Here is a 49,321-nt window from a genome sequence, read left to right on the forward strand (position 1 = left end):
CACCGCCTTGCGAGCTTCCTGGATGAAAGCAGGGCGTATCCGTACAAGCTCGGCAAGTGCCTGCTCCAGGGTTGCGCGGCGTTTGATCCGGCCGTGATTGATCTTGGTACTCATGAGGTGACTCCTTCAATCGATGTCCCATGGTGAGGCTGGACGGTGTGTGTCACCAGCCAAGTGGGTGGCCTATATTTCGTGGGCCATCGTCGGCTCAGTTCAGCAGGTGCAGCAGCAGCGAGAACGCCGGCACTCCAAGAACAATCATGAGGATCGTGGTGTACATGGAGGTAAGCCTCCAGATACGGCGGCCGTCCATTGTTGCCAACGCATCACTGCGCTTTCGAAGCCGTGGGGATCGAGCATCCAAGGTGTCGGCTCTCACCATCAGAGCCAGCAGTAGCAAAACCACGTTGTGCATGGCCAACAACACAACACCGAGGATGGGGCTTTGAGCTGCCAGGCCGGCAGAGGCGACGAACGCAAGTAGATGAGGCACGTTGTCGATCAGCTTTGCCAGACCTTTCGCAGGGGTGAATCCGAATCCTCGCTGAGCCGTTCGTTCGGTGCATACCCAACAAGCCAGCGATGCAGACGCCATGAAGATGGTCAGCATGAGCATTTCCTCTTGTCACACCAGTACCAGGACGCGGCCCTGATCGATCGCGAAGTCAACAATCTTGCTCCCTCGGTTACGAAGGGACAGCACACTCCAGGCTTCGGCGTTGGGACGCCCGATGACACGGGCGGGAATGTTCATCGCAATGAACTCCGCGCGTTTGGTTTTGAACGTGGCAAACAGACCAAGATCGCCCTCGCGGCGGATGTTTGAAACAGCAAATTCACGCCGGCCAACAGTGAGGTTCTGGGAATCGCCGATCAGCTCTTCGAGCTGGGATTTGGGCGGAATCGTAGAAATCATTCGAACGTACTCGTATTTGATCAGGTCTATGCTCGGGAGACCGAGCGCGTGCCGGAAGCCGTGAGCTAATCGGCCAGGGCCAGCACGTTGGCTGGCATGGTCTTGAGCAACGACTGCCCACCCTGGTTCTTGCCGTAGTTACAGCGGACAAAGACGCCCTTTGGGGTATCCCAAAAGCGAATGACCTTTGCCTTGTTCCCAGGAATGCTGTCGGCGAAGAAAATCCGGGTTTGCACGGCTAGCCCCCGGCGCAAACGAGCTACATCAAGAGCGGGGAGGTCGAGCGCTGGGTAGAGCGGGATCATTGCTCAGCACCATTTGCGCCGCAGACGAAGTCCTTCCAGGTTGCCCGGGTCAGGCGCTTGAGGTTTGCCGGATGCCCCTCACGGGAGAACGGGTAACGACGGTCCTCTGTCAGTCGATAACGACTGAGGGTAATCGTGTCTTTGCTGGTACTGAGACTGGTGCACCACCACACCTGCAGGTCCTGGAATCGAGGCATCATCAGGTCGGTGTCATCGCCGGGCACCAGCAGTGCGACACCTGGTGCAACCCGATTGTCTTTCAGGACTTCGGAAGTCGATATCGCAACCAGCGGGGCTTTGAATGGTTTGAAGTCGAAGGCCTTTTCCCACAGCCGGCAAAACGTTCCCCCTGCCAGGCATGCGGTGAAGTAGTTGTGGTCCGAGAAGGGGCGGAAAACGCCGACCGAAGTGGTCATCTGCAAACGTTTCATCGGCTCAACGTCATCCAGATCAAAGGCCATCTTGCCCTTGATCGCGATTTCCATCGCTTCATGGAGAAGTTTGGAGCGTTCCCGATCACCGACCGATTTGCCTATACCGTTGAAAGCGGCACGCATAAAGCCGAGGCCGGCGCTGACGGATGTGTTGTTCATGTGACTTCCTCAGTTGAGTGGACTGAGGAAATCTTCAGGGGGCTGACGGTGTGCCAGAACCGGCGCGGGAGAGAATGATCACTGATCTTGCAAGAAATCGATTTGCCGGTTGTTGAGGTCAGTCCTGGGGGCGTTAAGCGGGTGCCCGAGCTGGCGCTTGACCTCAGAGAGCCACGCTTTGTAAGGCCTGTTTGCGCGGTTTCCCCAGGGGTATGCCTCGGCGAGAGCCTTGCGCAATGCAGTCATGTCTTTCCGGCCAACGCGGTTGATGACTTCTGCCACTATCGGTGCCGCTCGATCTGCCCAGGACATGTTCACCTCACCATGCCGTTTTGTCCGCTGGGCGTGCCGCGGACAACTGGATACGGATGTCTTCTGCAAGGCTGATGAGACGGTTCCCTTCACCCTCAAGTTTCTGGGCTACTGCCTGGACCTGCTCAGCGGTGGCCACCTCATCCCTGCAGAATCCCTCATCTAGAAGCCACTGCTGGACCTTGGCGAACCCCTCTATTGAGAGGCTCATGCTACTTTTCCGCCGGCGGCGATGATCGCCTCCTTGATGGCATCCAGCTTGTCCTTCGGTGCCTGGACCGAGAGGAAAACCGTGTCTTGCTTCTTCTTCCAGCGCTTGAAGTAGGTTTCGAAGGAAACGTCGACAGAACCGTCATTCGACTGCACCCACCCAGCCATGATTCGAACCTGGTCCTCTGGCTTGAGGTCTTCGCCGATGGAGAAGGAGTCATTCATGACCTGGCCGTTAACTTCAAGCTCAAGCTCCTCATGCCAGACATCATCTTCACCATTCGGCTTCCAAAACCCGTCGTCGTTGTAGAAGGCCTTGAGTTCCGAGCCAGTCGTTTTGGTCGGCATTGTGATTACTCCGTTACGGACTGGATCGCGCCCAGTCGCTTTTCAATGGAAATTGCCTGCTGCTGGAGATCCAGTCCCTCGAGACCGAGCAGTCCGTTCTTCGCTGAGCCGAGCTTGGTCAGGGCCTCAACCAGCTCTGCAGCCTGGGCCTTGGCTTTCTCTAGGGTCGCCCGGTCCTGGGCGTTCAGCTTGCACATAGTTCACCTCTTGAATGAGCTACTTGGACTGCGGGCCTTCCAGCTCCAACAGTTCGGATTCGATGTTCGACCTTGCAATCGCTTCCCATGCGGCCGAGATTTCAGGGTGGCCGTACAGCGGGTGAGAGCTCAGCAGTCCCCGTAGGACGTCTGCACGTCCGGCACGGAAAAGGTCATCCGGTACCCAGGCAAATTCCTGTTGAACTGCCTGTTGGTAGGATTTATACGCCTGTGGTGGCTGTGCCAGAACCGCCAAATCAATGTCGAGCACCAGGCCGCAATCATCGGCCTGGGAGCCAGTCTGGTGGGTGGTCGCCATGATCATCGCTTCCACAGCTGGGGCGTACTCGGGAACGCCGGCAGCTGTGAGCAAGGCGATGGCGTACTGAGCGCTGCAAGCTTCATTGTCCACTCGGTGCGTGTCGTAGATCACGTCGTGAAGCCACAGCGCCAGTTCAACCAGGTGAGGTTTGTCGGCCAGATGACGCCAAGAGTCGAAGTGTTCAAGGCACGCGGCTATGTGTTCAAGGGTGTGGTAGTGCCGTCCGGGCTCGCTGTATTGCATACAGAGGTAGTCGAAGGCACCTGCAGCAGGTGCTGCGCCAAGCGCGCGCCAGAGCCGATGCCAACGATCTTCAAGCTCGGTGTGATTCAAAGGCATTTCCCTGCTACTCCAGGCGTTGTGTTGACATTGACGGATCATAACCTTGGGCATGGTAGGGAGCTTGCCGTACCGCACACCGTGAATTCTCCACGCCATGGCTAGTGACACCAGCCACGAACGAATTTCACAAACCTACTTTGGCGTGAGCCGCGGGAGCGGTGTTGTTACGGTTGCCCAGATTCTGGGAGAAATCGATGAAAACCGAATTCATGGGGGTGAGCTCCCAAGATTGGAGCGATGTCGTCAAGCAGCAGATCCGGCCGTGGGTTCGAGGAGCTGATGACTGTGTAGTGCAGATGTTGCCGAGCAGAACTCAAAACCGAGTTGGCGAGTTGTACCGCCAGGCGGTAGAGCGATATCCGACGTACGAAATGGTGGTGCTCACCTGCTTTTGCGCTGCCATGCGCAGCGAGTTTGGAGATGAAGAAACCGCGAGCCAAGAGGCGATCGAAGCTTTTCAATATGCCCGGGAGAAGTACGGATACCGTAGTCCTCAAGAAGAGGCTGAGGATCAGGCAGGGGATCGAGAGGAGGGCATTTGCTCGCACGGACTTACCTGGCTGACGTGCCCCTGCGGATGCTTTGAGTTTTAAGAGGCCAATAAGATCGGGCCGCCATTAGGCGGCCCCTTTCGTGTCTGAGATTAGGCAGCCAATCCCAAGGCAGCCATGCGGATAGCGTTTTCGAACTGCTCCTCGATCCGCACCAGATCATCCGCAACCGACTTGTCCAAGCGCTCTTCGACGAAGCGGGGGAGGAAGAGGCTGTATGGTTTGCCTGGCTTCTTCGGACGCATGATCTGGTTGGATCGTACAGTGATGATCATCCCGCGCCACGTATCCCGATTGAGATGGATCTCTTCTCGTTTCTTCTTCTTGAAGCCGCTTACTCCTACAACCAGCTGGCCACAGGAGCTCTTGCAGAGCAGTGACCCGAAGGTCTTTGCGTTTGCTCCTTTACCAGGAAGGAAATCAACCACTTCAAGCTCGCAGGGGGCTTCGAGCTTCAGCTTGACCTGATCCTTGCTGGTACCGTCAAACCAGATAGCCTCGGGCTTCTTGATAATCGTGCCTTCCAGTCCGAGTTCAAGCTGCTCCACATAGTGGTCAATGGCCTCCTTAAAGGAGTACACGATGCGCGTCTCGATCATCGAGATCGCCGAGTGGGCGAGCGCCGTTACGAGATCGGTCAGCTGACCGAAGCGGTCCTTGTATGGGGTGTCGCAGCGCCCACCCTTCTTGACCGAGGCCAGCGGGATCTGATCCCACAATTTGATGATCGGCCGGCAGCCAAGGTCGAACTGGCCGCCCTGGACTACCGAGTTCAGCATGCCGTTGCCGACCTCACGGGGGAGAATCTTGCCGTCGCATTCGACGAGCAGCTCACCATGCGCTTGCCCGGTCGGAAGCTGACGAAGCCCGTCGAGCAGTTCTTGGAACGGTGCTCCAGGGAGAAGGGTGCCAGCGCGCGAGGTGAGGCTGACCTCATTGGCTTCGATCGTCACGTTGACGAACATGCCGTCGGCTTTGACCTGCGAGTAGATACCAGCAGCCCAGTTCCACTCCGAAAGATTGGTGTGGTGAGGGAGGCTGCAGCGCATGTAGCTGAACTCAGGAATAAGCCCGGAACAGACTTTGTTGACGCTGGTTTCGCTGAAGCCGGCGCGCGGGTCCTTGGAAAGGATGCGCCAGAGCAATTCAGAGGACTCTGGGTTCAAGGACGTCAATGCCCGAGTAACCGCCTCCTCAGCGCGGTGTCCGGTGAGGCCTCGGGCGGCCAATTGGTCGAGCATCGACCAGGTTTCCTGGCTGAACTCCTCGGCCCCGAACTGGCTAGCCCGGGCCGGGCGGATGCCAAAAGTGATGAATGGGTTGAGCATGTAGATCAGGACGCGCTGGAAGGCTTCGCTGTCGACGTGGGTCTTCAGTAGCGCCAGCTTGTCGTTAGTGCCAGGGGTATTCGCGATCTGCTCGAGGGCATGGTAGACGGTGGTGCTCATCACGGGCTGATTCTCCAGAGTGGTCTGCCTTAATTGTCCGGATGCTTGGGTTTCATTCCAGCGAAGTCCGGGGACTGATGACCATTCTTAAGGCGCAGGGGGTGTGCCAGAAGCGCCCGGAAAAAGCCCTCTACGCTGCATCAAAAAGGGAGAGCTGGGCAAAGGACTGCGGGTTGGCAGAACCTGTGTCTGGCTTCCTGGAGGCTTTCATTCGGGCCGGTGCAGTTGGTGCTGGCGCTACAGCACGATCGGGCACGGTCGCCAGCGTGGGTTCGCTCTGCGCTGGAGCCGGTGGCGGGATTAGTGCAGGAGGCGCGACTACAGCCTTGGACACGGAATTCTGCTCTGCCTCTGCCGGAGCGGCTGGGATTTCGGCAGGGTCTTGGGTGAAGTCGCACAAGACGATCTCGCAGATCGGACTGACGCCGTGCCATTCGTTCTTGTAGGCGGATGTGTCCAGGCCGCAATTATGGTCGAGCACGATACCGGTCTGACTCATGAACTTCTCACACTCCCGCGTAATCTCGACGCTATAGGAGCGTTGGCCCGAGTACCGGAATGGGGCGGATGTCTGCGGGATGATGAACACGCCGTGATCAGCGATCTTGGATGCGGCTTCGATGAGCTTGTACTCAAAACTTGCCCCTGTGTAGCGACCGTCGAACGCCTGGCCAGTCTTCACAGATCCAAAGGGTGGATTCGAAATCGCAGTACTGAAACGCCCCATATCCGGGATTGAAAACACATCGCTAACGATCCACTCCGCTTCTGGGAGCACTCGCTTCCCAACTTCAGCGTACTCAGGGTTAATCTCGACACACACGATACGCTTTGCACGCTCGCGGCAGGCGAAAGCCAGCCTCCCGATGCCTGCGCAAAGGTCAATCAAGGACTCACACTCCGGGACTTCGATGGAGAAATCGTTGGCCAGTCCCTCTGGCGTGAAGAATGCGCCGGCTAGACCATTCATGTTGGTCGCGGACTCATGGAAATGTTCCAAGATGAAATAGCGGTCCTCGAGACGCAGGCTCTTGTCCGAGTAAACCAGGTCGAGCGCCTGCTTGTGACGCTTCGCCGCTTCTTTGGATAACTTAGCCATTTCATCTCCTCATCGGCTCAGACGGTATGTGTCTGATTCGGGTGTGTATTTGATGAGGGAATTTTCTGACCAGGTAGGTCGTGCCACCATCACCCAGCACAAGGTCTCTATTGAGCACGCTAGAAGCTCGGGTGATGGCGGGTGAGGAGTCAGGGCGCGGTCATGTAGCCACTGACAAGCCAGGGTTCTTCCACTGAACGGCCTTGGGGATCAGGACCTGAAACTCGAAGCCAGGATCGACGGAGAATTTGATAGTGTCGCCGCGGTTTGCTGCCACCTGACGGGCGTACTCCAGAGCTCGATCGAACTCCAAAATGGAGAAGTAGGAGGAATCCTTAATGTTGGCGTTCAAGAAGTCTGTGCAATGGAGGGACGTACCGCCGTGGTTGTTTGACAGGCCGAAGGTCATCACCACATACATGGGTTCTCCGACCGGCAAAAACAGTTGGCCATCGATGATGATCCGATCGCGTGCCCACCTCTCCAGATATTCGTCAATCCCGGCCTTTCCCTGATAGGCGCCGATGTAGATTCCCTGTTCCCAATGGCTCAGCGTGACGCTTTCCGTCACCAGAGAGATCTCAGGCTCTGGCATGCGATGGGTCGCGTTCGGGCCTCCTTCCGCTTTGTTGTCCCGCGCGCCGGCGAAGAGCTTGCAGTTCGTCCAGAGGCAGCCCTCGAAAGTGCGGTATTCCACTGGATCGTGCCCCTGGTCGCTGTTGTTTCGGCTGATGATCGCCACCGGGGCTTGCTCCGGCGGGATTTCCCGAATTTCTACGGTGATCAGTCCGTCGTGCTCGCGGACTGTACGAGGCAGGCGGCAGCGAGGGGGCACGATGCTGTGGTTGTAGCTGTAGGTGAAGGTTACGTTCATCGCATGGCTCCTTATGAGATGGAGCCATGATCAGGGCTGGGCTGGTGTGCCAGAAGCCAGGTCCCGGTCAGGAATAGTTGTTCCTGCAGGGCTTCAAAATCGGATCTTCGGGGTCGACGCCGTTGGCGATGGCCATCTCTGCATAGCTGTCGAACAGATCGACTCCGCCGTCCGAAACCTGGTTCATGTCCAGTTCACCATTGATGAGATTTAACCGAACCGAGAGATTGTGATCGGCCCCCCTGAGGAGGAAGCCCGCGCAGGTAGTTGGCTTCTCCTTCCCGGTGGTATGGCAGCCAAAGGTTCGGTCGCTCATGTCATAGGCGGTTGCCGCGGAAAGTCGGAATGCCTCGGCCGGGAAGACTCCGACGGAATCACGCCTCCATGGGCAATCTTTGCAAGGGACCTTGCAGGCATGTTTGCGCCCGCTCTTGATGGTGACCACCTGGTGGTTCCAGTCAGCCCAGCGAGCATCGAGGACTTCTGGTTTGTTGTTCTTGGTAGTCATTGAAGGTACCGGTTCGGACGGCATGCAGTGATCAGGAGGGCAAGCGCGAGCAGTGCCAGGATAGCTGCCACACCTTGAATTTCAGTGGCAAAGGCTACTGGAAGAGTGTGGGCCAGCCAAGTCATGGCCAGCGCTGCGCAGATGAGGGATGCGAAGAGAGCGATTGGTAGAAGCATGGGCGACTCCCTGTTTGAAAGTCGCCAGTCTCAGGGGGCCGGCTGTGTGCCAGAATCCTCCCGGACAAAGGTCATGCAGTCATCTCTGCCTGGCTTTGCTAAGGGAGCTCCCGATCAGCATATTCTTCTTTGATCTTGTTCCTCATGTCCCGGACGTGAGCGTCAACAGTCGCCTGGTCACCTGCCACGTATGCAGCAGAAATGCTGTCTTTCGGGGCAAACACCATGGCGTCGAGGCCGAACTGGTCTGCAGTGATGTCTACGACGTGGATTCCGCCCTGATATTCGACTTCAACCCAGTAGTGGCCGTGCGGAACCCCATCAATAACCAGGCCACCATCCCTCTTACCGTCACCACCTCGAATAATTGGGTCCAGAGCGGCGAATTTTCGTAGCAGGGCCTCACAGAGGATGGCGGCGTAGAGGCAGGTACCGTTCGTACGCCCATGCCCGAGTGAGGAGTGCAGCATCGACTCGTACGTTGCTCTGACGCCTTTGAGGATCTGGTCCGGTTGCAGACTGGTCACCCACTTCTCCTGTAATGCTGTATTCACGTGGTAAGAGTGGTCGGGGCCGCTTAGGCCCCTTGAGAGTCCTTCCGCTTCGCGAGTTGGTCTTTGAGCTGGCGCGGAATGTTGCGGATGATCAGCATATCCTGCTCTTCATCGTACTCAACCGTCGATCCCAAATGATGGGCTTCGAAGGTGATGGCCAAGCCTTCAGCACGTCCTGTGAAGCGCTGGAACTCCTTCAAAGTCCGCTTGTCCGCAGGAATTTCCGGAGCCAGACCATAGTCCTTGTTCCGGATGTAGTCGTAGAAGGCTTTCGGTCGGTCTTCGTCGATCAGGCTCGAAAGTTCGTCCAGGGTTACCGGTTGCCCGAGTCGCGCTTGGGCGTTGGCGTAATCAACCAGCGTGTCGGTTTTCTCCCTGGCAGCTGCTTCTGGCAGGTCTTCGCTTTCAACGAAGTCGGAGAATGCTTTCAGCAGAGTTCGCGTCTCGCTTGGAGCATCGTGGCCTTCCTCGCAACCGATGAAGGCGCGGAAGTAGTCGAAAGCCTTGCGGCCACCTTTCTTGAGGAAGGAAATGTACTGGCGCGACTTGGGGTTGTTACGCCACTCAGACAGATTGATCCTTGCGGCAAGGTGGAGTTGCCCCACATCGAGATGCTTGATGGCGGCTACCTCGAGGCCTTCGGTCAGCGCGACGCCGTCGCGGTGATGGAGCATTGCGAGCATGAGGTAGTCAGTCATGCCTTGCTGGTAATGCGCCAGCAGGAAATGGCCCCCGACAGTCAGGCTCGATTCTTCCATCAGCCTCACCAAGTGCTCGGCTGCCTGGCGGCTGAAGCTCACGAAATCCTGTCCGCCATCCAGGTACTCGCTCAGCCACCCACTCAGTGGATAGGCCCCCGATTGACCATGGAAAAGCCCCCAACCTTTAGTTGCCTTGGCGTTGTAGGCATCGTTGAGATCGGCAAGCAGGTTATCTGCGGCCTCGTTGTGTTCCAGTTCGGCATCCCGGGAGTGGAGTGCCGCCGGGTTCCCGTCGGGTTTCTTGTCGATGAAATGGACAATGCAATGGCGAATGGGCATGGGGACCTCAGGTCAGACTGATAAGCAGAAAGCGGTTGCCGGCGAGATCCTAACGGGTGAGATCCTGCCGGCAACGGAGGAGGGCGATTAAGCGCAAGCGTCGAACCGGAACTCGCAAACTCGCTTGCGAGTGGTGCGTGCGCTGGGTCGATCGGTGACGAAAGATTCCGTTGGGATGCTGAACAGGCGGAGTTGGTCCCGTTGTTCGTGAACGGTGCAGATACTGCACTGCTCCAGCAGCACGTTGGTCGGCTCAGAATCCCGGTTGAAAACCAGCATGAGCCCCGAGGAGAGAGTTGGGATGTCCGGCGATAGTGAGCAGATACCCCCCTCGAGCTCCAGCATCAGGTCATGGAGTACAGGGGACCGCAGATCGGGGTGAACGATCAGCTGGGTGAAAAGCGTGAAGGTGCCATTACGGCGTGGCCATCCTTGACTGAAGAGTTCCCCGGCTAGGTAAACGTCCTGGCTGATATTGTCCATCGCGATGACCAGATCCAACCCTTTGCAGGTCGTGGCGATGAAATAGCCCTCTGCGCAGAGGAGAGCAGTGCCAGCAGTCTGTTCGGTATCGGTTACCAGAATTTTGAATGCTACTGCTCGGGCGTCTGCGCCGAACTGGTTGTATCCGACACTGATGTAGGCATGCAGGTCCTGGGTGGTACCAGGATTCAGCTTGATCAGCCTGCGTTCCTCGGAATCGAAGATTGCCTGCGGAGAAAATGCCTCCTTCAACTCCTGAACGGCAGTGTCCACCGTACGATCGCCATCCAGCATGTAGGTGTAACCGTCGAGAAGTTCGGGGGTGAATTTGACCATTTGCCTGATTCCTTTTGGCTGGGGGTGGGAAGAGGTTGCGCGATTTGACGGGTGGCACAAAGCCAAAATGGCACGCTGAAATCCCGACTCGCCAAGCCGATAATCTGCCACCTGCTGGCGTGCCTGAACCCCCTGAATTCAGAGTGTGAACTCCACGCTTCCTTGTAGGAGACGTCAAGCTGCGCGGCTATCCAGTCGACGAACATCCAGGACCTGTGCAGGGGAAAAGACCACTACCTCGTAACTGCCGTCCGGGTAGGTGGCCACAAGTCCGTCATGACCGAGCTGCTCAAGTCGCTGCTGAATCTCAACTCCAAAATAGCCGTCGGTTTCAATAGCCCTGGTTATCAGCTCAATTGCAGTCTCGATCGAGAAAATCTGCTCGATGAGGGGAACGGCCGGACTGTCCAGGTCGTAGTCATGCTCAAGGCTGGCCAGGCAGTGGAGAGGGTTGCTCATGTTGAGCTTGACCTCCCAGACAGAGCCGCCAGGTCCTGCGTATTCATCGGCACAGGCTTGATCCCCGAAATACAGGCCGGAACCAAAAGTTCCGCGACTTGCGGGCTGGAAGTTAGTGGTTCGGGCTTTGGTCCCTCGGTAGAAGTTTTTTTGCTTCGGGAACATGGTTCTCTCCTGATCGAGTGCTCATGTTCCATGAAGAGGGGAGGTGCCAGAACCGAGGGGAAAATGCCGATCATCAAAAGATTTGGCAGAATGCTTCTGGCACAAGAAGGACGGCTTGATAGTGACTCCATCGCGGGGCAAGGGGCCCCAGCTACAGGAGCCAGCATCATGCAGAACGCCAACAACATTTCCGCATTCGAACAGCGCTACAACGAAAAGCTCGATGAGCTCGCAACCGAGCTGGATGGGGCCCTGCCTTCCTATCGTGAGCTGATGGCCCAGGTATCAGGCTTGCTGGCAGAAGACGGTCATTCTCTTGATGTGATCAGCGGATATGACGACTTCGAGGCGTTCTTCACCTGGCTCGACACGCTGACGGCATACGACCAGATGGATGAGGATGGTTCGCTCGAGGACCATAAGCCTCTCTTGGCAGTCATCTACGAAGCCATACGCGCAGGCGAGGCCTGACATTCGGGAAAAACCCGACACGCCTCTTTGAGTGTGTGTCGGGTTTTTGATTATCAGTCTTTGGCCGGTAGCGGTTCGCTGGGCTGATTGGGCTCCAACCCAGAATCGGCTTCGGGTGATTCTGCCGGCGGGAGCAGCTCCCCGGCCGAGTCGAAGCTCAGTCCATCCGACGTCTCAGAGCTGTTGATCACAGAGTGGTACAGCCCCTCGCCCATCTTCCAACCGGGATATGCAGTCATGCCGCCGACAAAGGCGATTACCAGCGCTGTCAGCACGATTCCGATCCACTCGATTGAGCGCTTGATCACTTTGACGGTGATCGAGTCCGGCTCATGCCGGTAATTCTCTTCCTGCTTTGCCCTTATCTCCAGAAACACCTCACGAAGGCGGGCTAGGAGCTTGTTGGCTTCTACCTCGCTGGTGAACCACGCGAGTGTGTTGTAGCCCTCCTTCACCTGCAACAGGGGCTTTTTGGAATCGAAGGGATTGTCCTCTTGAATGACCGTGAAGGAAGTGTGGCCGCCGTAGCCGCAACGTACAGCTGTGAACTGCCCCAGGGCAGCGAGATGGATGTCGTCCTGGTGGACTTCGATTTGGACTTCGTCCGCGGATTCGAAAACCTTCTTGTCTCGAATGCTGATCATGTTGGCTCCCTGGGTGAGAAAGGCCCTAGTGTCCTGGCCGTGGGCGCGCGCACAAGCGAAATGGCAGGGCTGAAATTCGGCCTAGGCCTCACCCAGGAACAGGAAACCCCGCCGAAGCGGGGTTCATGGAGTTGGGATTGAGCTCAACTCACTTTCTTGGACAGATCCGCGAAGGTGAAGCCTTTAACCTGCTGGAGCTGGCGCTCCAGGTGACCGATCAACTCAGCTTTCGCCCGGCTGAATTGCTCCACTCGCGTTTCCTGCGGTTTGGATTTGGAAGTGACCATGTAGCCGCCGATGAGGCTTTTGACGTTGTCATGTTCATAGCGATTCAGCGGGGAGGGAGCAGCCCCGGTTTGACTCTGCGCCCAGTCTTCCTGAGCAGCTACGACCTTGAATGCGTTGTCCGCAGGCACGCATTGCCGGAATACCGGGTTCTTCAGCCAGTTTTCCATCGTGACCCGGTGTTCGTCCAGATCCTCGGCGGAAAGGCCCTGATAGTCATTCAGGAAGAACCAGTTGACATCACCCCAGCGGCAGTTGTCATGCCAGTCCGGGGTAGAGAAAACCTCGATTCGGCCGGCATACGGGGCTACGAACAGGCACTCGCCTTGGCCCAGATCAGCCATGGTCCCGAGAGGCATCTCTATAAGGATGTCAGCAATCTTGAAGCCGACCTCCTGCATGCGCTGATAGGCCAGGCGCTCCGCCTCGTCACTGGAATAGGTGTTGATGGCGCGATTGAGGTCGAGAGCGTTGGGGTTATTGGTGCTCATGGAGTAGATCCTTCGTTGATGAATTCGATGGACCTATGGTGAGGCTGCGCCGGTTGTGCCAGAACCGGTGCAGCAGACCGAACTGGAAATGCTCAGGCAGAACCATGATCCAGTTTTACCAGCGCTTCCGGGAACGCGATGATGTGGCCCTCCGCATAGCTTTCGACGCGGATCTTGCCGAAATCAGCTCCCAGAGTCCTCCCAAGCTCGAACACCTCGATGGCGTTGGTGGCCCGAACGCCGATGCAGTAACTGCCGATACCGTCGAGGCCGGGGGTAGCTCTCTCCCGCAGGCCAGCTGCTTCGAGGCGAAGTAGCAGATTTCTCGCAGTTTCATTGCAGGGTTGGAGCACAGTTCAGTCCTCCAGGCTCTCTTGCGGTTGGGCAGCCGGTGCGCCAGGCAAATAGTGTTCAGGCCCGAGTTTCTCTGGCGAGATTCGCTGCAACGCCCAGCCGTCAACATATAGCCAGCCATCTTGCTCCTGGAATGAACCCTCAAGGAGGTTTGTCCGGTAGCGATGCGCGTAGGCTTCGACCTCCGCATCAGACGGCACCGCAGGCAGGCCTTTCTCCACTCGGGTCCGCGCATCCCTTACTGCCCGGTCAAGACGCATCTGAGCCGCAGCCCTGTTCATTCGCCCTCTTAGGGTATCTTCTGCATCCTCAAGATCGGGGTCGATCCCCATCAGCTTGACCTCATTGCTGAAGGCGGATACGGCAATTTCAAGGTGCGCCTTCCAATGCTCGGCTTGGTGCCGGCACTCTAGGTCGAGCTGAGCACTGGTGGTGATGCGGCCAACAGCTCGATCATAGTGGGCGATCATGCATGCCTCGGATTGATCTGCGCGGATTGGTTTATGCCAGTAGCGCCATCGGAACCCGAGATCCAGCCAGCCAGGCTGCGAGACGATCATTTCCGAATTGCTAATCCGTTCGACAACAAGCCAGGGGGTCTGATCGATCCATACCGCATCGACGGGCGGTTCGTCCTCAGTCAGCGGCTCGTAAGCGACTGGCCCGTCTAATGGGGCGAAGACCTTTTCGGACTCCACAACGTCGTACCAGGGGTAAGAATGGGACAGGGGAGGAGGCAGCACCAGTGGTTGCTTGCCGGCGAGGAGCCGATGATAGAGCGAACTCTTGTCCGGGAGGTGGTTGGGCATTGCTCCAGCTGCGGCAACGATTTCGAGATAGCGCTGCCACACCGGGCAGCTTTCCGATGGCGTGATCATTGAGCTCCTCCAGGAGTTGCTGAGGCTCATGATGGTAACGGCCGACTCTAGCTTGGCTATGCCAAAACGCAACGGTGAATTTCCCGGTTATCCTCGTCCACCGGTGCCGGTTTAATTGGCGGCTGCTCATTACTTAGAGGCTCAGGAGAAATAGCATGAGCACGACAGATGATGGATTTCCTCCGCGGGTAAAAGAAGATCTACGGCGGGATGTTGGGGGTTACTGTTCAGCCCCATTTTGTGGGATTCAGACCTTTGTCTACGACCGGGCCCGGCGCAAAGACAAGCTGACGGGCGATGCTGCGCATATCTGCGGAGCGCGCCCACACGCGGCCCGATATTACGATCTGCCGATGGATGTGGATCGTCACGGCTATGAAAATGGGATTTGGCTGTGCGCGGTGTGCCATCGCATGATCGATCACAGTGCGTGCCTTTACCCGGTTGACATGCTGCTCCATTGGAAGCGCCTGGCAATAGACGCTCACCAAGCCGGAGGACGCCGCCTTCAAGCTCTGATGGTTGGCAGTGATCTCACCCGCGATCATCAAAACGCGGCGCAATTTCTCAACGACGTATGGCAGGTCAGAGTGAAGTTCCGGGAGGCGAAGTTCAACGTATCGCCCGGGGATCGGTTCAACTCCACTGTAAAGTTCGACACTGAGTTTGCTCGACTGATTCGGAACCGGGCCGGCCTGTACATGGCCAAGCCCTGGAACGCCTACCATCCGCACTGGACATTCACTCCGGAAATTCAGGTTTGGGAAAGTGAGATCGTTCGGATGGCTGGACGCCTGGCCGAAATGCCTGCCCTGGCATTGATGGGTGAGGGAATGTTCGATTTCTACCACCAGGTGGACGAGGAGGGGAATTTGGTGTTCCGCGACGAATCAACGAGGTCCCTGCACATCTTTGTGCAGATGCTGGAGCGCTTCGACGAGTTCCTGACGGATTACAAGGGGCCACAACAGAGCCCCTATGGCTCCTCACCCTATGGCTTCTAGCAGGGTGCGACTGTACCGAGGTGGAAGGTCTCTTGGACCTTCCTGCTCACCAGTTCGAGTGCTTCATCGACGGTCAGCGGGGGAAGGGAGTCGTCTCGGTAGAAGACATGCACTCCGCGCCCGATGAGATTGGCAGTTCCCCGCTCGCGATTGATGCGCAGTTGGCAGGCATCTATCGAGTGTCCGCCGGCTGCACGGCCCATGATGGCGAAGATGCTCTTCGCACAGCCTTCGGGAGATGCGAAATCGAACTCCTCGGGGATAGGAGTCGAGGTGGTGGGCAGCACCGGAATGGTGGTCGATCCATAAAGCAGGTGGGCGTGCTGGAGTTTCATGGCCGTGCTCCTGTTGTGGTTTGCAGTCAGGATCGGCCGCATGCTCTTGTGCCAGAAGCAGCTGGGCCGGAGTAATCCCGGCCCCACCGGCGCCTTCAAGCGACCGCCGCGGACTCCACAATCTGTACCGGGAACCCGATTGGCTCCAGGGCCTGATATACGACTTCGCCGCCAATGGTCTCGTGCGCCAGCAGTTGCTCGACGATGAAATCCAGCTCTGGGCGGCAGTTCTCGATCAGTGCCAACGCCTTTTCATACCCAGCGTTCAGCAGCGTATCCACCTTTTCCATGATGATCCGGGCATCGATCGCTATGCCGAGCTCTCGCATGGTCGCCAGGCTGGTGAGGCTTTCGTCATTGGACATCCCGTAACTGGTCACCATTGAAAGGGCTATCCTAGTGGCTTCTTGCAGGTCCCCGGCAGCGCCAGTGGATACTTCCTGAAAGACGTTAGCTTCCGCAGCGCGACCGGCCAGAACCATAGCGAGCTGCGCCTGAATCTCGGACTGCAAATGCAGTCGCTTGTCCTCGAGCGGAAGAATCAGGGTGACGCCTTGCGCAGGCCCGCGGGGGAGAATGGTGACTTTTTCCACCCGTCCGGTGTTGAGAAGCGCGCCAACCAGTGCATGACCAGCTTCATGAACTGCCACTCTACGACGGTCCTCAGGGCTTGCCAGTTTCTGGTTCTCATCCGCTTCACCCATGCGCTGGATCTCGATTGCTTCCAGGATGTGGTGCATTCCAACTTCGGTATCGCTGCTGCGAGCGGCAAGAAGCGCTGCGTTGTTCGCAACGAAGGCGATAGCTGCTGGCGTCAGCCCCATGCAGTTCTTGGCAAGGCGGTCATAGTTCAGGTCTTCTGCCGGCTTGGTCTTGCCTAGGTACAGCTGCAGTAAGCGTACCCGGTCCTCGAGCGTCGGTAGGGGGACATGAACGGTCCGGTCGAATCGACCTTCCCGGCGAAGAGCTTTGTCCAGGGCATCGACATGGTTGGTTGCGGCGATCAGCATCACCCCAGCATTTTCGCTAAACCCATCCAGCTCGGTGAGGAACTGATTGACGATGCGGTTCCCTTCACCATCGGCAAGGCGCCCTTGGTCGACGCGCCGGCCAATCCCGTCTATTTCGTCGATGAACAGGATGCACGGCGCTTTGCGGCGTGCCTCTCGGAACAGGCCCTTTACCTTCTGGATGCCAACGCCATAGAACATGCTGCTGAAGCTGCTGCCATTCGCTTCGATGAAGTTCACGCCACACTCATTTGCCAGCGCCTTGGCCAAGAGCGTTTTGCCTACGCCTGGGTCGCCGGTAAACAGAACCCCTCTCGGTGGTCGCGCGTTCAGCAGGGCGAAATTCTCTGGGGTCCGCAGCCATGCGGTCATGTCCATCAGGGTTCGCTTTGCCTCATCGCACCCGATCACGTCCTTGAAGGTGACCTTGGATGTCGCTTTTTTCCTACGGATCGTGAGGTAGGGGCTCAACATGGGCCAGAGCATGCACCCGAAGAAGAGGACCATCATCAGTTGAACCGCTACGTCCAGCGAACGGGCTGCGCTGATCTGAGGGCCGATCTTCAGTTCCTGAATGGTGAACAACGGAGTCTTTTCGTTGTAGATCAAGTTGAGCAACTGCCGGGCTACTTGGCCGAACTGGTCGCTCACGACATAGGCCCGTTCGTCCTTGGTCGTGATGTAGATGTCTTCCTTCCCGATGTCAGCTTCGATGACGTTCCCTAGACGGACGTCTTCCATGAGGTTGTCCAGCGTTTTCCTGTTATCGGTCCACCGGGAGGGGTTCTTGCTGATCTGATCCATGATCGTTGCCTGGTGCTGACCAGCAGACGTATCAGGCCCCTGGGGTTGCAGGAATTGGTTGTACGCCCAGTATCCGCCGAACAGCACCAAGGTGAGTGCGCACCCGATCATTGACTGCACATACTTGTTGCGCAGGGACCGGCGGATGCGCGTGAGGAGCGAGTCTTTCATGGAGTTCCCTTTAGGCCGGGCCCAAGGCTGGCCCGCTGGTGATGAAAAGATCATGAGCAGGTGGAGTGTTCAAGCCATCTCCACCTTCTGAAAAGCTGGCGCTTGGTTAAAAGCCCATGCCGAGCTGCTCTGTCAGCTGGGTGGCCGGAGCAGGCTTGGGCGCTGGCGAATGGTTGCCTGCAGGCGCGTCTGCAGGCACGTACACCGGCTCCTTCTGCAGGCCCAGTTCAACTTTGATCTTTTGGACAGCAAGGTAGGCCTCGATGTAGGGACGGGTGTGTTCACCGTGAAGCCCACGAGTGCTCAGGTTGAGCCCTACCTTTCCACTTGCATCAGCCATGAGGTAGCGACGGCCATCCTTGATCACCTGAACGAAGCCCTGTGCGTATCCGCTCTCCGCGAAGCGGGTGAGGCGGTCTACTTCAGAGAAACGTGAGCACAGGCTTGTGTGCAGAACCTGCAGGTGATGCTCGGCTTTCTTGAGGTCGTCTTGCTTCGGATCTACGCCGGCCCATTCGAGGATAGTGGCCCAGGTGCCGGATTGAGTGCGCGGCAGCTGGACTCCGGTAACCGCGGTGAACACTGCCTTGCCGACATTGTTCAATCCGTTTGCCAGGAAATTGAGCGCATACGCATCGCGTGCCAGGAGAGCTTCGGCGAAATGCAGGTGATAGTCCCGCACCTGGATTTCTCGACCGGCGCGCCCGCCCAGCTCGTGAGCGTACATGGCTGCTATCCCTTCGACCGTATGGGTCTCAGGTGACGGTTGGAGTTTGCGTACTGCAGTCATCGTGTATCCCCTGGCTGTGTTCAGAATGGACACAGTTTCAGGGCAGACGATGCGTGCCAGAACCGCAGTGAATTGCCCTGCGGCCCTGGTAGAAGGCCTTACAGGCGCTGAACCTTTACCTTCAGCTTGATCTCATCAGCACCTATTCCGTTAGCAATTTCCACCTCGGAATTAGCCATGACGACCATGCTGCTGTTTAGACTTTGGATACGGAAGGATGCAGATTCGAGTTCGGTGTCTCCGAGTTTGAGTTTTTGCTCTTCGAGGACCTGAACGTAGCTACCGTCGACAGAGACGGCAAATTTGTCGTCGGACGCTTCTCGAGCCGTAATATCGGCCATGAACCCAACGGGCACCTTTTCCTTCTCTCGAGTCGGTTTGTCACAGGCGGGTTTGAAGGGATTCAACCAGCGGCTGATGCCTTCCCGGCACGTCACCGTCACGTTGGTATCGATTTCCTTGAAACGCCCATCGTTGAAATGGGCGGTAGCCCCTTTCGAGATTTCCTGGGTACCGCTGCTGAGCACAACGCCGCCCTTGGTGACTTCGGTCTGGATCGTGATGCGATCGCCGGCGGATGCAGGCACCGAAATTACAGCGGCCGCGACTGCGGCAAGAGCAAGCATGGGGAGTTTTGGCATTCGTTCTCCAAAGGGTATTTAAACCCTGGATTGAGGGGTGAAGCACCTTTTCAGGTGCTTCGTTCAATGAGGCGGATCATTGCCTTGGCAGCTTGAGAGAGCCTACTGTTCTTGGTCGACGGCGCTCCGCTGACCGACAGCCATGCAGCCGGCAACGAACATAAGGATGAGAAGGCAAAGGGCACCGGCCCCCATGGTCGTCAGCAGACCGAAGATTCGATCCGGGTCAGCGGTCATGTCCTGGTCGAACAAGGCGTACAGCCAGTCACTCTTGAAGCGGCCGAGATAGTAGGTCAGAGCGAACACCGCAAAAATGATCAAACGAAGCATCATGAGCTCCTACAGGACTGCTTTGAGATAGTCGATTGCGGGGTCAAGTTGCTGGACGGGATTGACCTGGTGGTCATCCATGAAGCCGATCAGCAACTGGACATCGGAACTGAAGGCTCCCGAAGTCAACAGGGCCTGCGCCAGCGAGCTGCCAACTTCGTATTTGGAAGCTGCAGCCTCCCAGTTACCAACTGGACCGACCTTAGCGATTTGCGAAATGCATCGTTGGGCGGTGAACCCGCTGGTGAGTCCACCGCGGATAGACAGGAGGATTGCCAGTTGCGTCTGAGACGAAACCTCGGTGTCCTGGGGCTTGGTAGCGTCAGTGTTCTGGTTCATATGGATAGGAGTCCAATGGTGGAGACTCCTATCCTATGAAGTGGTGGCGACCCGTACGAGCCAAGTTGAGGGGCTGAAATCCGTTATGGACCGGGACGGCGGACTCACTTCTTCGAGATGATCTCCAGTACCCGCACGAACAGGTTGATGATGTCCAGGTAGAGCGATGCCGCGCTGTCCACCGCGTTGTCGACGGTCCGCTCGATCTGGTTGGCCCGCCCCCAATCCACACCTACGTATCCACAAAAAATGGCTGCGACGATCCAGTCCATTACGCCCAGTTTTACGTCGAACACGAAGATCTGCAGCAGCTCAACCACGATCGTGATGCACAACGCCCAGAAAAGCGCAGCCTCGATCCGTTTGAAGAAGGCCGGGAACAGCGTTCCCAGAACCATCATGGATACCGTGAGGAGGGTGGTGACACGGACTGCCGCGATGATGTTTTCCTGCGAGTGGCCGGGAATGAACATGACCAATACCAGGCCGATCGGAACCACGATCATGTTGTAGCCGAAGAAGCTAATGATCGGGTTCTTCGAGCTGAAGATAATGATGCAGCCGACGATCGCACTGGCGAAGTATCCGATGATGAACACCAACGGGTTGATCGCTTTGATGGTTTCGGTCGGGATGGTTGCTACCATCCACCAGTTCAGGGCGAAGCCCCAGAGAAGTACCGCTCCGAGGATCAGGTTGTAAACCGACGCGGATATCTGGTGATAGCTGCCGATGCGGCTGAAGGTATCGTTCTTGAACATGATGGTTCCTTTCGCTCGACGAGCCCCCCATGGACATCGTCAGGTCCTACATTCAATTACCTGGTCGCGTGTGCCACCAGCTGGTTCATAGCAACTTAGAGATGCTCAACTACATCCCCGCTCTGAGAGTAAAAGACGGTTTTGTTGACGACGTTGAACTCTCTATCTTGGTATGCAGCTCGCCACATAGACTCCGGGACGTCGCAGCCCAGTTCACGGACCACCCCCTTGAAATAGCCAAGCTCCTGGGCATGAGAACGTGGGTCGTCGAGGTTGGAGTAAATGATCCGTTCATCGCTGTATTGCTGGCCCGCAGGCGGCTCCGCGAAAACGACTAGGTAGAACTCTGCCATTGGCTTGTCCCACCCAAGTTGAACCCGGACCAAGCCATTGGACTTCGCGCACGGCACGCAAACAATGTGTTGGCTCATCCGAAATCCCTAGAAGTTGATGAATGTTGGCGCATCGGCCAGCTTGAAACGGTACGAAATGATAGGTCCGCGCTTGATTCCTCCCCAGAACGTGGACGCATTTGAGGTCTGATCCGGCACCACCAATGTGCGCGAAAGCAGTGTGAGTTCCTTTGCCTGGTCGAGCAGCCACACTGGTTCATAATCTGGCTCAGGGCGATCTGCGCCGATGAATAGCAGATACACCCGCTGAAGCTCGGTGCTGTAAGCAACCCCTACATTCTTTTTGCCCATGAAGTCGGGATAACAGATCAACTCATATCGATCAATGTCCGCGCCGACACCATCGTTGAGGGCGTGACGATACTCGGCCAACATCATTTCTGCTTCCGCATATGCGTCAGCAATGGGAGTTTTCCCTTTTCCACTGAATGGTATCGGATCGCTGAGAGTGCATTTTCCTGTGGGCGTATCAGTCATTTGTCATTCCCTACATTATCGCGGGCGCGAATAACACGCCTCTTTTACGGCCCAAGCCCCACACTTGATGGGGCTTGGGATTCAACAGACGGGCTTAACCGATCAGGATGCTTTGGCGAGGTGAGGAGCCTGGGCCACTGGTGTGAGGAGTTCGACCAGCGCGGACTGCTGTTTCACGTCGAGCTTCCTGAAACGGGCAATTAGGCGAAGTTCATCCGCGGACAGACCTTCGCCGTTCGCTGCAGGAAGGTTCTCATTCCCATCCTGAGATTCGGCCTCAAGGCTCGCTTCGAGCCGAGCAAGGATTTCTGAGTTCATGCTGCGGAAGTTCCCCCGGGCAACGTCCGCGATTTTGTTGCGCATTCCGTCCGGGAAGCGAACCACGAATTTGTCTGCGATTCGTGAGGCATATAGTGGGAATTGACTGTTGCTCACTTTCTTTCCTTCATTCTGTCCACGTTCATGCGACTGAGGACCTCTCAGGGCAGTCCATGGGGTTGTTAGTCTATCGGCCCGCTGGCGTTATTCGAGCCAAACCGAGGCCCAGGTTTTCAGGCTGTACTACTGAAGCGCTTGGTCATTGTCGGCCGGTGCTAGTCTGGGATCGGGTTGGTTTCGTTCTCGTCGCGGATAGCGCGGCACAGGTTCAACAGCGCTTCACGGACCTTCGGGGAGCGGCCGCCGCCGGAGAAGGGCACACAGAACTCGACGTCTGCCATTTCACCCTCGTCGCTGATCACTGCTACGCAAACGTCAGAGTCCCCGTCCAGGATCAACCGCAAGCGTCCTTGGCCCATATCCTCCCTGCGTTCGAAGAACTCACCCAGGGGAAGCGGCGGCCCCTGATCCTCGGTCTGCTGCTTGAGCAGTGCGCGGGCAGCCTCAATGACCTGGCCGCCAAAGAGTGTGTCGCCGAATCGACCTCCGTCCTCGGTCAGCGTTTCTGCTGCCTCTTCGATTGCCAGGCTGGTGATCAGGACCATAGTTTCATCCTCGTAGTTCGGGTTTAGAGAAACAGCGCCAGCTGCCCGATCAGGGCATTTCGCTTGTCTTCTTCCTTTTTCTGGAACTTTGCTTGCAGGGTTTCGACCAGCGCATGCGGGTCATTGATGATCGGCATCAGCCCGTGGAACCAGGCCTGGTTGCCCACGCGCATCATCCGATCCCACTCTCCCAGGCTGCCCTTGTAGAGGGTTACAGTTCCGAGACCGACCAGGTAATGGACAACGCCAGAGGGGTTATCCAGCACCGAGATTCGGTTCAGGGCATAGTCGAGGTCGAACTCCCAGAACAATGCCGCACCTTCTTCGTCGATCTCGAACTCGTCACCTACGTTCGCGTTCTGAACGATCTTGCCGTTCGGAAGAACGGTGGTGTCTTCCCAATCCACGGCAGCAGCTTCCACATTGCGGAATCCGCGCCACGCGGCGAAATATTCCTCATCCGCGAAGGGAACCTCTGCACGGAAGGAAACGTCCTTCTCGGTGTACTTAGGAATCGAGGCAAGATCGGGAATGTCATAACGCTTGCCTTGCTCGTAGATCTCTTTCCAGGTGCGCAGGGCCATGAAGCTGCGTTGGTACTGGTACCGGCCCCAGAGGCAGTCCAGAGCGATTAGCTGGCGGTGGTCAAGAAGATGGAAGCGGGGAGCAATGCCCAGCTTGCGTGCAGCGATCTGCTCCCGGACTTGTATCGTCAGAATCAGGCGCAGCAGCTCCAGGGTATATCCCGGAGCGTAAGCGTTGGGTACGACCTTAATTGTCCCGGTTTCTTCGTTGATCGTACGCGCCAGCCAGCAGCGCGCAGACGGATCGAAGTGTCGCGCCAGCATGTAGTTCCGCAGGTCGAGCAGGGGCTTCATCCAAGCGTGCTTTCCGCCCTCAGCCGAAATCATGTTTTCGGCGCTGGTGTCCTTCGAGATACGTCCGCAGGCCCAGCAACCTGTCCTGGCGGAGCAGGGTGGGCGGTTCTGCTCCCGGCCCGAGATGTACTGGTTGACCATGCAGTCCCCGCCGTTGGCGTCCCGGTAGATATCAACCAACTCTTCGAAGTCGGAGTAGGCCTCAATCTTCTCGGAGCGGACGTGCCCGATGTAGGTGAAGATGTCGAACGCATCCCATTCGGCGATCGGGCTCAACACGAGTTGACCATCTTCCATCGCATCGACAGCTTCCGTAGAACTCTCACCTCGAGCCTTCATCCGTGCAGCGCGCTGCGCGCTTTCCTCGAAGCGTGTGCCGATCAGGCTTACCAGATTTGCGTCTTTCGCTTTGACTCCATCCTTTTCGGCTATCCAGGCACGCACTTGGCGCTTGATTCGGTCCAATGCTGACTTCTTCATCATCTGTTGGCACTTGGTGTTGTTGCCCACCGACATGATCGTGCGGCCGGACAGCAGGCCAACGAGATAGTCGTTGGACAGATTTGGGGAGGCCACCCAAACACGAGTCTCGATACCGGCAGTTTTGGCGTAAGCCTTGATCGCCCTGATCTGGCCTTTGTTGTAGATCTCGATCACTGGATTTTCGAGACCAGTGTTCGAATGGATTACGTGCAGTGCCGGAACACTGTGGCCTTCAGCGATCAGATCGCGCAGGGCGGTAAACGCCAAATTCAGTGTCACGCTGCTGTCCTTGCCTCCCGACCAGGCCACCACTAGGCGACGACCTTCGCGCACCTGCTGCTTGATGGCCTCAACCGCGGCTTTCACCTTCTCGTCGAAGGTCAGGTCTACCACCTGCAGAAGAACCGGGGCAGGCTCTGCGGCGTCGAATAGGCCGGCTTGTATCGACTGGTTCAGTTTGGTTTGCGCGGAGGTCATGGTGCTGGGCTCACTGCGATGAATATCGGAATGAGCCCAGTTTCAGGGGCACTTGGTTGTGCCAGAACCGGGGTAAAGGAAAAGTTTCGAGTTGCTGCTCAGGGGAGGTATGGGAGCCGCTGGGCGCAACTCAGGGGCTAAGTTCAGTGCCAATAGCTGGAGTTGAACCAGGGTTAGGGGGCAGGCGCCCCCTCAGTTAACGGACGGGATGATCAGGAGCCGAGATTGCGGTTCAGCCCGGCTGGACCAGCACTATCGGGACTCGCACTACGGGGCCCATCTCTTTGGCGACGATAGCGCGGCAGGCGGCCACCTTGACGCCCTTGTAGGTTTCAAAGCTGGTGCCCGAGTCGAAGCAATGAGCGCTCCCCCAAAATTCACCTTGGCGGCTCGGGTCTCCCGATTCGTGGTTGCCCAGGACGATGGCGCGCTTCTCGATCAACGGGCCAAGTTGGCTCCAGTTGCTCGAGGGGCTGTATTTGTCGCCGATCTTGGCCATCATGCCGCCAGGCGCTTTATCCCAGATCCAGTAGCCTCCATTCGCTGTATTTCCGAAAGCCATCGGGTCGTACTTTATCGGCAGGCCTTCAATCGTTGCGATGGCCCAGTCCAGTGCCGCGCCGATCAGCTCCTCAGTTTGTACTTCAACCATGTTCATCGTTGTGGTCCTTCTTCTAGAGACGCGCTCTTGGGGGGTTGGTTATGCGATGACGCGATTCAAGAGGATCGCCGGGGCGGTGAGCTGGGGAGTTTGCTTGGCGGCTGTGATAGCCAGGATGCCCTTGCTGCAGCTGATCTGCAGAATGGCACCCTGATCGTCACGCGCCAGGATGGACACGCCCATCGACATTGCGACGTCTAAGCGCATGGCTCCAGATGCCACGGCGTAGCCGAGGGCGGTGAGTTGCTGGAGTGGGGAGTGCTGCTGGCTCATGGCTCATTACTCGCTTGTTCGTTGATGTAGCCATGTTCGAGCGGCTCAGCCTGTGCCACCACCAGGGGCTGAATTTTCTTTCAGGCCCCTTACTCAGTCGATGAACCGACGGAACTGAGCCCTTTCCGGATGCTTTGCCATCGGCATAAGGCGATCCGCTTCTGTGGGTTCCTGCAGCTCTCCGTCCCTCAGCACGCAAGTCATGAGACCATCGACCGCATCGCGCAGTACGTCGTTGAGATTTCGCAGGTGTAGTGCTTCTTCCTCATGACCATGAAAGGCCGCTTGTTCGCAAAGGCCTACGAGAAGCATGGAATTCGCGATGAGGGACAGGGCCTCCAGGGACATCTCCAGATTGCGCTGGCAAGCCTGCGATGCGACCACCACACGGTCTGCTTGCGGCAGAACCATGGCAACTGCACCGTTGTTGTACTCGCGGAGCTCCCAGAGACCGCCAGAAAACTTGCCCTCCATCAGCGAATTCATGACCGAATACAGGTTGTTTGCGAAGTTCGAGCTTTGGCGACCGATCTTCAGTTCCAAATGCTGTACAGCATGCTCATTGGGGATTACGCGGTAGGACACGTGGAAGACTCCAGGACGATGAGCCCCGGTCAGCCCGGGGCGTAGGGGTTAGATGGTGCTCGCGACCGGGGTGGCGACCAGTTGGGAGGTGATGATGTAGTGCTGACGATGACCTTCAGCAGTGGGGTCCGGGCTAGAGCCCGCCTCTTCGTAGAGGTTGCGGATTGCCACTTCCTGGGCGGTTCCCTCATCCGCACAGCGCACGTGATAGACAGAATCATCATCATCATCTGCGAGTCTGCAGGTCACGGCATACAGGCTGCCATTCGGGTCCACCTCATGAACGACACTGCGCAGAGGGACGAGTACCGAAGTGGAGGGCTGGATCGAATCATTGAGGGCAGTTGCCAGACGCTCGATGTGCTCGCGGCAGCCGCTTGAAAGTACCTCGATCGGTGAGTCCGGGTTGTCGGTGTTTACGCAGAGCTCCCAGGCAATCCCAAGCCAGGTGCTGGCGCTACTGGCAGCGCGATAGAAATTCTGGTGCTCACTTGGAAGGAGGTTGACCTCCTCTTGGTCATAGATGAGGACATGCTCGTCGTCATAGAGCAGGGCAAGCCCGGGAGCCAGGCCCACGTCGTGTTGAATGCTGCTCAGCAGATCTTGGTCCTGGGCAGGATGGATCGACCTGAACAGGATCGGGGTGGCTGGATCATCAGTGTTCTCCAGCTGGCCAACCTGGCGGGTGAATGAGTTCGTAATCTTCATAGGTGGACACCTGTGGCCGTTGTGTTGATGAGGTCATTACACGGTGGTCAGGGGTGTGCCAGAAGCGGTTCGTGAATTGGAGACGGGTACTTTGGTTGGTACCAGCTATACAGGCGGAATAGCCTCATGGATGCAAGGTCGTCGCGCCTTGCCAATCCCTAATAGGAGGCCTGAATGGCAAAGCCGGAAATCGACTGGTTGGTTTATGTGAATGGCGTGGAGGTAGGGCAGGTCCCCCACGAGGAAATGGAGCAGATCACCGCGACGGTGAAGCGCGACTGGGTGGTGTATGTCTCCCAGGGTGTGGAAGTCCTGAAAACGGCGCTTCGGATGCTGAAGCTCGCAGTGATGTGTGCCCCGGCGGTTGCGTTGCTTCTACTGGTGTTCGACGCTCTTAGCTCGCCAGTTGAATTCGATCGTGACTTCCAGCTGCGATCTCCTCACGAGCTGGTTCTGGCATATGCTGCGTTCGGATACCTGATCGCGGGCGGCACCACGCTGGTCATGCTGGCTATGGGGTGCCGGTTTGGCTTCCAAAACCAGTTTACGGCCCGCGTCGTGCGCTCTACCAGGAGATTCCTGGCGGTACCAGCGGACGGTGAGGTGCAAATAGAAGGGATTCACCGCCATCCACAACCGCCCGTGATGAGTTGGTGGCAGATTCTCCGTGCAGCACTCAAACCGCTGTGCAAGAGAGGGGAGGTGCAACCACCGGCGCAAGGATGATCAAGGCAAAGACACGAAGGCCGGCTTTGCCGGCCTTTTTGATGGGGCTATCTGAGTCGCACCAGGAAGCCTGCGAGGGCGTTATCGATGCAGCTCCTGGCATCTAAGCCGACAGCCATGAACATGCCCGAGAGCCCATCAGGTGCCGCTGCAGCCTCCAGTCGAACACGAAGGAAACCGTCAGAGAACTCAGGTCGATACTTCAGAACCCAATCCAGACGTTCAGTCTCTGACCGTTCGACGCCCAGCGAATGATCAGAACAGCATTTCACCGCGCTCACCTTTTCTTCGGGCTTTCTCTCGAGCCTCTTTCAGCAATTCGTCGGGCCACGGAACCATGCCCGTGACGGTGCATTCTTCTATGGGGGCGATTGCGCCGGCGATACCGGTCAAGGTCACATGCGTTGCCTGCTCGCGAAGGCAGTAACGCATCTTGCCGCCCTGGAAGTCCCTGCAAGAGTCGAAGAGGATCTCGCCAAGGAAGTCGTCACCGAAATCAGGTTTCGATTCCACGCGGCACATGTAGCCGGTTACCCGGTACCGACCTGGTTCCTTGCCGAAACTGTCGGTGCCGTAATTGACAAGAGCCCCTACTTCTGGGGCCAGGATTTCTGCGGGGATAAGGTTCGACATGACAGTAGCTCAATGGTGAATTTGAGCCATGCTCACCCACTCTGCGCGGTGCCACTATCCCCGCCGGCGAGCCCATTCATTAGTCGCTCAAGCGCCTCACGGGTGGCGTCTTCAGCTTGCTCGAGAGCATCCTTGTGGCCCTGCTGATATGCGGTGCGAAGATTCTTTGCACTGAACTCCGGGTCACACCGTAGCTCACGAATGGCTCTACAGAGTTGCTCCCCAAAGCCCTGAACATGGTCCAAGGTCACGGCGGGGAGTGCTGGCGTCTGACGGTGATTCTCGCTTTCCATGGCTTGCCTCTCGGGAGCACGGTAGGAAACGGACGTTTATAGGGCCAGGAGCCCTAGCCTCTATTTCATTCCCTGATCTGGGCCATGAAAAGCGAAAATGGGGGGCGGAAATTCCTAGACTGGGCTGAAGTCTCTGGCTTTCTCGTTCAAGGCCCGTAGCAATTGCTCGCCGGCAGCGTCACCGAAACCCCGCTGTAACCTGGTACCAACAGCTTCGTTCCCAACGAATGCCATTGCCTCCGCCACACGCCTTCCAGCTTCTTGATGGCCGATTAGGAAGTCGACCGCAACCACGAAATGCGAATGTCGATTGCCGCGGCTGTCTTTCGTCTGGTGGCTGTCCCTGGTCACACCATAGACAGTCAGGGAGGGAATGGAGTCTGGGTCAAGCTCTCCATGAACAGCCGTGATCTGAAGTCTGTCGAGCGGGAATGTCTGGATTTCCAGCTGCAGAACGCCATGGTCGACGCTGATATGGTCATACGAACCCTGGGCAAGCCAGTTGTTGAGGAGGGCGGCCTGGCGCTTATATTCCCTTGTTATCTCCATGGCCTTGCCGATCCGGTTGAAGGCAAGCAAGAGGCATATCGCTGCAATGGTGTTCGATATCCAGAAAACGACTGCTGTGGATAGGCTTGCTTCCAGCAGTTGACGACCATCACCGATAACGCACCAGGTCATCCAACCTAAGCAGATCAGGATATCGCCCAGGGCGAAGAATGTGCGTTTGTCGATAGGGGCGTGGAGCTCCCATTGGGTGCGAAGATCAGTACCTTCGAATATCTCGTCCGCCATCAGAGAGCGTCGAAACTTGTGCATGGTGAACCTCATGGACTGTTTGAGTTTCGCCCAGTCTCGGAGGCGGGCTCGCGTGCCAGAAGCCGTAGCCGGCGCTGCAGTCACCGGCTGTGGAATTCACGCAGCTTGGGTCGGCTGGTGTTGGGGAGGGGTGGGTACAGTCTTGAGGCTCTGGCCCTTTTTCGGCGTCAGCGCGCGGACGGTGTTCGTCATTCCGTCGGCCATGTCGATCAGGTAGGTCGTCGAGAAGACACTCACGATCATCCCAACCAAGCCCAGGTGGCGAGCAACAGCGGAGGGAGCCTGGTATCCGATGAACCCCAGCGCGATCGCAGTTGCGGCCAGCGCAAAGGCATACCTGTCGATTTTGCTGCGACGTGCGATCAGTTCGTCCAGACTCCGGGTGCATGTTTGTGGGCGGGCACGGCCAACAGTATCCATACGGTGGTTCATTTCCTGGTTTGGGGATTGGGGAAGTAGTGCCGAACATCTTCCATCGGCGACACGTGCATCACGGACATGTATCCGAACCAAAAGTCATTGAGGTTCAGATTGATCGCCGTCGAGTCGACAGGGGCGATGCGCGTATCGCACATAGCATTGGTGCCCGAAATGGAGAAGTGAAGCCTGCACGCCATGGGCCTGGAGTTGTAGATAGAGCAGGCATTCTGCTTCAGGAAGGGACAGGGTTGCCGGAAGTAACGGTTGGCGAGTTCACCTACCGGCTCCCCGGAGGGAGACTGGGTGCGCTTCCTGCCAGTCGCCTCGGCGATGATGTCGGCCTCAACTTCATGGATGGCCACCGCGATATGGCAGCAGTGGCTGCAGGTCTTCTGGCAGGCCGAATGAGGGCCGATGGCCTCTGCAATCCGATCGCCAAGCTTCCGAAGACGCATGTATTTCGCCTTGAGACTACCCTTCTGATCACCGATTTCAGCCGCCATTTCGCCTGCATTCACTATCCAGGGAGCGTCCCGTGCGATGCGGAAGGCATTTTCCTGGGCAGTCGCCTCCAGTGCCTCTCGCTTCGGCAAGCTGGAAACGTCGATGGTTGAGATCAGTTCATTCATAGGTTCGGATCGGGGAGTTAGATGGCCGACATCATAACGCCAAAGCCCCGAAATCCGAGGGGCTGATCAGCTTTCCGCTTGGTATTGCTGCGGAGAGAGCCCCGTCAGCGCGGTGAATTTGGAGTCGATGCTCACGAGTTGGCGACGCCAGCTCGTCAGGGATAGCTCCAGCGCTTGAATTCCGGGAGTGCGCTCTAGGGCTCTTTGGTCAAGGTCGATGAAAGCGAGGATGCGCTCTCTGGCGCGAAGAAGTTTTTCGATTTGAACAGGGTCTTGCATGAGGGTAGTGCGTTCCTTCGTGGGGAAACTCCATTTGATGGAGATGAGGTAGGCATGAAACGGGCCAAAAGTTCGTTCCGTACTTGAGGCCCAGCTCATGCCCAGTGGCATGGACCATTGAGGGGATGCCAGTCAGGATTGCTGAACGTGGTGCCGCGCGAGATCCCGCTGCTGCCGTACATGCTCGAGCAACTCCGGGCAGACTAAACGCCAGATCGGTGCAACGGCATGACCGGCAGTACAGGCGAGTCCGGTGTCCTCGAATCGGCCGGTGGCCAGGAGCTGCTGTGCCAGGTCTTCGTCGACATCCCAGTTGACGCAGAATTCATCCGTTTTCAACAGGGCATCCGGAATGTTCACAGAGAGTGTGCAGTAGGGAAGGCTTTCCTCATCCCAGACCTGGAGTGCGATGCCGAAATTCTTGTAGAGGTGCGCGGTGAAGGTGAACTCTGCCATCAGTCGAACACCTCTTCAGGTTTCCCGTGGATGATGGGAAGGGCGCTGCCTTCCATCCTGACGGCGGACATCGCCTCGTCCTCATAGCCCCAGATATTGGACTTGTCGGACTGTCGCTGAAAACCGAGCCAGAACACGGGGATCTGGCGGCCGTGTTGGATGTAGTCACGCATCGCTTCAACCAGACTCCGCATGGTTCCGCCGTGGGTAAAACCGTGCCAGCCGTTCCCGAATGTTGCAGGGTGGGTGTAAACCCGGGCTTTGGAGTAGTGGTCGTGAAACCACACTTTGCCGCGCTGGTCGAGCTCCAGTCGGGCAGTGGTGTTGGTCGTATCATCGAAGAAAAAGCGCCGGCCGTGCCGGGCGATGACTTGGATCAGCTGGTTGGCGTGCTCCAGACGTTCTTGCTTGCTCACCTAGTTTCCTCCTTGGGGATAGGGCAGCTGGAGCCGATATCCTCTCGCAGGACTTGGTGTGCCAACAGCATCCAGTGGCGGATAGGCTATGCCTCTTGCCGGCGGGTTCAAGTGAAGTGGAAGGGCTGGAGTTCATCACCTGGGATGAAGGCGATCGACAAAGGCGAGATAGATAGAGAGGGCCGCAGAAAAAGGAAAACCTACCCCTGGCGGGGTAGGTTTAGAGGCATCACAACTTCACCCTGATGGTGCCGGTCCCGAGGGAACTGCACCCAGGAAACCTAGCGCAACAGCCAGGGGCGAGCAGCTTAAGGTCAGCCCTGAGGAGCATACACCGTTTTCTCTTTATTGGATTCAAAAGAGATGCAGGCGAGGTTCCGCTTAGGGATCGAATCACCCGGCTTGTGGTTCAGTGCAGCGAGTCGTTCAGCGTTGCAAGCCTGAGCGAGTGCAGCATCTTCTGCAGCCTTCTCCACTTTTTGGGAGTGAACTGCATAGATCACGAGGCCGATGAGGGCGATCAGGAAAAGGTTTTTCATGAGGAGTCTCCATTCCGAGCAAAGGACGATGAATCCCAGGGCTCGGTTGCCAGGGATCTAAGGCAGATTCCTGGCGCGCGGCCAAAGAATCAGCCGCGAGGGGACTGGCAGTCAGCAGGTTGCATGACTGCGCGTGGTTGTGGTGCCTGGGTGGATCTATCACCAGATTTGCAGAATTCTGCCAACCGAGTGATCCGCTCAAACCCCCTTGAATGCAAGGGCGTAGGAGCGGTGCCTAAAAGCAATTTCAGGCAGTAAACGAGGCGAATTTATCAAGGGTCGGCGAACAGATCAACGTGATTTGCTTGCAAAAGGCCACTACTCGGCCACCTTTCCGAATCAGCCGAGGCTTCTGGCACAATCTGCACCGAGGAATGATGCCGACTCTAGGCAATCAAGCCACCAACAAGGAGTTCAGAACATGGTCGCCATCACCGCGCTGAAGAAGGACGATGTCCTTTACGATGTCGTCTCGCAGAAGGCCGGCAATACCACTCTCCGCCGGCAGGCGGTCTACAGGGTTCTCGTTACCGAGGTGGCTGAAGATCATTCCTATGTCATGGCCCGCTGGAACGGAAACGCGGAGCGAAAGTACCGCGAGGGCCAGGTTAAGAAGTGGCGACGCACCGCTCCCAAGAAGGACTGAGTCAGGCCAAGCCTGAATCTGCAAGCAGCCTGGCCTGCTCCTCTGGCAACGTGCCCTTCTTCAGCTTTTGCTGTTGCCGGTAGAGCCAGGCTCCCACCTTCTCACCGGAAGAGGCTTGGTAGGTAGAGGGCATTGAGCCATGTTCGGCCACGTACGCCGTGGCTAGGGTGAAATGCTTTTCCCAGGCTGCTGCAATCGGGTCCATCTTAAAGCCCAGATCAATCAATGCCTTTGCCCGCGGATCTTCGGGCCGGGATTTCAACCTGGTGCGTTGGTTCGAACACCACGAGCCGAGTTTGTAGCCGGCCGCGGTCACATAAGTGGTCGGAACGTCGCAATGGCCATGAGTGGACTGGAACAGACGGAGTTGCATCAGGCCGTCTTCGAACGCGGCTGACTCCATGTTGAACACGAACCCGAGGCGCTCAAGCCTGGATACGCGGTTCAACTCCAGCTTTCCGGCTTGATAGCGCTGGCGCTGGTAACTCACCCAGGTGCCTAGCGCAAACCCACCGGGGCTCTCGTATTCCAGAGGCGGGCTGGGACTCAACGTGTCCTCAAAGTATTCAAGGAGGGCTTCAAAACCATCCTCCCAGGATGATTCAGCTACAGCCTGCAGGCTGACTCCCACCCCTTCGAGCCGCCGCTTTCTTGCCAAAGTGATTCGGCGCGTTCTCTGGTTCCTCAACCAGTCGGCTAGCTTGATGCCCCGAGATCCCTCTACGGTTTCCGGGACGTTGCTGTGTCCATTCTGCTCGATGAAGGCCTGCAGGGCCTTGAAGTTCTCTTCCCAGAGGTCTTCGTTGACATCAAAAGCGAATCCTTCAGACCGGAGCTGCTCCTCGCGACTATCGGAGAGCCTGCCAGCGCGGTAGGCCTTTCGCTGTTCGCTGCACCAGGTCCCGAGGTTGCGCCCGGTCCCAGTGACGTGGCCGGCTGGGACGTTTGCATGGCCCTGATTCCTCTTGTACTGCCTCAGTTCCTGGAATGCTTCGGCCCAAGACGTGGCGTGTGGATCGAAATCGAATCCGATCGCTTCGAGTTGAACGCGCCGGTCATCTGCCAGAACTCCTTGAGCGTGTAGGGTCCGCTGCTGGGCGCACCAGAGCCCAAGACGGGAGCCATTGGCTGTCACGTACCGCTTAGGCACGGCGCAATGCCCAAACTCCTCCAGATACCGTTGCAGATGACCGAATGAGGTTTCCCAAGACACTGTGAGGCGGTCAACCAGTTGGTGCTGGATGAACTCCTTCACCGCCTCGAGCAGTTCGGCCGGGGCGTGCACCTCCAGCTTGTCGAGCAGGGAGCTGACTGGAGTAATTCCCCACGAATCGGGATCAACCCGCCGGCGGATCTGCACCAGTTCGTCCTTTATCCGGTCATCCAGCTCGGCCACCGTCGAGAGCACTCTCCAGATGTGCTTCATCGAAGATCGCGCAAGGGCCTGTTGGACGGTTTCTCCGTGCCCAAGCTTCAAGCGGACAGGGAGCAGAACATACCCTTTCAGTTTTCCAGGGGCACGACGCAAGGCCCGGCCGAGGGCCTGGACGATATCGGTTGAAGACTCCTTCGGATCGAGGAAGCCGACCATATCAACGACCGGTGCATCGGTCCCTTCGGAAAGGCAACGGGCATTCGAGACGACGCCCATGTCGCATTCTATGAACTGCCTCAAGATCAGGTGACGTTCGCTACCGGCCATCCTGCCGTCGACGTGCCAACCCTGAATACCGGGGGCGAGTCGATCTCCCACCTTGTTCAAGGTGTCACTGAACAGGCGCGACTGTGAAATGAAATTGTGGAACGTGAAGGCCTTGCGGGCTCCGACTTGCTGCATCGCCCTGACCAGTTCTACGGCATGGATTGTAGCGTTGGCCCCTGCCCAGTCTTCCTCCACAACTTCGTACGCATCGCGTAGCTTGGGCCCTGAGTCCCCCACAACGGTGATGATCACCTGGAAATCGCAAATGATCCCGCGGGCGATCGCTTCCTGCATCGAAAGGTGGTAGGCCACCGGGCCGTACACCTCTTCGTTGCACATCGAGTAGACCTCGAAGCCTGCTCGCGCGGTTTCCGGCAGATGCTTTGGCGTCGCGGTGAGGAACAGTCGTTTTCCAATTTTCAGGGTCGAATGGTCATGGAGCGCGAAGGTGAAGCCAGCGTCGACGTAGCCGGCGGTCCTATGCGCCTCATCGAAAATTCCCAGGTCGAAGAGAAACCCGACCGGTAGGCCTGCGGCGAGGGTGGGAACTGAGTGATAGGTGCAGAAGACATAAAGCGGGCCGGTCGACCGCCGCTCGATAAACGTCCCAATAGCCAATGGATCTGTCGTGACCTCTACCGGCAGGTCCACGATGCCCACATCCTCATCCTCACTCTCCGCAACGGATGGGTCGCTGCAGACGCATAGGATGCGATCCAAAGGGAGTTGACCAAGGCTGATCCAGGCGGCCAGTGTCTGGCTGATCAGCGAAAGCGAAGGCAGGAGTACCAGGACACAATCAGCAGCAGTCGCGAACGCCACTGCTTGGCCCAAGCGGGTCTTGCCCGTGCCGCATGCCATGTGAACCTGGGCACGGTTCCCCCGTTGGAATACCTGCAAGGTGCCGTTGAGGCCTTCGTGCTGATGCTCAGCAAGGGAATTGAGATCGAAATGCATGGGAGAGTGTCGGTTACGTGGCCAACAAACTTCCGATTATACGAAACGGAGAGGTACTCGGGGGCTTTGAGCCGGTTGAAGGGGAGTGGGGCCGGTAGCGCCCCACTGGGTTTGCGCGGTGTGAGGCGTTCAGGCTTGCCCGATGCTATTCAGCAGAAGGCATCACACCTTGTCGCGGTGCGCTGCCTTAATGCGGTCCAGATCGGCGTACATATGGTCGAATGCCCTCAACTCATGCTTCCAGAATCCACGTTCATCACAATCAGGTTGATGGCTTTCTGGTTCCAGCTCAATCAGGCGCTCGAACGCTGCACGCCAGCTTTGTCGGTGACTGAGCAGATTGTCGGGGATCAGCAGGACACCGTTCTTTACTTGGGCCGCCAGGTAGAGAGAATGCCGCCCCTCGGGCAGCACTTGGCGACCATAGTCCGTCAGGTGGCAGAAAGAGGCCACCGGGCCGCGGCCGCACTTCGCAACCGGTTCAACGCCTTGAACTGCGTCCGTCGAGATCTCGGCCAGCTGGTGCTGGAGCTGACGGAGCGAGCCGCGGAGCTCATCGATGGTCATTTCCATGCCGCCACACTGCAAGCGTAGATCTTGGTTCTCCTGCTCCAACCCCACCCGTACAGCGTCTTCAGGGAGGCAGTACATGGTACGAACCTCCAGGCCCTCTGCGCGCGCCTTCTCAGCGTCTTCAGTAGTGCAATCTTCCCAAAGCGGGTTGTGCATCTCTCGACACTGGTGAATTGGGGTAGTGGTCGGGGAGCCCAGGAGCGCCAGCAGTTCGGCTTCCCGACGTTGCCAGGCAGCCCGATCGCTGTCGTAGTTAAAGTCAGCCTGGGAGACCTTGAGTTCCAATGCGCGAACGAGTTGTGCCGCATGTTCATAGCGGATGAAGGCGCCTTCACCAGACAAGCGAGCAGTTTCACTTTCTTCGCAAAATTGGTCGAAGCGTGGGAGTGTGGCCAGATCGTAGGAGGCGTCTTCAGCAACCAGGTCCTGGGGGCGCTCCGCGAAAATCATCAGGTGCTCCAGGGCACGATTGAACTCGTGGTCGACGTCGGCTTCCTCGCACTGAGTGGCAGAGTTGAACCATTCCTGGAGCATTTCCTGCATCTCTGCTCGAACCCGAGCAGACCAAGCGCGGGAATCAGCACCAAGCCGGTTGGGAGTAGTCTGGGAGGGAATGTAGGTGTTCACGCCTCGGTCTCCATGGCCTGATCGATGTCTTCCTGGGTAAGAACGTGCTCCTGGACGTTCTCGACAAGACCGAAGTCGGGACGGCAATGCAGGCGCGCCCAAGCTTTGATCGGTTCAAGCAGAGCCTTCAGCTCGGCTTTCGCTTCATCAGAAGGCTCCGGGTAGTCCTCCACCCATTCGCCGCAGTCACTTCCCTCTGCCTCTTCTTGCATGTGAATGAGGACGTCATCGACGTCGGGGACGTAGTCTGCAGGATCGGGATACTGCATTTCGCCGCGGAAGACGGTGGAACCCACCAGCAGGTGGTCGTTGCGCTTGAGGACTTCGGCCAGGGTTTCGTTGTGCCAGGCCTCTCCATTGTTGCTCCAGATGACTTTCCCATCGCGGGGATCGCGGTAGGTCTGGGTCGGAAGGGCTTCGGTTGCCATGAGGGCTTGTTCGGTCATATCCATTCAACTCCGCAAATTCACAAGGTCGAGCGAGTAAACCATCCGGGCTGCCAGGGCTCACTCCAAGTCAGGGCGCTGAAAATCACTCTGCAGGTTGCAAGTACTGGATCTCGTCGGAGGCCAATTCGATGAGGCGGTTTTGAAGTGCAGATGCACTGGCATTGCCCAGTTCGTCTTTGTTGAACAGCACAACGGCGTAGCCCTGTTCACGAAGCATGGAGATGGTCTGCTGGGAGGTATGGAGCACCTCGGCGACGCAGATGCTGACCGATTTGCTGTCGACGACGGCCGGAGTGTCCTCGGTCAGGCCACCATTGCCGATCATGGTGTTGATGGAATCGCTGATCTGGCGACCGAGTTCGCTCTCGGTGACGCTCGGGCTACCTGGTTTGCCATCGTTCACGTCCACGCTGCCATGGATGGTTGCTACGAAGTGCAGTTGGCGGACGCCTTTCTCGTCAGCCACCAGGTCCATGGAGGGTTCAACCACCTTGCTGGCGCTGGGCTCGAGAAGGGAGTCATCAAGGAGCGACTGGATCTGGCCATTTACCCAGGACCAGTAGCCGCTGGTGGTGTCGTCTGCTACGACGGCGTTGCGCCAGTCTTCACGGGTGAACGTCGGGTGTTGGCCGCCGCCGGCGGGGCTGTATTTCTGCTCGAGCTGATCGGCGGACAGGTGGATGTCTTGGTCGGTGGTGTTGCGCAGTTGCATGATGAAAACCTCATTCGTGGTTGATGAGGCATATCGTCAGCGGGTGAGGGATGTGGCAGAAGCGACGGAGGGTAAGATTTTCGTTACCCCTGTTTCGGATTGAAGCTGGCAGGTAAAGAAAAAATCGGCATACTCCCCAGAACTAAAGATTTTCTTGGCCGAGTGAAGAAAAACTTGGGAACCAGGGTGGAAATGTAAGGAATTCCAGGATGCAGGCAGCAGGATACGCACTTCTTCACGAGCGGCTGGCGCTCTCGGCTGTACCACTAAGTCTTCCAGCCATTGTACAGCCTGTGACTCGTCTTGAGCGCATCGGCCAAACCCTGGCCGTACCGCCTGCCATCGCACCAGCCCCGGAGGACATACTGGGGAATGTGCTGTTTGCCCTAAAGCATGAGGGCATCAACCTTTCGATTCTCGCACAAACGCTCCCGCGGATTCCGGTTGAAGAGTTTGAGCGGGCGCTACAGGCCGCACCCAACGGGATCTATATCAGAAAGGCCAGCTTCTTGAGAGAAGCCTTCACCGGCGAGCAACTGGCCCAGCATTCCCCCGTCCGCGGGCCCTTCGTCCACTTGTTCGATCCGGAGCGCTACATCACAAGGCCGGGCAATCGGAACTCGAAGTGGCGAGTTGAATTCAATGGCCTTGGCGATCTCACCTACTGCGCCACCGTGGAGCGGACGCCTGCCATAACCGAGCTGCTCGAGCACGATATTCTTGGCCGCGCGAAAGCTTTCATGGAGTCTCTTCCGCCGGGAATGATGGATCGCGCCATCAACTGGGCCTACCTGAGCGAGACGAAGGACAGTTTCGCGATCGAGCGTGAGGCTCCAACGGAAGACAAGTCACGGCGCTTTATCCAACTGCTGCGCCAGGCCCATGAGCGCCAACCGCTGACTGAGGAATACCTGGTTGGGCTCCAAAACGCGACAGTCGCAAATCCTTACGATCTTGCCGCTGCCTTCCGGCATGAACAGAACCACCTCGCTGGCGCTCTTCAAGGTGCTGCAGGGGTGACATATGTGCCGCCGCCACCTGAGCTCTGCAGGGAACTGATGGAGAGCCTGATGGGGTTTGCCAACGAGGCCCCCATGCAGATCGATCCACTTGTTGCCGCGGGAATCATCTCCTTCGGTTTCGTATTCCTGCATCCATTCATGGACGGCAATGGCCGGCTTTCTCGTTTCCTCATCCACCAAGCGCTTTGCCGTGCCGGCGCGCTGGAGAATGGTCTACTGCTGCCTGTGTCCGTGGCCATGAAGCGAGAAGAGCGCATGTACCTGGAAGCGCTACAGACGTTCTCGCGCCCGGTACGAGACTTCTGGGATGTGCAGTGGATCGACTATGGCCAACTAGCCTTCCAGTTCCGCGGGCACCCGGCGGTATACCGCTTCTGGGATGCTACGCCTTGCGTGACCTTCACTATGGTAATGGCCAGACATGCATTGGAGGTTGAGCTAAGGGAGGAAACTGCGTTCTTGGAGTGCTTTGACGCTGTCTATAGGGCCGTAGACGAGCGATTTGATGTTCGCGGCAGTGAGTTGGCACAGCTGGTAATGATGTGCCTGACCAACCAGGGGATCGTTTCGAAAAACCGGCGAAAGCAGTTCCAGTACACGGTGCCTGAGGAGGTGTTCGAGTTCATCGAGCAGGTCGCCCAGCAGGTACTGGGCGACCAACGCAACGAGGGCAACGTTGGGGAAGGCGAGTAGGGTTAACCCTTCCGGAGACCATGCTCCGGGTGCCGGCTGCATTTGCAATTGTCCATGTAGAGCTTCACTGCGTCTTCGTTGGACATTTCGGCTGGCGCTTTCTGCAGGGTCTTGTCCTTCAGGATGCAGAGGCAACCACTTTCGAAGTAGTCGCGCATCTGTGCGTCATTCTCATCCCATGCCGTGATGTAAACGCCAGCCAGCTTCACCAGGTAGGTCAACTGCCGGTTAGCTGATCCTGCACGGCCAGCATGAGCCTCCGCCGGTTCATCTCCACGGCGAGGAGTGATGGTGGCCAGCGAGTATTCGAAGGTGTTGTCGCAGCGGCTCAGGAAGTCGTAAGCCTCTTCCGGAGCGTCTTCACTCACTTTGCGCTTCAATTCGCGCACCTCCCGCAAGGCTTGCTCCATCGCGGAGTGCGCTTGCAGGGCCTCATCGTCGACCAGCGCCAGCCAATCGCCGGCACGGGGTTTGGCCAGTGCCTCCGACAGCACCTTGGCTGCATGCGTGGAAACGGTGCTGACGAGACGGACAACTTCGTGGAATTCCATTTGATGATCCTGATCTAGTAGTTCGGACAAGTCATATCGTCAGGCTACCAGAGGTGTGCCAGCATCCCTGCGGCGACGATAGACCTTCTTTTTCGGGTCAGGTATCGACCACCCCCCAGGGATCAGCGCGCGAAGGTCATAGCCCATCATGAAGAGCCCTGCTTCTAAGGCATGGCACCGGTGAGCCAGGGAACTGTCCTCACCTTTGAACAAGGTAGTCCGCTCGAGCACGGCTCGCATGATCCAGCCCAGGATCAGCTGGCGCTGCGCCCAAATGTGAGGGCTTTGGTAGAGGAGCTGGGGAGTCCCGTTGTAACCGCGCCCGAGCATTGCGGGATTGCGGATCTGTCGAATCCTGTCAGATTCTGGATCGTCGAGCCCCGGTCCCCAGCCGAACATCCGGTGCGAAGCCTGGCCGGCGGCCCGAGCCTCTGACGAACCCCTATACAGGTGGTAGAGCATAGCGATCGCCGCCCCGACTCTTCCGTCATAGATGGGGGAACCATCCGTATCCAAAAGCGCATGGACTTTAGTCAGGCCCGAGTTGAATCTGCTGAACCGTTGTTTGGTGAGATCTGAAAGCTTCTGAGTGCCTGCAGGGCTCAAAAGGGGTTGCCGGTCGGTCAGGTACTTGACCAATTGGCCATTCTGGCTGAGTTCCAGGAGAAAGCCCTTCGAAGACGGCACATTCCCCCAATCGAGAATGGCGGCACAGGCGCTGAACGTATCGTCCTGGTCTTCGGCCTGTACTGCCGATCTGAGGTCTTCCCGAAGAGCATCCAGCCGGACTTTGACTGTTGCCCATTTGCCCTTCCATTGGTATTGGCCCTGTACGGCTTCGATGCCTTGAACTTGCACATCTAGCCCCCTGGGAACGAACTGACTGGGAAGGCACTTGAGGTGTACTTGGAGAGTGGGTAGGTGGTTGGTCAGCCAGCGGACAAATTGTTCGACATCTGGCTGGGCGAGGAAGTGTTCCCTTTCCATGATGGCTCCTGAGGGATGGAGCCATCGAGGATACGACCACCACTACCTAACTGCGAGTGGCTAACGTACGCCGGCGGCAATGAAAGATGTCATGGCTGGGTAAGCCTGGCTTCAAGTACATCGGCCGCGACCAACATCGCCGTCTTGGCATCCCCCATATTCCGATGGGCCAAGCTGCCGAGGGCCAGGTGGAGAGGTCTGCCTTTGAAGTCTGCCGGCGTGCGATTCTGGATTGCGTCGGCGGCCAGGACCATGACGGTCTGACAGTCGCCGATGCTTTTCCTGGCCAACCGGCGTAGCTCGTCGGTCAATGGCCGACCGTTGAACTCTTCCATCATGCTCAACTCCTTCCTGCAGTCTGCCGCTACTTGAAATCTTCGCGGTAAGGTTGTTTTTGGGTCGGGAAGGGAAGGCCCTTCTTCTTAAGCCGGGAGCGAACTGCCTGAGCCTTCTTGGTGGCCTTCTCCCGGCTCTCCGCCGGGATCTGGTACACCTCGCTGAATTCGTAGTCAGAATCCTCTGGCCTTCCACCTGTGGTCCAACTACCAACAGGGAAGCGGGCAACAGTCCAGAGCCTGGTTTCCATGTGAGTCTCCTTGTGATTTTTTGTTTTGACAGCGGATTGGAACGCTGCGCCCATGATCTTGCTGGTCGAACGGTGCCACAACCATCGTTCTTAGTAGAACTCGACCTTCCCGTCAGCGCTCCGGCGCTCTCCAGAATGAGTCTCTCGATGCCAACCTTCGGGCCTGGTCTCGTAGTCATCCCAGTCCTCTAGGGCGCAGAGGGTAGCCATCAGGTCGGAATAGCACCAACGCCTTGAATAGCTCGTTACGGTGACGTCGGCCACGATGGCGTAGGTGAACATGAACTTGATAACGCCGGCGACGCGCCCGCAAGGGAATCTCTTGGTGTCCAAGAAGTAGCCGCTGGCCTTCATGTCGGCCAGTTCGTCATCACTGGGTGGCGGCAGGCTGGTCGGGTGGCTTCCCAGGACAGTTTTCTGTTGAGGGCGCATGATGCAGCTGATCCTTGCTCAAAGCTCGAGGGCGCGGCGCGCATTCTGAAGGCTGCACCCCGTCTCAGCACGGAAAGCCTTGATAGCGTCAATCACCTTTCCGTTGGCGATAAGCGCCTTGCACTGTTCCATCAGGCTTTTGGGAACGCTGATCCCTGCATAGGTGGTTTCGTTGATCATCGTTAGACCTCTGTTCTGGTAGGTAGCTATGTCGAATTTGTACTGCCGGCCAGACTGTGCCACCAGGTACGAGGATCAGAAGCTCGCCAGTACGCTGCGAGCTCGAGGCTCATCAGCACCTGTGCGGCGCATGTAGGCATGCAGCGCGCGCTCATGGCCTTCCTCGGCAACCAGGCGTTTCGCCAGCCGCCGCGCGAGTGGCTCTGTCGCCGCGGTGCGCAGGTCAGCAAGCCAGGGGCGCTTGTCCCAGCTGGCAGCGTATCCAGAATGCGCATCGATGATGGTCAAGGCTGCAGCTTCGATTGCCTGGCTGTCATCAGCCACGAATGCTTGGCTTGCAGCCTGAATCCAGCCTTCAGGCAAGGCAGGTACTGTGGCGCGCTGAGTCTCGGCCGTCTTGAGTGCGACCGCCAGGGCCGCTTTGAGATTGAGGTTCGCATCCATGAGTTCAGTTTCCAAAATGGAGATCAGAGGGCTTCTGCGTCTGCCACTGCTTTGCACTTACGTGCGGCAGGGGCGAGGACCTTCTCGATGATGCGGCCAGAACCATCCTGCCAGTCCCTGAAATTCAGGTCAGGGTCCAGACGAGCCAGAATCTTGGCCGCCGCGGTACAAGCCTTTACCACCTTGTCGTAGTCCGAGGCTTTCACACACTCCAGGTCTTCTTGTCCCGGCCGGAACACTTTAAGGCGCGCGGCACGCCGAGAGCTGGTTTCTCCTTCACGCTCCGTGACTACACGGCAGCGCCGGGCAGCATCAGCGAGTGCCCGCTCAATGCTGTATCCGGTGGTGCCTTCCTCCCAATCCTTGAATGCCAGGGTGGGATCGATTCTCTTAAACGCCGCGACCGCATCTGCGCAGGCCTTCACGTTGAAATCGAAATTGTCGGAGGGAACACAAACCAATTCTGCCGAGCCTGCACTCACCTCAAGCCGGCGCGCTTTCTCTACTTTCCGAGCCATCAATTAATCCTCGGTATCCGTCCATGTGGATGCCAGTTCATCGTCCTGGGCATCAAGGGCTTCTTCGTCAGCGTCGATTTCCGAAGGATTGTCGTCCATCCGGTCAAGCGACAGATCATCATCGTCAACGAGCATTGAGGGCCTCTACGATTTACCGAGCCGACTGGGCATGCTTTAACGCTTCGATTTCAACGAGGCGCTCGGCTTCCTGGTACTCAGAGCCACTACTGGCATATTCCGCGCAGATGCGGGCCAAATCTCTGAACTTGCCGCTCTCAGGGAGGCAGCCAAGCTGTCGCCAGTGCAGCACCTCGCCGGCGAGAACTGCGAGATTGATGTGCGCTACACCCTGCGCGCGCTTCTTCGACTCAGCTTTCAAGGCTGTCTGCAACTCGTCGACGATCGCTTGGTTGTCCAGCAAGGTGAATTGCCGGCCAACGTATGCCTTGATGATGTCCTCGGAACTGGGCATCAGGCCCTTGTTGATGTTCACGTTGCACCGGCCAGCAATCTGGGCGGTACCGTTGAAGAACACGACTTTGGCGATCACGTCGTCGCCCTGGTAGTCCTCTGCCAGGGTTCCATAGGCGAAGCGGTGGCCATCCAGGGGTGCCTGTACCGAATGGAAAATGCTGATGTGCATGGTTTGTCTCCGAATGCTGGGTTTGGCCAGGCCGGTTCTAGACCTAGACCGGATTACTTTTGGCTGCGTGCCAGCAGGCGCAGCATGGCCGCCGGCACATTGGGTTTCTTGGCGACATGAGCCGGAGTCACGCTCATCCCACCTTTGCTGTCGCAGGGTTGCCGATCATTGCGGCGTACCATCATGGCGGGTACGGTCAGCCCTTGCTTTGCCACGGCAGCGCCCACAACCAGCTTGCCTTCGTTGCAGCTGATCTGCAGGTCATTCCCATTTTCGTCACGGACAATGATCGAGGCGCCCATCGACATCGCGGCCTCAAAGCGCATGGCACCATTGACCAGGTCGTAGCCGAGATTGGCCAGTTGTTTTACAGGGGAAGTCAGGGTGTTCATGGAGCTCTCCAAAGCGCGTATTTGGTTGATGAAGCGATCTTTACAGCGATGAGAGTGTGCCGCCACCCCTACCCTGAGAAATATCGAGCCTGCAAGACAACTGCTTATCGCCTTGAATGGCCTGCTCTCCAGGGCAGTGTTTCGACGTGGTCAGAGCTGAGTCACCCGTTATATTGAGGTCGATCCCCAAATTCGGTCAGGAAAGGCAATGGTCAAGATCTTTGTGGACGCCCGGGAGGTCCCATCACGTATTCCCGACGCCCTGCGCGAGATGGGCGCAGAGGTCGAAATCGTGAATCTGGAGGTTGGGGACTACGTCCTGAGCGCCGATCTGGTGCTGGAGCGGAAAACCGCCCTCGACTTCTGCATGAGCGTTACCGATGGCAGATTCATCAACCAATCCAGCAAGATGATGATGAACTTCAAGCGCCGGATCTGGCTGATTGAAGGCGACGTCTACTCCACCAGGGCTCAGATTCATCCTGATGCATTGGATGGAGCGCTGAGCTACCTAGCGGTCGTGCTCCAACAAACAGTGCTCTGGTACAAAGCCCCCAGGCGTGCGGCAGGCATGATCTACCGGCTAGCCAAGCACGAGCAGGAAGGACTCGACTACGTGCCTGCCACTCGCAAAGGTAAGGTGCCCGCCGGCGTTGGCCAGTCTTTATTCACCTTGGAGGGTTTGAATGGTTGTGGCCCAGTTGCCGCGCGCAAACTCCTCGAGCACTTCCGTTCCGTACATGCGGTGATCAATGCGTCGGTGGAGCAGCTGTGCGCGGTGAAGGGGATCGGTCCGAAGAAGGCTCAGGCTATCTACGACGGGATTCACTTCCAAGTTTCGGAAGGCATGTCTGTTGAAGAGCAGCCCAGTCTCTTTGCTGATCCGCCGGCATCAGATCCGTTGGTTTGAATCCTAGTAACGGCGAAGAAAGCCCCTGCAAAGCAGGGGCTTTTTGCTGGCGTAGGTCTTTGCAGTTGAGACCAGTGTCCTAGTCTTGCCCGTACTCGAAGTACACCGCATGGAAGGCGTGGTGAGAGGCGGCTTCTGCAGCAATACCAGCAGCGGTGAGAGCTGAAGCCAGGATCTGACTATCAGCCCTGTTGCCCACCTGGATCGACCAGCGACGCCCAGGCTCCTGGGGTTTGATCTGGACAACTTGGACTCCGAGGAAGAAAGCGGCTTGCATCAGCGGGCCGGCCTGGCTGGCATCAAGGGGCGATGTGCGCAGTATCTCCGCTGCTTTCTGAACCTGCAGAGGCTGCACAACCCCGTCAAAGTCCACCGAGGTGTCGAGCGGAACATTGTAGTGCTCCAGAGGGACACAGCCTGCCCATGACGACTCAAATACGTCCGGAACCTCGGGACCGAACTGATTCCAAACGATGGCCAGGCAGTAACCGTGAATAGGGTCTGCGACGCGGAAAGCTTGGGGTTCACCGGCCGGTTGATCAGCAGCCCCGATCGCGGAAGGGGACTGAACTCCTGATTCCGATATCGGATTGTGCCTTCCCAATAGTCGAAGGGTGCCCAGCTGCCAGAGGACTCGTCGAAGCCGCCCATTGCCAGGGCCACGTACAGGTTGAGCAGATTGCCTTGAAGATCCAGCGTTTTCATGTGGTGTGTTCCATGGCAGAAGATGCTGCCATAGTCACGGCCCAGAGGGAGTGCCACTATCCCTGCTCTTGATATTTGGAGTGAAATTGAGGCCTCGGAGCCCTGCTGGCAGTTTCGCATGCGAAATTTGAAAGGGAGCATGGCTTCATAACGCAAAGGCCCCTCAATTTTGAGGGGCCTTTTACTAAGCGGTCGCCACGAATTACTGCTGGCGCTTTGATGTCTCTGCCTTCGCGCATTCGTAGCCGTCGACATAATCTTCGTACTGGGCACTGCCGATGCGCAGTTTGCGGAGTGCGCTCTGCTCAAGCGGTACCCCGCAGTGGTAGGCCTGGCGGCCTGCTTCGAAAGCGATCGACTTCTCTTGCTTGGCGGCCATAGGTCAGTCCTGGATTTCTACTTCGACATTGAACCCGGGCAGATCGGGTTGCGCGTCATCCAAGGCTGCCACTACGTGGTCATGAAACTGTTGCTCCGTCATGTCCATGTCAGCGAGTTCGTCGGCGGTGAGGGATACCTTCACGATCATTTTCTATTCCATCCAATGGTTGAGTTGATGGGGCTATCCTACCGGAGCTGTCGAGTGCCACCAGTAGCTGCCGGAATATGCCTAACTACGATCCCTGGTGGCATGGTCCACCAGAAACTCCAGCCATAGCCCTTCGTTGTTGTCGTCGAGAACAAGCGGGAAGTGCTCCGGGTTTTCCGCGTGGGACTTGCGGTATTCCGAGGCGAAGGACTCCAGGTCCTTCTTCATCTCTTCGATGAATTCGTCGAGGCTTTGTGCCATATATTGGGCCCTGATTGCATGAAATGAACTGTCGCCAGGATGGGGCTGTAGGGGGAGGATTGGAGAGCAGCCTGCTGACACCTGCCAGCGCTCTCTGCCGCCGCTGCGAGGGCGCATCTTGCGCTATCCCAGCCTCATCCCTGGGGCCGTGTCCGCGGACGGTGCTACTGGGTTCCGGTCAGGCCGCTCTCCAATCCTCCCTATTCCAACCATACCGGTTAGGGCGGGTGCCACAAGGGCATCAATGCAGAGGCAGATTCAACTGCCAGTTTGCATGTGCCTCTTCGAGGATCTGCGCTGCCTCTTCATCATCGGAATCGCAGCCTCGCCCAGCGCCGAGGCCCTCGGCGTTCATTTTCTTCAGCGCCTCCTCGCCAGCATTGCTCCCGCTCATCTCATCGATGATCCGCCAGGGCTTAACGGCATCAGCGTCCAAGTAGCGGTAAGGGTCGAGCACCAGGCCGCAAGAAAAGGTGTTGTCCGCATTCTGGATCAATGCACGGCAGTTCCGATCATCACCAAGCGCGATACCGAGGTCACAGACCTGAGCGATACAGCAAAGGCCGCAACCGTTGCATGGATCGCCCTCGGCTGGCTTGTCCAAGACTACTGCTTCAATTAGCTGCCAGCGCAAGGCGATTACCTCCAGAACTTCAGAGTAAAGACCGACAGAACAGAGGCCATGCCGAAGATGCAGGAGCCAAACATCACCTTGTTGAGAGCTGATCGGATGATCGGCTCCCTGTTGACAGACATCCCGTTGAGCCTGGCCCCACTAAGGAATAGGGCCGAGTAGAGTTTGTGCAGAAAATAGACAACGACCAGATTGAAAACTGCACCGAACACCATCTGGAGCTGGATTCGTTCAACCAATGCCGTATCTCCCTTTTTGAGGGCGAGGAGATAGAACTCTTCGAACAGGTTGGCGCAGATGTACATGCTGCCTGAGGCAAGCGCAGCAATGACGATGCCGGCAACTACAAGCTCGAAGATTGGGTTTGAGAATATGCTGCGCATGATTCGTCTCTAATTATTTGAACTGACGTGGCAGCTTTCAGCAGCTTCCAAGCGCACGGGTCACCGATTTTACCTCATCAGTGGAAGCGCGGATGAACGTCTGTCCGTCGTGCTTCCAGACCTCACCCGTCTCCAGGTCCACGAAGGCCCACTTTCTAGGGCAGGTCGTATGGATGGAGACGTCGATGGGTGCGTCCAGGACAGGAACAACTTCGGAAGTTCGCAGTGCACGGGTTTGACCGCCGGGGCCGTCTACCACCAGTTCCCGTTTCGCAGACCTTCGGAAATAATGCACCCACTGGGAACCGCCGTGCTTACCCTGGCGTTTCTGACCATCGGCGTACTCCCACTCCACGTTGAACCCGGTACCGAGCGGTGGGGAAAGCTTCACGACACGGCGTGCGCCGCCAGGGAATTCGAAGACGCGGCCAACCTGAATAGAGTTAATCGGCACAGCCATGGATCTGCTCCTGAACAGCCTGGTTTAGGTGAGGGGTATTGGAGAGTGGCCGGCTTACGCTGGTTATCGCACTCTCCGATACCCCCGAGGGGGTAGCGGGCCTGCGGCGGGGACCCGGCAGGCGCGGGCGATGGAACAGGTAAGATCAGCTGGCGCTGGCCAGCAGTTCGTTGAGTTTGGCCATTTCCTTTTCGATCGACTTGCCGTTCTTCTTCCGCCAAGCGATCTTCATTTTGTAGAGGTCGATCAGGCCGGCCCTGGTGCAGCGGTAGTAGTCCCCCGAGTCGTCCGAGCCGCATTTTTCCAAATGGCCGGCGGCGAGTCGCTCCTCGACGATTCCGTCTAGGTCACTGAAGCATGCGGCTTCCTTAGGGGATACATGCAGGGGCTTCTCTTGGGCTGCGAGCCACAATACCTTTTCGGCATTGAACAGTTTGCTCATAGGTTCCTTACCGCTTCTCGACCAGTTCACCGCCTTCTGCGATTCGCCAGGTGTATCGCTGGCCGTGGTTCACATGGTCAGGAGGGCAGCTGTAGGTGACGCTGCCATCCTTGTTCAGGCTCCGCGGCTTTGTCAGTCGCTCGCACAGTGGGCACTCCAGTGAGGGATAGTCCCGATGGGTTTCGGTGGTCATGACCGGCTCCTTACTCGGTACCGGCCAGCCAGCCAGGTTCCTTGGCCTCGGCCAGCCATTGACGAAGCGTACCGACAGCGACACCTGGTTTGTCTTCTTCCTGCCATGGTTTGTCGAGCAGATCGCCGACAACCTCGGTGCAACTGTCGACTTCCTCACAGTCAATGCCCGTCAGGTCGGAGTGCAGTCGGAGGGCTTCGGCCTCGTCGGCGGCGGCGTAGTAGTCATGGTCGTCCACTCGGAAACAACGAAGGTTGATTGTCTTTTCGACCGGGTTTCCATCGATAGTCAGCTGTTCCATATCGGGTCTCTCTGGTTGCTCCTGAACAGAGCGGTTCGTTATTCGGCTCCGGCGATGATCGCCTGTGCCCAAGCACGTGCTGCGTGGAATGCGTAGCCTCGGGTCGGCTCATCGGCGCAACCGCCGGAGCGCCAGCCAGTCACGTGGTGGAGTAAGGTCTTTGCTGCATCACTCATGCACATGTCCTCTGATTGGCGCCCGGTACTCAGCTTTCGCCCCGGAGAAGTCCGTCTTCGTCGTAATCCGATGCACCGTCACCACCATTAAACGATCCATCCAGGCGTGCCAGAATCAGTCCGGCGCGTCGGGCATCTGCCTCGGTACGAAGGTCACCGGTTCCTGAACCGCCGAAGATCTCCAAACCCAGGGCTGCAGCCTCGCGGGCATAACGGCTCAGTCCGGCAGCTATCCTGCGGACCTCCTTCGGATCAAGCCCTGCAGCCTCGCATTCGCGCGCGTTGACTTGCATGATCAGGCCAGCCGGGCTTTGAAGCCGAACATCGCAGTTGCGTCCTCGAAACAGTCATCCAGTTCCTGGTACGCCTTGTATTTGGCCTGGGCGTGGTTGGCAGCCCAAACTTGCATGGTTTGCCGTGCAGAATCCCACCAATTCCTCCCCCAGATCAGGACTTCAAACTGGCGGAGGGGGAGGTCACTCGTAACTTCCCCGTACACCATCTCGTCCGTGGGGTGGT

The 49,321-nt window shown here is 57.5% G+C and carries 78 protein-coding genes (2 of these 78 cut by a window edge); 7 read left to right on the forward strand and 71 right to left on the reverse strand.

The window, feature by feature from the left end:
• The 9 genes from VQ067_RS31630 to VQ067_RS31670 form a co-directional block, all read right to left on the reverse strand.
• Positions 1-114: the 5' portion of a hypothetical protein gene (locus VQ067_RS31630; RefSeq protein WP_010792743.1), read on the reverse strand. Its footprint begins 636 nt before the window's first position; 114 of the gene's 750 nt are visible here — the first part of the coding sequence; the start codon lies at positions 112-114; its stop codon lies off the left edge, out of view.
• Positions 115-208: 94 nt separating this feature from the next.
• Positions 209-610 carry a hypothetical protein gene (locus VQ067_RS31635; RefSeq protein WP_010792744.1) on the reverse strand — a complete coding sequence of 134 codons (402 nt, stop codon included), beginning with the start codon at positions 608-610 and terminating at the stop codon, positions 209-211.
• 15 nt (positions 611-625) lie between these two features.
• Positions 626-916 (reverse strand): hypothetical protein, encoded by a 291-nt coding sequence (locus VQ067_RS31640; protein ID WP_019484842.1) that lies wholly within the window; start codon positions 914-916, stop codon positions 626-628.
• A 65-nt stretch (positions 917-981) separates the two neighbouring features.
• Positions 982-1,221 (reverse strand): hypothetical protein, encoded by a 240-nt coding sequence (locus VQ067_RS31645; RefSeq protein WP_010792746.1) that lies wholly within the window; start codon positions 1,219-1,221, stop codon positions 982-984.
• Positions 1,218-1,814: a hypothetical protein gene (locus tag VQ067_RS31650; protein ID WP_010792747.1), complete on the reverse strand. Its 597-nt coding sequence runs from the start codon at positions 1,812-1,814 to the stop codon at positions 1,218-1,220. Before VQ067_RS31650 ends, VQ067_RS31645 begins: the two co-directional genes overlap by 4 nt.
• 319 nt (positions 1,815-2,133) lie before the next feature.
• Positions 2,134-2,337 (reverse strand): hypothetical protein, encoded by a 204-nt coding sequence (locus tag VQ067_RS31655; protein WP_010792749.1) that lies wholly within the window; start codon positions 2,335-2,337, stop codon positions 2,134-2,136.
• Positions 2,334-2,684 (reverse strand): hypothetical protein, encoded by a 351-nt coding sequence (locus tag VQ067_RS31660; RefSeq protein WP_010792750.1) that lies wholly within the window; start codon positions 2,682-2,684, stop codon positions 2,334-2,336. The genes VQ067_RS31655 and VQ067_RS31660 overlap by 4 nt, the downstream gene beginning before the upstream one ends.
• A 5-nt stretch (positions 2,685-2,689) precedes the next feature.
• Positions 2,690-2,881 carry a hypothetical protein gene (locus VQ067_RS31665; RefSeq protein WP_010792751.1) on the reverse strand — a complete coding sequence of 64 codons (192 nt, stop codon included), beginning with the start codon at positions 2,879-2,881 and terminating at the stop codon, positions 2,690-2,692.
• Positions 2,882-2,900: 19 nt separating this feature from the next.
• Positions 2,901-3,536: an HD domain-containing protein gene (locus tag VQ067_RS31670; protein ID WP_225317817.1), complete on the reverse strand. Its 636-nt coding sequence runs from the start codon at positions 3,534-3,536 to the stop codon at positions 2,901-2,903.
• A gap of 203 nt (positions 3,537-3,739) precedes the next feature.
• Here VQ067_RS31670 and VQ067_RS31675 point away from each other — a divergent pair, with 203 nt between their 5' ends.
• A complete protein-coding gene (locus VQ067_RS31675; protein ID WP_021018458.1) occupies positions 3,740-4,138 on the forward strand; it encodes a hypothetical protein in 399 nt (132 codons plus the stop codon).
• Positions 4,139-4,188: 50 nt separating this feature from the next.
• On the opposite strand, the gene VQ067_RS31680 is transcribed toward VQ067_RS31675, so the two are convergent.
• The 8 genes from VQ067_RS31680 to VQ067_RS31715 all read right to left on the reverse strand — a co-directional run bounded on the left by VQ067_RS31680 (position 4,189) and on the right by VQ067_RS31715 (position 11,238).
• Positions 4,189-5,544 carry an ATP-dependent DNA ligase gene (locus VQ067_RS31680; protein ID WP_019484834.1) on the reverse strand — a complete coding sequence of 452 codons (1,356 nt, stop codon included), beginning with the start codon at positions 5,542-5,544 and terminating at the stop codon, positions 4,189-4,191.
• A 130-nt stretch (positions 5,545-5,674) separates the two neighbouring features.
• Positions 5,675-6,643, reverse strand: a complete 969-nt coding sequence (locus VQ067_RS31685; protein ID WP_021018460.1) for a methyltransferase — start codon at positions 6,641-6,643, stop codon at positions 5,675-5,677.
• A 160-nt stretch (positions 6,644-6,803) separates the two neighbouring features.
• On the reverse strand, positions 6,804-7,517 hold the full coding sequence (locus tag VQ067_RS31690; protein ID WP_010792755.1) for a hypothetical protein: 714 nt from the start codon (positions 7,515-7,517) through the stop codon (positions 6,804-6,806).
• Between the two features lie 67 nt (positions 7,518-7,584).
• Complete coding sequence (locus tag VQ067_RS31695) at positions 7,585-8,025, reverse strand: DUF6283 family protein (RefSeq protein WP_010792756.1); 441 nt, start codon at positions 8,023-8,025, stop codon at positions 7,585-7,587.
• Positions 8,026-8,299: 274 nt separating this feature from the next.
• On the reverse strand, positions 8,300-8,728 hold the full coding sequence (locus VQ067_RS31700; protein WP_010792757.1) for a hypothetical protein: 429 nt from the start codon (positions 8,726-8,728) through the stop codon (positions 8,300-8,302).
• 50 nt (positions 8,729-8,778) lie between these two features.
• Entirely contained in the window at positions 8,779-9,795 is a 1,017-nt protein-coding gene (yejK, locus tag VQ067_RS31705; protein ID WP_340080971.1) for a nucleoid-associated protein YejK, read from the reverse strand.
• Positions 9,796-9,882: 87 nt separating this feature from the next.
• Complete coding sequence (locus tag VQ067_RS31710) at positions 9,883-10,614, reverse strand: hypothetical protein (RefSeq protein ID WP_340080972.1); 732 nt, start codon at positions 10,612-10,614, stop codon at positions 9,883-9,885.
• Between the two features lie 174 nt (positions 10,615-10,788).
• Entirely contained in the window at positions 10,789-11,238 is a 450-nt protein-coding gene (locus tag VQ067_RS31715; protein ID WP_010792775.1) for an ADP-ribosyltransferase-containing protein, read from the reverse strand.
• A 168-nt stretch (positions 11,239-11,406) separates the two neighbouring features.
• Here VQ067_RS31715 and VQ067_RS31720 point away from each other — a divergent pair, with 168 nt between their 5' ends.
• Positions 11,407-11,709 (forward strand): hypothetical protein, encoded by a 303-nt coding sequence (locus tag VQ067_RS31720; protein ID WP_010792776.1) that lies wholly within the window; start codon positions 11,407-11,409, stop codon positions 11,707-11,709.
• 53 nt (positions 11,710-11,762) lie between these two features.
• On the opposite strand, the gene VQ067_RS31725 is transcribed toward VQ067_RS31720, so the two are convergent.
• The 4 genes from VQ067_RS31725 to VQ067_RS31740 all read right to left on the reverse strand — a co-directional run bounded on the left by VQ067_RS31725 (position 11,763) and on the right by VQ067_RS31740 (position 14,361).
• Positions 11,763-12,353, reverse strand: a complete 591-nt coding sequence (locus VQ067_RS31725) for a hypothetical protein (protein WP_010792777.1) — start codon at positions 12,351-12,353, stop codon at positions 11,763-11,765.
• Positions 12,354-12,496: 143 nt separating this feature from the next.
• Positions 12,497-13,129 carry a hypothetical protein gene (locus VQ067_RS31730; protein ID WP_010792778.1) on the reverse strand — a complete coding sequence of 211 codons (633 nt, stop codon included), beginning with the start codon at positions 13,127-13,129 and terminating at the stop codon, positions 12,497-12,499.
• Positions 13,130-13,221: 92 nt separating this feature from the next.
• Positions 13,222-13,482 carry a hypothetical protein gene (locus VQ067_RS31735; RefSeq protein WP_010792779.1) on the reverse strand — a complete coding sequence of 87 codons (261 nt, stop codon included), beginning with the start codon at positions 13,480-13,482 and terminating at the stop codon, positions 13,222-13,224.
• A gap of 3 nt (positions 13,483-13,485) precedes the next feature.
• Positions 13,486-14,361, reverse strand: a complete 876-nt coding sequence (locus VQ067_RS31740) for a hypothetical protein (RefSeq protein ID WP_010792780.1) — start codon at positions 14,359-14,361, stop codon at positions 13,486-13,488.
• Positions 14,362-14,516: 155 nt separating this feature from the next.
• Between VQ067_RS31740 and VQ067_RS31745 the strand changes: the two genes are divergently transcribed.
• Entirely contained in the window at positions 14,517-15,365 is an 849-nt protein-coding gene (locus tag VQ067_RS31745) for an HNH endonuclease (protein ID WP_010792781.1), read from the forward strand.
• On the opposite strand, the gene VQ067_RS31750 is transcribed toward VQ067_RS31745, so the two are convergent.
• From VQ067_RS31750 to VQ067_RS31825, 16 genes are all read right to left on the reverse strand, one after another.
• Positions 15,362-15,700: a hypothetical protein gene (locus VQ067_RS31750; RefSeq protein ID WP_010792782.1), complete on the reverse strand. Its 339-nt coding sequence runs from the start codon at positions 15,698-15,700 to the stop codon at positions 15,362-15,364. The genes VQ067_RS31745 and VQ067_RS31750 overlap by 4 nt on opposite strands.
• A 95-nt stretch (positions 15,701-15,795) precedes the next feature.
• Entirely contained in the window at positions 15,796-17,685 is a 1,890-nt protein-coding gene (locus VQ067_RS31755) for an AAA family ATPase (RefSeq protein ID WP_010792783.1), read from the reverse strand.
• Positions 17,686-17,791: 106 nt separating this feature from the next.
• On the reverse strand, positions 17,792-18,412 hold the full coding sequence (locus VQ067_RS31760) for a hypothetical protein (RefSeq protein ID WP_010792784.1): 621 nt from the start codon (positions 18,410-18,412) through the stop codon (positions 17,792-17,794).
• 161 nt (positions 18,413-18,573) lie between these two features.
• Positions 18,574-19,116, reverse strand: coding sequence for a hypothetical protein (locus VQ067_RS31765; protein WP_010792785.1), 543 nt, complete (start codon positions 19,114-19,116; stop codon positions 18,574-18,576).
• A 102-nt stretch (positions 19,117-19,218) separates the two neighbouring features.
• The gene (locus VQ067_RS31770; protein ID WP_010792786.1) at positions 19,219-19,446 is read right to left on the reverse strand and encodes a hypothetical protein; all 228 of its coding nucleotides are present in this window, start codon (positions 19,444-19,446) and stop codon (positions 19,219-19,221) included.
• A 9-nt stretch (positions 19,447-19,455) separates the two neighbouring features.
• A complete protein-coding gene (locus tag VQ067_RS31775) occupies positions 19,456-19,785 on the reverse strand; it encodes a hypothetical protein (RefSeq protein WP_010792787.1) in 330 nt (109 codons plus the stop codon).
• A gap of 104 nt (positions 19,786-19,889) precedes the next feature.
• Positions 19,890-20,546, reverse strand: a complete 657-nt coding sequence (locus tag VQ067_RS31780; protein WP_010792788.1) for a Bax inhibitor-1 family protein — start codon at positions 20,544-20,546, stop codon at positions 19,890-19,892.
• Between the two features lie 95 nt (positions 20,547-20,641).
• Positions 20,642-20,899 (reverse strand): hypothetical protein, encoded by a 258-nt coding sequence (locus VQ067_RS31785; RefSeq protein ID WP_010792789.1) that lies wholly within the window; start codon positions 20,897-20,899, stop codon positions 20,642-20,644.
• 87 nt (positions 20,900-20,986) lie between these two features.
• Complete coding sequence (locus VQ067_RS31790; protein WP_026031883.1) at positions 20,987-21,436, reverse strand: hypothetical protein; 450 nt, start codon at positions 21,434-21,436, stop codon at positions 20,987-20,989.
• A 102-nt stretch (positions 21,437-21,538) separates the two neighbouring features.
• Complete coding sequence (locus tag VQ067_RS31795; RefSeq protein WP_019437739.1) at positions 21,539-21,871, reverse strand: Arc family DNA-binding protein; 333 nt, start codon at positions 21,869-21,871, stop codon at positions 21,539-21,541.
• A 158-nt stretch (positions 21,872-22,029) separates the two neighbouring features.
• Positions 22,030-22,419 (reverse strand): hypothetical protein, encoded by a 390-nt coding sequence (locus tag VQ067_RS31800; RefSeq protein WP_010792791.1) that lies wholly within the window; start codon positions 22,417-22,419, stop codon positions 22,030-22,032.
• Positions 22,420-22,442: 23 nt separating this feature from the next.
• Entirely contained in the window at positions 22,443-24,257 is a 1,815-nt protein-coding gene (locus VQ067_RS31805; protein WP_010792792.1) for a phosphoadenosine phosphosulfate reductase domain-containing protein, read from the reverse strand.
• A gap of 232 nt (positions 24,258-24,489) precedes the next feature.
• Entirely contained in the window at positions 24,490-24,915 is a 426-nt protein-coding gene (locus VQ067_RS31810) for a phage protein NinX family protein (protein ID WP_010792793.1), read from the reverse strand.
• A gap of 42 nt (positions 24,916-24,957) precedes the next feature.
• Positions 24,958-25,191: a hypothetical protein gene (locus tag VQ067_RS31815; protein ID WP_019437737.1), complete on the reverse strand. Its 234-nt coding sequence runs from the start codon at positions 25,189-25,191 to the stop codon at positions 24,958-24,960.
• Between the two features lie 93 nt (positions 25,192-25,284).
• Positions 25,285-25,776, reverse strand: a complete 492-nt coding sequence (locus VQ067_RS31820) for a hypothetical protein (protein ID WP_019437736.1) — start codon at positions 25,774-25,776, stop codon at positions 25,285-25,287.
• Between the two features lie 48 nt (positions 25,777-25,824).
• Complete coding sequence (locus tag VQ067_RS31825; protein WP_019437735.1) at positions 25,825-26,484, reverse strand: hypothetical protein; 660 nt, start codon at positions 26,482-26,484, stop codon at positions 25,825-25,827.
• Between the two features lie 174 nt (positions 26,485-26,658).
• On the opposite strand from VQ067_RS31825, the gene VQ067_RS31830 reads away from it, so the two are divergent.
• On the forward strand, positions 26,659-27,210 hold the full coding sequence (locus tag VQ067_RS31830; protein ID WP_043313053.1) for a hypothetical protein: 552 nt from the start codon (positions 26,659-26,661) through the stop codon (positions 27,208-27,210).
• A gap of 255 nt (positions 27,211-27,465) precedes the next feature.
• Here VQ067_RS31830 and VQ067_RS31835 read toward each other — a convergent pair whose 3' ends face one another.
• The 8 genes from VQ067_RS31835 to VQ067_RS31870 all read right to left on the reverse strand — a co-directional run bounded on the left by VQ067_RS31835 (position 27,466) and on the right by VQ067_RS31870 (position 31,694).
• Positions 27,466-27,843: a hypothetical protein gene (locus tag VQ067_RS31835; RefSeq protein WP_023111044.1), complete on the reverse strand. Its 378-nt coding sequence runs from the start codon at positions 27,841-27,843 to the stop codon at positions 27,466-27,468.
• A gap of 407 nt (positions 27,844-28,250) precedes the next feature.
• Positions 28,251-28,955, reverse strand: a complete 705-nt coding sequence (locus VQ067_RS31840; RefSeq protein ID WP_043313051.1) for a hypothetical protein — start codon at positions 28,953-28,955, stop codon at positions 28,251-28,253.
• Between the two features lie 96 nt (positions 28,956-29,051).
• Positions 29,052-29,375, reverse strand: a complete 324-nt coding sequence (locus VQ067_RS31845) for a hypothetical protein (protein ID WP_043313050.1) — start codon at positions 29,373-29,375, stop codon at positions 29,052-29,054.
• 8 nt (positions 29,376-29,383) lie between these two features.
• On the reverse strand, positions 29,384-30,004 hold the full coding sequence (locus VQ067_RS31850) for a YkgJ family cysteine cluster protein (protein WP_043313048.1): 621 nt from the start codon (positions 30,002-30,004) through the stop codon (positions 29,384-29,386).
• A 66-nt stretch (positions 30,005-30,070) separates the two neighbouring features.
• A complete protein-coding gene (locus VQ067_RS31855) occupies positions 30,071-30,283 on the reverse strand; it encodes a hypothetical protein (protein ID WP_043313046.1) in 213 nt (70 codons plus the stop codon).
• Positions 30,284-30,415: 132 nt separating this feature from the next.
• Entirely contained in the window at positions 30,416-30,739 is a 324-nt protein-coding gene (locus VQ067_RS31860; protein ID WP_043313044.1) for a hypothetical protein, read from the reverse strand.
• The gene (locus VQ067_RS31865) at positions 30,739-31,155 is read right to left on the reverse strand and encodes a hypothetical protein (protein ID WP_023111049.1); all 417 of its coding nucleotides are present in this window, start codon (positions 31,153-31,155) and stop codon (positions 30,739-30,741) included. The genes VQ067_RS31860 and VQ067_RS31865 overlap by 1 nt, the downstream gene beginning before the upstream one ends.
• A gap of 314 nt (positions 31,156-31,469) precedes the next feature.
• Positions 31,470-31,694, reverse strand: coding sequence for a hypothetical protein (locus VQ067_RS31870; RefSeq protein ID WP_043313040.1), 225 nt, complete (start codon positions 31,692-31,694; stop codon positions 31,470-31,472).
• 421 nt (positions 31,695-32,115) lie between these two features.
• On the opposite strand from VQ067_RS31870, the gene VQ067_RS31875 reads away from it, so the two are divergent.
• Complete coding sequence (locus VQ067_RS31875; protein ID WP_052267637.1) at positions 32,116-32,340, forward strand: hypothetical protein; 225 nt, start codon at positions 32,116-32,118, stop codon at positions 32,338-32,340.
• A gap of 1 nt (position 32,341) precedes the next feature.
• Here VQ067_RS31875 and VQ067_RS31880 read toward each other — a convergent pair whose 3' ends face one another.
• The 4 genes from VQ067_RS31880 to VQ067_RS31895 form a co-directional block, all read right to left on the reverse strand.
• Positions 32,342-34,999 (reverse strand): DEAD/DEAH box helicase, encoded by a 2,658-nt coding sequence (locus VQ067_RS31880; protein ID WP_043313038.1) that lies wholly within the window; start codon positions 34,997-34,999, stop codon positions 32,342-32,344.
• 162 nt (positions 35,000-35,161) lie between these two features.
• On the reverse strand, positions 35,162-36,199 hold the full coding sequence (locus tag VQ067_RS31885; protein ID WP_228778166.1) for a hypothetical protein: 1,038 nt from the start codon (positions 36,197-36,199) through the stop codon (positions 35,162-35,164).
• On the reverse strand, positions 36,196-36,645 hold the full coding sequence (locus tag VQ067_RS31890) for a hypothetical protein (RefSeq protein WP_043313118.1): 450 nt from the start codon (positions 36,643-36,645) through the stop codon (positions 36,196-36,198). The genes VQ067_RS31885 and VQ067_RS31890 overlap by 4 nt, the downstream gene beginning before the upstream one ends.
• A gap of 85 nt (positions 36,646-36,730) precedes the next feature.
• Positions 36,731-37,360, reverse strand: coding sequence for a hypothetical protein (locus tag VQ067_RS31895; RefSeq protein WP_210674567.1), 630 nt, complete (start codon positions 37,358-37,360; stop codon positions 36,731-36,733).
• A 209-nt stretch (positions 37,361-37,569) separates the two neighbouring features.
• Between VQ067_RS31895 and VQ067_RS31900 the strand changes: the two genes are divergently transcribed.
• A complete protein-coding gene (locus VQ067_RS31900) occupies positions 37,570-39,075 on the forward strand; it encodes a Fic family protein (protein ID WP_043313036.1) in 1,506 nt (501 codons plus the stop codon).
• A 2-nt stretch (positions 39,076-39,077) separates the two neighbouring features.
• Here the strand turns inward: VQ067_RS31900 and VQ067_RS31905 are convergent, their stop codons facing one another.
• From VQ067_RS31905 to VQ067_RS31955, 11 genes are all read right to left on the reverse strand, one after another.
• The gene (locus VQ067_RS31905) at positions 39,078-39,626 is read right to left on the reverse strand and encodes a hypothetical protein (RefSeq protein ID WP_044060658.1); all 549 of its coding nucleotides are present in this window, start codon (positions 39,624-39,626) and stop codon (positions 39,078-39,080) included.
• Positions 39,627-39,665: 39 nt separating this feature from the next.
• Complete coding sequence (locus VQ067_RS31910; RefSeq protein WP_043313034.1) at positions 39,666-40,613, reverse strand: hypothetical protein; 948 nt, start codon at positions 40,611-40,613, stop codon at positions 39,666-39,668.
• An 89-nt stretch (positions 40,614-40,702) separates the two neighbouring features.
• The gene (locus VQ067_RS31915) at positions 40,703-40,951 is read right to left on the reverse strand and encodes a hypothetical protein (RefSeq protein ID WP_043313032.1); all 249 of its coding nucleotides are present in this window, start codon (positions 40,949-40,951) and stop codon (positions 40,703-40,705) included.
• A 26-nt stretch (positions 40,952-40,977) separates the two neighbouring features.
• Positions 40,978-41,199, reverse strand: coding sequence for a hypothetical protein (locus VQ067_RS31920; RefSeq protein WP_043313031.1), 222 nt, complete (start codon positions 41,197-41,199; stop codon positions 40,978-40,980).
• A gap of 90 nt (positions 41,200-41,289) precedes the next feature.
• Complete coding sequence (locus VQ067_RS31925; protein ID WP_010792816.1) at positions 41,290-41,631, reverse strand: hypothetical protein; 342 nt, start codon at positions 41,629-41,631, stop codon at positions 41,290-41,292.
• An 18-nt stretch (positions 41,632-41,649) separates the two neighbouring features.
• Entirely contained in the window at positions 41,650-41,811 is a 162-nt protein-coding gene (locus VQ067_RS31930; RefSeq protein WP_019484790.1) for a hypothetical protein, read from the reverse strand.
• 75 nt (positions 41,812-41,886) lie between these two features.
• Positions 41,887-42,255, reverse strand: a complete 369-nt coding sequence (locus VQ067_RS31935; RefSeq protein ID WP_010792818.1) for a hypothetical protein — start codon at positions 42,253-42,255, stop codon at positions 41,887-41,889.
• Positions 42,256-42,278: 23 nt separating this feature from the next.
• The gene (locus VQ067_RS31940) at positions 42,279-42,773 is read right to left on the reverse strand and encodes a hypothetical protein (RefSeq protein ID WP_021018534.1); all 495 of its coding nucleotides are present in this window, start codon (positions 42,771-42,773) and stop codon (positions 42,279-42,281) included.
• Between the two features lie 3 nt (positions 42,774-42,776).
• Positions 42,777-42,908, reverse strand: a complete 132-nt coding sequence (locus tag VQ067_RS31945; RefSeq protein WP_010792820.1) for a hypothetical protein — start codon at positions 42,906-42,908, stop codon at positions 42,777-42,779.
• A gap of 16 nt (positions 42,909-42,924) precedes the next feature.
• Entirely contained in the window at positions 42,925-43,416 is a 492-nt protein-coding gene (locus VQ067_RS31950) for a hypothetical protein (protein WP_021018535.1), read from the reverse strand.
• A 53-nt stretch (positions 43,417-43,469) separates the two neighbouring features.
• Positions 43,470-43,808, reverse strand: coding sequence for a hypothetical protein (locus tag VQ067_RS31955; protein ID WP_021018536.1), 339 nt, complete (start codon positions 43,806-43,808; stop codon positions 43,470-43,472).
• Positions 43,809-44,016: 208 nt separating this feature from the next.
• Here VQ067_RS31955 and VQ067_RS31960 point away from each other — a divergent pair, with 208 nt between their 5' ends.
• Positions 44,017-44,718, forward strand: a complete 702-nt coding sequence (locus VQ067_RS31960; RefSeq protein WP_021018537.1) for an ERCC4 domain-containing protein — start codon at positions 44,017-44,019, stop codon at positions 44,716-44,718.
• 907 nt (positions 44,719-45,625) lie between these two features.
• On the opposite strand, the gene VQ067_RS31965 is transcribed toward VQ067_RS31960, so the two are convergent.
• The 11 genes from VQ067_RS31965 to VQ067_RS32015 form a co-directional block, all read right to left on the reverse strand.
• Complete coding sequence (locus VQ067_RS31965; RefSeq protein ID WP_010794375.1) at positions 45,626-45,802, reverse strand: hypothetical protein; 177 nt, start codon at positions 45,800-45,802, stop codon at positions 45,626-45,628.
• Positions 45,803-45,805: 3 nt separating this feature from the next.
• The gene (locus VQ067_RS31970; protein WP_010792826.1) at positions 45,806-45,952 is read right to left on the reverse strand and encodes a hypothetical protein; all 147 of its coding nucleotides are present in this window, start codon (positions 45,950-45,952) and stop codon (positions 45,806-45,808) included.
• Positions 45,953-46,033: 81 nt separating this feature from the next.
• Positions 46,034-46,213, reverse strand: coding sequence for a hypothetical protein (locus tag VQ067_RS31975; protein ID WP_010794374.1), 180 nt, complete (start codon positions 46,211-46,213; stop codon positions 46,034-46,036).
• A 241-nt stretch (positions 46,214-46,454) separates the two neighbouring features.
• Positions 46,455-46,817: a hypothetical protein gene (locus VQ067_RS31980; protein ID WP_225877066.1), complete on the reverse strand. Its 363-nt coding sequence runs from the start codon at positions 46,815-46,817 to the stop codon at positions 46,455-46,457.
• 35 nt (positions 46,818-46,852) lie between these two features.
• Positions 46,853-47,230, reverse strand: coding sequence for a hypothetical protein (locus VQ067_RS31985; protein WP_021018541.1), 378 nt, complete (start codon positions 47,228-47,230; stop codon positions 46,853-46,855).
• A gap of 37 nt (positions 47,231-47,267) precedes the next feature.
• The gene (locus tag VQ067_RS31990) at positions 47,268-47,690 is read right to left on the reverse strand and encodes a hypothetical protein (protein WP_021018542.1); all 423 of its coding nucleotides are present in this window, start codon (positions 47,688-47,690) and stop codon (positions 47,268-47,270) included.
• Between the two features lie 145 nt (positions 47,691-47,835).
• Complete coding sequence (locus VQ067_RS31995; RefSeq protein ID WP_010792831.1) at positions 47,836-48,132, reverse strand: hypothetical protein; 297 nt, start codon at positions 48,130-48,132, stop codon at positions 47,836-47,838.
• Between the two features lie 7 nt (positions 48,133-48,139).
• Entirely contained in the window at positions 48,140-48,325 is a 186-nt protein-coding gene (locus VQ067_RS32000) for a hypothetical protein (protein ID WP_021018543.1), read from the reverse strand.
• Between the two features lie 10 nt (positions 48,326-48,335).
• On the reverse strand, positions 48,336-48,626 hold the full coding sequence (locus VQ067_RS32005) for a hypothetical protein (protein WP_021018544.1): 291 nt from the start codon (positions 48,624-48,626) through the stop codon (positions 48,336-48,338).
• Between the two features lie 205 nt (positions 48,627-48,831).
• Positions 48,832-49,095 (reverse strand): hypothetical protein, encoded by a 264-nt coding sequence (locus VQ067_RS32010; RefSeq protein ID WP_060476988.1) that lies wholly within the window; start codon positions 49,093-49,095, stop codon positions 48,832-48,834.
• A 2-nt stretch (positions 49,096-49,097) separates the two neighbouring features.
• A protein-coding gene (locus VQ067_RS32015) for a hypothetical protein (RefSeq protein ID WP_010794365.1) crosses the window boundary here: on the reverse strand, positions 49,098-49,321 show its 3' portion. The gene runs 154 nt beyond the window's last position; 224 of the gene's 378 nt are visible here — the last part of the coding sequence; its start codon lies off the right edge, out of view; the stop codon is at positions 49,098-49,100.

The organism is Pseudomonas sp. KBN12P06040, assembly GCF_037574965.1.
Lineage (GTDB): Bacteria > Pseudomonadota > Gammaproteobacteria > Pseudomonadales > Pseudomonadaceae > Pseudomonas > Pseudomonas aeruginosa.

What these genes read in the sequence shown, in the direction of transcription:
- VQ067_RS31635 (WP_010792744.1), bottom strand. Translation starts at nt 610, where the DNA reads ATGCTGACCATCTTCATGGCGTCTGCATCGCTGGCTTGTTGGGTATGC.
- VQ067_RS31640 (WP_019484842.1), bottom strand. Translation starts at nt 916, where the DNA reads ATGATTTCTACGATTCCGCCCAAATCCCAGCTCGAAGAGCTGATCGGC.
- VQ067_RS31645 (WP_010792746.1), bottom strand. Translation starts at nt 1,221, where the DNA reads ATGATCCCGCTCTACCCAGCGCTCGACCTCCCCGCTCTTGATGTAGCT.
- VQ067_RS31650 (WP_010792747.1), bottom strand. Translation starts at nt 1,814, where the DNA reads ATGAACAACACATCCGTCAGCGCCGGCCTCGGCTTTATGCGTGCCGCT.
- VQ067_RS31655 (WP_010792749.1), bottom strand. Translation starts at nt 2,337, where the DNA reads ATGAGCCTCTCAATAGAGGGGTTCGCCAAGGTCCAGCAGTGGCTTCTA.
- VQ067_RS31660 (WP_010792750.1), bottom strand. Translation starts at nt 2,684, where the DNA reads ATGCCGACCAAAACGACTGGCTCGGAACTCAAGGCCTTCTACAACGAC.
- VQ067_RS31665 (WP_010792751.1), bottom strand. Translation starts at nt 2,881, where the DNA reads ATGTGCAAGCTGAACGCCCAGGACCGGGCGACCCTAGAGAAAGCCAAG.
- VQ067_RS31675 (WP_021018458.1), top strand. Translation starts at nt 3,740, where the DNA reads ATGAAAACCGAATTCATGGGGGTGAGCTCCCAAGATTGGAGCGATGTC.
- VQ067_RS31680 (WP_019484834.1), bottom strand. Translation starts at nt 5,544, where the DNA reads ATGAGCACCACCGTCTACCATGCCCTCGAGCAGATCGCGAATACCCCT.
- VQ067_RS31685 (WP_021018460.1), bottom strand. Translation starts at nt 6,643, where the DNA reads ATGGCTAAGTTATCCAAAGAAGCGGCGAAGCGTCACAAGCAGGCGCTC.
- VQ067_RS31690 (WP_010792755.1), bottom strand. Translation starts at nt 7,517, where the DNA reads ATGAACGTAACCTTCACCTACAGCTACAACCACAGCATCGTGCCCCCT.
- VQ067_RS31695 (WP_010792756.1), bottom strand. Translation starts at nt 8,025, where the DNA reads ATGACTACCAAGAACAACAAACCAGAAGTCCTCGATGCTCGCTGGGCT.
- yejK (WP_340080971.1), bottom strand. Translation starts at nt 9,795, where the DNA reads ATGCCCATTCGCCATTGCATTGTCCATTTCATCGACAAGAAACCCGAC.
- VQ067_RS31710 (WP_340080972.1), bottom strand. Translation starts at nt 10,614, where the DNA reads ATGGTCAAATTCACCCCCGAACTTCTCGACGGTTACACCTACATGCTG.
- VQ067_RS31715 (WP_010792775.1), bottom strand. Translation starts at nt 11,238, where the DNA reads ATGTTCCCGAAGCAAAAAAACTTCTACCGAGGGACCAAAGCCCGAACC.
- VQ067_RS31720 (WP_010792776.1), top strand. Translation starts at nt 11,407, where the DNA reads ATGCAGAACGCCAACAACATTTCCGCATTCGAACAGCGCTACAACGAA.
- VQ067_RS31725 (WP_010792777.1), bottom strand. Translation starts at nt 12,353, where the DNA reads ATGATCAGCATTCGAGACAAGAAGGTTTTCGAATCCGCGGACGAAGTC.
- VQ067_RS31730 (WP_010792778.1), bottom strand. Translation starts at nt 13,129, where the DNA reads ATGAGCACCAATAACCCCAACGCTCTCGACCTCAATCGCGCCATCAAC.
- VQ067_RS31740 (WP_010792780.1), bottom strand. Translation starts at nt 14,361, where the DNA reads ATGATCACGCCATCGGAAAGCTGCCCGGTGTGGCAGCGCTATCTCGAA.
- VQ067_RS31745 (WP_010792781.1), top strand. Translation starts at nt 14,517, where the DNA reads ATGAGCACGACAGATGATGGATTTCCTCCGCGGGTAAAAGAAGATCTA.
- VQ067_RS31750 (WP_010792782.1), bottom strand. Translation starts at nt 15,700, where the DNA reads ATGAAACTCCAGCACGCCCACCTGCTTTATGGATCGACCACCATTCCG.
- VQ067_RS31755 (WP_010792783.1), bottom strand. Translation starts at nt 17,685, where the DNA reads ATGAAAGACTCGCTCCTCACGCGCATCCGCCGGTCCCTGCGCAACAAG.
- VQ067_RS31760 (WP_010792784.1), bottom strand. Translation starts at nt 18,412, where the DNA reads ATGTACGCTCACGAGCTGGGCGGGCGCGCCGGTCGAGAAATCCAGGTG.
- VQ067_RS31765 (WP_010792785.1), bottom strand. Translation starts at nt 19,116, where the DNA reads ATGCCAAAACTCCCCATGCTTGCTCTTGCCGCAGTCGCGGCCGCTGTA.
- VQ067_RS31770 (WP_010792786.1), bottom strand. Translation starts at nt 19,446, where the DNA reads ATGCTTCGTTTGATCATTTTTGCGGTGTTCGCTCTGACCTACTATCTC.
- VQ067_RS31775 (WP_010792787.1), bottom strand. Translation starts at nt 19,785, where the DNA reads ATGAACCAGAACACTGACGCTACCAAGCCCCAGGACACCGAGGTTTCG.
- VQ067_RS31780 (WP_010792788.1), bottom strand. Translation starts at nt 20,546, where the DNA reads ATGTTCAAGAACGATACCTTCAGCCGCATCGGCAGCTATCACCAGATA.
- VQ067_RS31785 (WP_010792789.1), bottom strand. Translation starts at nt 20,899, where the DNA reads ATGGCAGAGTTCTACCTAGTCGTTTTCGCGGAGCCGCCTGCGGGCCAG.
- VQ067_RS31790 (WP_026031883.1), bottom strand. Translation starts at nt 21,436, where the DNA reads ATGACTGATACGCCCACAGGAAAATGCACTCTCAGCGATCCGATACCA.
- VQ067_RS31800 (WP_010792791.1), bottom strand. Translation starts at nt 22,419, where the DNA reads ATGGTCCTGATCACCAGCCTGGCAATCGAAGAGGCAGCAGAAACGCTG.
- VQ067_RS31805 (WP_010792792.1), bottom strand. Translation starts at nt 24,257, where the DNA reads ATGACCTCCGCGCAAACCAAACTGAACCAGTCGATACAAGCCGGCCTA.
- VQ067_RS31810 (WP_010792793.1), bottom strand. Translation starts at nt 24,915, where the DNA reads ATGAACATGGTTGAAGTACAAACTGAGGAGCTGATCGGCGCGGCACTG.
- VQ067_RS31815 (WP_019437737.1), bottom strand. Translation starts at nt 25,191, where the DNA reads ATGAGCCAGCAGCACTCCCCACTCCAGCAACTCACCGCCCTCGGCTAC.
- VQ067_RS31825 (WP_019437735.1), bottom strand. Translation starts at nt 26,484, where the DNA reads ATGAAGATTACGAACTCATTCACCCGCCAGGTTGGCCAGCTGGAGAAC.
- VQ067_RS31830 (WP_043313053.1), top strand. Translation starts at nt 26,659, where the DNA reads ATGGCAAAGCCGGAAATCGACTGGTTGGTTTATGTGAATGGCGTGGAG.
- VQ067_RS31835 (WP_023111044.1), bottom strand. Translation starts at nt 27,843, where the DNA reads ATGTCGAACCTTATCCCCGCAGAAATCCTGGCCCCAGAAGTAGGGGCT.
- VQ067_RS31840 (WP_043313051.1), bottom strand. Translation starts at nt 28,955, where the DNA reads ATGCACAAGTTTCGACGCTCTCTGATGGCGGACGAGATATTCGAAGGT.
- VQ067_RS31845 (WP_043313050.1), bottom strand. Translation starts at nt 29,375, where the DNA reads ATGGATACTGTTGGCCGTGCCCGCCCACAAACATGCACCCGGAGTCTG.
- VQ067_RS31850 (WP_043313048.1), bottom strand. Translation starts at nt 30,004, where the DNA reads ATGAATGAACTGATCTCAACCATCGACGTTTCCAGCTTGCCGAAGCGA.
- VQ067_RS31855 (WP_043313046.1), bottom strand. Translation starts at nt 30,283, where the DNA reads ATGCAAGACCCTGTTCAAATCGAAAAACTTCTTCGCGCCAGAGAGCGC.
- VQ067_RS31860 (WP_043313044.1), bottom strand. Translation starts at nt 30,739, where the DNA reads ATGGCAGAGTTCACCTTCACCGCGCACCTCTACAAGAATTTCGGCATC.
- VQ067_RS31870 (WP_043313040.1), bottom strand. Translation starts at nt 31,694, where the DNA reads ATGAAAAACCTTTTCCTGATCGCCCTCATCGGCCTCGTGATCTATGCA.
- VQ067_RS31875 (WP_052267637.1), top strand. Translation starts at nt 32,116, where the DNA reads ATGGTCGCCATCACCGCGCTGAAGAAGGACGATGTCCTTTACGATGTC.
- VQ067_RS31880 (WP_043313038.1), bottom strand. Translation starts at nt 34,999, where the DNA reads ATGCATTTCGATCTCAATTCCCTTGCTGAGCATCAGCACGAAGGCCTC.
- VQ067_RS31890 (WP_043313118.1), bottom strand. Translation starts at nt 36,645, where the DNA reads ATGACCGAACAAGCCCTCATGGCAACCGAAGCCCTTCCGACCCAGACC.
- VQ067_RS31895 (WP_210674567.1), bottom strand. Translation starts at nt 37,360, where the DNA reads ATGCAACTGCGCAACACCACCGACCAAGACATCCACCTGTCCGCCGAT.
- VQ067_RS31900 (WP_043313036.1), top strand. Translation starts at nt 37,570, where the DNA reads ATGCAGGCAGCAGGATACGCACTTCTTCACGAGCGGCTGGCGCTCTCG.
- VQ067_RS31905 (WP_044060658.1), bottom strand. Translation starts at nt 39,626, where the DNA reads ATGGAATTCCACGAAGTTGTCCGTCTCGTCAGCACCGTTTCCACGCAT.
- VQ067_RS31910 (WP_043313034.1), bottom strand. Translation starts at nt 40,613, where the DNA reads ATGGAAAGGGAACACTTCCTCGCCCAGCCAGATGTCGAACAATTTGTC.
- VQ067_RS31915 (WP_043313032.1), bottom strand. Translation starts at nt 40,951, where the DNA reads ATGATGGAAGAGTTCAACGGTCGGCCATTGACCGACGAGCTACGCCGG.
- VQ067_RS31920 (WP_043313031.1), bottom strand. Translation starts at nt 41,199, where the DNA reads ATGGAAACCAGGCTCTGGACTGTTGCCCGCTTCCCTGTTGGTAGTTGG.
- VQ067_RS31925 (WP_010792816.1), bottom strand. Translation starts at nt 41,631, where the DNA reads ATGCGCCCTCAACAGAAAACTGTCCTGGGAAGCCACCCGACCAGCCTG.
- VQ067_RS31930 (WP_019484790.1), bottom strand. Translation starts at nt 41,811, where the DNA reads ATGATCAACGAAACCACCTATGCAGGGATCAGCGTTCCCAAAAGCCTG.
- VQ067_RS31935 (WP_010792818.1), bottom strand. Translation starts at nt 42,255, where the DNA reads ATGGATGCGAACCTCAATCTCAAAGCGGCCCTGGCGGTCGCACTCAAG.
- VQ067_RS31940 (WP_021018534.1), bottom strand. Translation starts at nt 42,773, where the DNA reads ATGGCTCGGAAAGTAGAGAAAGCGCGCCGGCTTGAGGTGAGTGCAGGC.
- VQ067_RS31945 (WP_010792820.1), bottom strand. Translation starts at nt 42,908, where the DNA reads ATGCTCGTTGACGATGATGATCTGTCGCTTGACCGGATGGACGACAAT.
- VQ067_RS31950 (WP_021018535.1), bottom strand. Translation starts at nt 43,416, where the DNA reads ATGCACATCAGCATTTTCCATTCGGTACAGGCACCCCTGGATGGCCAC.
- VQ067_RS31955 (WP_021018536.1), bottom strand. Translation starts at nt 43,808, where the DNA reads ATGAACACCCTGACTTCCCCTGTAAAACAACTGGCCAATCTCGGCTAC.
- VQ067_RS31960 (WP_021018537.1), top strand. Translation starts at nt 44,017, where the DNA reads ATGGTCAAGATCTTTGTGGACGCCCGGGAGGTCCCATCACGTATTCCC.
- VQ067_RS31965 (WP_010794375.1), bottom strand. Translation starts at nt 45,802, where the DNA reads ATGGCCGCCAAGCAAGAGAAGTCGATCGCTTTCGAAGCAGGCCGCCAG.
- VQ067_RS31970 (WP_010792826.1), bottom strand. Translation starts at nt 45,952, where the DNA reads ATGATCGTGAAGGTATCCCTCACCGCCGACGAACTCGCTGACATGGAC.
- VQ067_RS31975 (WP_010794374.1), bottom strand. Translation starts at nt 46,213, where the DNA reads ATGGCACAAAGCCTCGACGAATTCATCGAAGAGATGAAGAAGGACCTG.
- VQ067_RS31985 (WP_021018541.1), bottom strand. Translation starts at nt 47,230, where the DNA reads ATGCGCAGCATATTCTCAAACCCAATCTTCGAGCTTGTAGTTGCCGGC.
- VQ067_RS31990 (WP_021018542.1), bottom strand. Translation starts at nt 47,690, where the DNA reads ATGGCTGTGCCGATTAACTCTATTCAGGTTGGCCGCGTCTTCGAATTC.
- VQ067_RS31995 (WP_010792831.1), bottom strand. Translation starts at nt 48,132, where the DNA reads ATGAGCAAACTGTTCAATGCCGAAAAGGTATTGTGGCTCGCAGCCCAA.
- VQ067_RS32000 (WP_021018543.1), bottom strand. Translation starts at nt 48,325, where the DNA reads ATGACCACCGAAACCCATCGGGACTATCCCTCACTGGAGTGCCCACTG.
- VQ067_RS32005 (WP_021018544.1), bottom strand. Translation starts at nt 48,626, where the DNA reads ATGGAACAGCTGACTATCGATGGAAACCCGGTCGAAAAGACAATCAAC.
- VQ067_RS32010 (WP_060476988.1), bottom strand. Translation starts at nt 49,095, where the DNA reads ATGCAAGTCAACGCGCGCGAATGCGAGGCTGCAGGGCTTGATCCGAAG.